General features: G+C 72.1%; 42 protein-coding genes (1 of these 42 only partly in view). 10 read left to right on the top strand and 32 right to left on the bottom strand.

Annotated features, from left to right (window positions below; translation table 11 throughout):
- On the bottom strand, positions 1-373 hold the 5' portion of the coding sequence (locus ACFWYS_RS23465) for a methylated-DNA--[protein]-cysteine S-methyltransferase (RefSeq protein WP_384772214.1). It extends 110 nt beyond the left edge of the window; the window shows 373 of its 483 coding nt (coding positions 1-373); the start codon lies at positions 371-373; its stop codon lies beyond the left edge, outside the window.
- 34 nt (positions 374-407) lie between these two features.
- Positions 408-1,898: an AlkA N-terminal domain-containing protein gene (locus ACFWYS_RS23460; protein WP_384772211.1), complete on the bottom strand. Its 1,491-nt coding sequence runs from the start codon at positions 1,896-1,898 to the stop codon at positions 408-410.
- 145 nt (positions 1,899-2,043) lie between these two features.
- Here ACFWYS_RS23460 and ACFWYS_RS23455 point away from each other — a divergent pair, with 145 nt between their 5' ends.
- The gene (locus ACFWYS_RS23455) at positions 2,044-2,406 is read left to right on the top strand and encodes an ArsR/SmtB family transcription factor (protein WP_384772209.1); all 363 of its coding nucleotides are present in this window, start codon (positions 2,044-2,046) and stop codon (positions 2,404-2,406) included.
- A 60-nt stretch (positions 2,407-2,466) separates the two neighbouring features.
- On the opposite strand, the gene ACFWYS_RS23450 is transcribed toward ACFWYS_RS23455, so the two are convergent.
- The 6 genes from ACFWYS_RS23450 to ACFWYS_RS23425 form a co-directional block, all read right to left on the bottom strand.
- Entirely contained in the window at positions 2,467-2,949 is a 483-nt protein-coding gene (locus ACFWYS_RS23450) for a hypothetical protein (protein ID WP_384772206.1), read from the bottom strand.
- 175 nt (positions 2,950-3,124) lie between these two features.
- Positions 3,125-4,408 (bottom strand): NAD(P)/FAD-dependent oxidoreductase, encoded by a 1,284-nt coding sequence (locus tag ACFWYS_RS23445; RefSeq protein ID WP_384772204.1) that lies wholly within the window; start codon positions 4,406-4,408, stop codon positions 3,125-3,127.
- Positions 4,398-5,360 (bottom strand): FkbO/Hyg5 family chorismatase, encoded by a 963-nt coding sequence (locus ACFWYS_RS23440; protein WP_384772201.1) that lies wholly within the window; start codon positions 5,358-5,360, stop codon positions 4,398-4,400. Before ACFWYS_RS23440 ends, ACFWYS_RS23445 begins: the two co-directional genes overlap by 11 nt.
- Positions 5,361-5,401: 41 nt before the next feature.
- On the bottom strand, positions 5,402-13,585 hold the full coding sequence (locus ACFWYS_RS23435; protein ID WP_384772198.1) for a type I polyketide synthase: 8,184 nt from the start codon (positions 13,583-13,585) through the stop codon (positions 5,402-5,404).
- Between the two features lie 134 nt (positions 13,586-13,719).
- Entirely contained in the window at positions 13,720-13,866 is a 147-nt protein-coding gene (locus tag ACFWYS_RS23430; protein ID WP_384772196.1) for a hypothetical protein, read from the bottom strand.
- Between the two features lie 27 nt (positions 13,867-13,893).
- Entirely contained in the window at positions 13,894-14,403 is a 510-nt protein-coding gene (locus tag ACFWYS_RS23425; protein WP_384772193.1) for an O-acetyl-ADP-ribose deacetylase, read from the bottom strand.
- A 180-nt stretch (positions 14,404-14,583) separates the two neighbouring features.
- Between ACFWYS_RS23425 and lanKC the strand changes: the two genes are divergently transcribed.
- The 4 genes from lanKC to ACFWYS_RS23405 all read left to right on the top strand — a co-directional run bounded on the left by lanKC (position 14,584) and on the right by ACFWYS_RS23405 (position 21,162).
- Positions 14,584-17,247 carry a class III lanthionine synthetase LanKC gene (lanKC, locus tag ACFWYS_RS23420; RefSeq protein WP_384772190.1) on the top strand — a complete coding sequence of 888 codons (2,664 nt, stop codon included), beginning with the start codon at positions 14,584-14,586 and terminating at the stop codon, positions 17,245-17,247.
- Positions 17,234-17,380 carry a SapB/AmfS family lanthipeptide gene (locus ACFWYS_RS23415; RefSeq protein ID WP_272113282.1) on the top strand — a complete coding sequence of 49 codons (147 nt, stop codon included), beginning with the start codon at positions 17,234-17,236 and terminating at the stop codon, positions 17,378-17,380. Before lanKC ends, ACFWYS_RS23415 begins: the two co-directional genes overlap by 14 nt.
- A 99-nt stretch (positions 17,381-17,479) precedes the next feature.
- Positions 17,480-19,279: an ABC transporter ATP-binding protein gene (locus ACFWYS_RS23410; protein WP_384772187.1), complete on the top strand. Its 1,800-nt coding sequence runs from the start codon at positions 17,480-17,482 to the stop codon at positions 19,277-19,279.
- On the top strand, positions 19,240-21,162 hold the full coding sequence (locus ACFWYS_RS23405) for an ABC transporter ATP-binding protein (RefSeq protein ID WP_384772184.1): 1,923 nt from the start codon (positions 19,240-19,242) through the stop codon (positions 21,160-21,162). Before ACFWYS_RS23410 ends, ACFWYS_RS23405 begins: the two co-directional genes overlap by 40 nt.
- Here ACFWYS_RS23405 and ACFWYS_RS23400 read toward each other — a convergent pair.
- From ACFWYS_RS23400 to ACFWYS_RS23350, 11 genes are all read right to left on the bottom strand, one after another.
- The gene (locus tag ACFWYS_RS23400; protein WP_384772181.1) at positions 21,092-21,697 is read right to left on the bottom strand and encodes a response regulator transcription factor; all 606 of its coding nucleotides are present in this window, start codon (positions 21,695-21,697) and stop codon (positions 21,092-21,094) included. The two genes, ACFWYS_RS23405 and ACFWYS_RS23400, sit on opposite strands and share 71 nt — an antisense overlap.
- Before the next feature lie 104 nt (positions 21,698-21,801).
- Complete coding sequence (locus ACFWYS_RS23395) at positions 21,802-22,986, bottom strand: cytochrome P450 (RefSeq protein ID WP_384772178.1); 1,185 nt, start codon at positions 22,984-22,986, stop codon at positions 21,802-21,804.
- On the bottom strand, positions 22,983-24,416 hold the full coding sequence (locus tag ACFWYS_RS23390; RefSeq protein ID WP_384772175.1) for an alkaline phosphatase family protein: 1,434 nt from the start codon (positions 24,414-24,416) through the stop codon (positions 22,983-22,985). The genes ACFWYS_RS23395 and ACFWYS_RS23390 overlap by 4 nt, the downstream gene beginning before the upstream one ends.
- Positions 24,413-25,570, bottom strand: coding sequence for a metabolite traffic protein EboE (gene eboE / locus ACFWYS_RS23385; RefSeq protein ID WP_384772173.1), 1,158 nt, complete (start codon positions 25,568-25,570; stop codon positions 24,413-24,415). The genes ACFWYS_RS23390 and eboE overlap by 4 nt, the downstream gene beginning before the upstream one ends.
- A 7-nt stretch (positions 25,571-25,577) precedes the next feature.
- Positions 25,578-26,432, bottom strand: a complete 855-nt coding sequence (locus ACFWYS_RS23380; RefSeq protein ID WP_272113273.1) for a TatD family hydrolase — start codon at positions 26,430-26,432, stop codon at positions 25,578-25,580.
- Between the two features lie 2 nt (positions 26,433-26,434).
- Entirely contained in the window at positions 26,435-27,121 is a 687-nt protein-coding gene (locus ACFWYS_RS23375; RefSeq protein ID WP_384772170.1) for an EboA domain-containing protein, read from the bottom strand.
- A 127-nt stretch (positions 27,122-27,248) separates the two neighbouring features.
- A complete protein-coding gene (locus tag ACFWYS_RS23370; protein ID WP_384772168.1) occupies positions 27,249-28,187 on the bottom strand; it encodes a sugar phosphate isomerase/epimerase family protein in 939 nt (312 codons plus the stop codon).
- Between the two features lie 33 nt (positions 28,188-28,220).
- Positions 28,221-29,258, bottom strand: coding sequence for an SCO3242 family prenyltransferase (locus tag ACFWYS_RS23365; protein WP_384772165.1), 1,038 nt, complete (start codon positions 29,256-29,258; stop codon positions 28,221-28,223).
- A gap of 145 nt (positions 29,259-29,403) precedes the next feature.
- A complete protein-coding gene (locus tag ACFWYS_RS23360) occupies positions 29,404-30,819 on the bottom strand; it encodes a phytoene desaturase family protein (RefSeq protein ID WP_384772428.1) in 1,416 nt (471 codons plus the stop codon).
- Between the two features lie 93 nt (positions 30,820-30,912).
- Complete coding sequence (locus tag ACFWYS_RS23355; RefSeq protein ID WP_384772162.1) at positions 30,913-31,770, bottom strand: inositol monophosphatase family protein; 858 nt, start codon at positions 31,768-31,770, stop codon at positions 30,913-30,915.
- A 163-nt stretch (positions 31,771-31,933) separates the two neighbouring features.
- Positions 31,934-33,760: a gamma-glutamyltransferase family protein gene (locus ACFWYS_RS23350; protein WP_384772160.1), complete on the bottom strand. Its 1,827-nt coding sequence runs from the start codon at positions 33,758-33,760 to the stop codon at positions 31,934-31,936.
- Positions 33,761-33,890: 130 nt separating this feature from the next.
- Between ACFWYS_RS23350 and ACFWYS_RS23345 the strand changes: the two genes are divergently transcribed.
- Positions 33,891-37,058, top strand: coding sequence for an ATP-binding protein (locus tag ACFWYS_RS23345; protein WP_384772157.1), 3,168 nt, complete (start codon positions 33,891-33,893; stop codon positions 37,056-37,058).
- Here ACFWYS_RS23345 and ACFWYS_RS23340 read toward each other — a convergent pair.
- From ACFWYS_RS23340 to ACFWYS_RS23325, 4 genes are read right to left on the bottom strand one after another with little or no spacing between them, the layout of a single operon-like run.
- Complete coding sequence (locus tag ACFWYS_RS23340; protein WP_384772156.1) at positions 37,036-37,830, bottom strand: ABC transporter permease; 795 nt, start codon at positions 37,828-37,830, stop codon at positions 37,036-37,038. The genes ACFWYS_RS23345 and ACFWYS_RS23340 overlap by 23 nt on opposite strands.
- Positions 37,827-38,804: an ATP-binding cassette domain-containing protein gene (locus ACFWYS_RS23335; protein ID WP_384772154.1), complete on the bottom strand. Its 978-nt coding sequence runs from the start codon at positions 38,802-38,804 to the stop codon at positions 37,827-37,829. The genes ACFWYS_RS23340 and ACFWYS_RS23335 overlap by 4 nt, the downstream gene beginning before the upstream one ends.
- A gap of 48 nt (positions 38,805-38,852) precedes the next feature.
- Positions 38,853-39,557: a response regulator gene (locus ACFWYS_RS23330; RefSeq protein WP_384772151.1), complete on the bottom strand. Its 705-nt coding sequence runs from the start codon at positions 39,555-39,557 to the stop codon at positions 38,853-38,855.
- On the bottom strand, positions 39,554-40,657 hold the full coding sequence (locus ACFWYS_RS23325; RefSeq protein WP_384772148.1) for a sensor histidine kinase: 1,104 nt from the start codon (positions 40,655-40,657) through the stop codon (positions 39,554-39,556). Before ACFWYS_RS23325 ends, ACFWYS_RS23330 begins: the two co-directional genes overlap by 4 nt.
- 166 nt (positions 40,658-40,823) lie before the next feature.
- On the opposite strand from ACFWYS_RS23325, the gene ACFWYS_RS23320 reads away from it, so the two are divergent.
- On the top strand, positions 40,824-41,831 hold the full coding sequence (locus tag ACFWYS_RS23320; RefSeq protein WP_384772145.1) for a carboxymuconolactone decarboxylase family protein: 1,008 nt from the start codon (positions 40,824-40,826) through the stop codon (positions 41,829-41,831).
- A gap of 150 nt (positions 41,832-41,981) precedes the next feature.
- A complete protein-coding gene (locus ACFWYS_RS23315; RefSeq protein ID WP_384772142.1) occupies positions 41,982-42,656 on the top strand; it encodes a hypothetical protein in 675 nt (224 codons plus the stop codon).
- A gap of 68 nt (positions 42,657-42,724) precedes the next feature.
- Here ACFWYS_RS23315 and ACFWYS_RS23310 read toward each other — a convergent pair whose 3' ends face one another.
- The 9 genes from ACFWYS_RS23310 to ACFWYS_RS23270 form a co-directional block, all read right to left on the bottom strand.
- Positions 42,725-44,272 carry an NCS1 family nucleobase:cation symporter-1 gene (locus ACFWYS_RS23310; protein WP_384772139.1) on the bottom strand — a complete coding sequence of 516 codons (1,548 nt, stop codon included), beginning with the start codon at positions 44,270-44,272 and terminating at the stop codon, positions 42,725-42,727.
- A 160-nt stretch (positions 44,273-44,432) separates the two neighbouring features.
- Positions 44,433-45,455 carry a TIGR03842 family LLM class F420-dependent oxidoreductase gene (locus tag ACFWYS_RS23305; protein WP_384772136.1) on the bottom strand — a complete coding sequence of 341 codons (1,023 nt, stop codon included), beginning with the start codon at positions 45,453-45,455 and terminating at the stop codon, positions 44,433-44,435.
- A gap of 11 nt (positions 45,456-45,466) precedes the next feature.
- Complete coding sequence (gene hydA, locus ACFWYS_RS23300; protein ID WP_384772133.1) at positions 45,467-46,870, bottom strand: dihydropyrimidinase; 1,404 nt, start codon at positions 46,868-46,870, stop codon at positions 45,467-45,469.
- Positions 46,871-46,901: 31 nt separating this feature from the next.
- Positions 46,902-47,744 carry a nitrilase-related carbon-nitrogen hydrolase gene (locus tag ACFWYS_RS23295; RefSeq protein ID WP_384772131.1) on the bottom strand — a complete coding sequence of 281 codons (843 nt, stop codon included), beginning with the start codon at positions 47,742-47,744 and terminating at the stop codon, positions 46,902-46,904.
- A gap of 155 nt (positions 47,745-47,899) precedes the next feature.
- Positions 47,900-49,483 (bottom strand): PucR family transcriptional regulator, encoded by a 1,584-nt coding sequence (locus tag ACFWYS_RS23290; protein WP_384772128.1) that lies wholly within the window; start codon positions 49,481-49,483, stop codon positions 47,900-47,902.
- Between the two features lie 42 nt (positions 49,484-49,525).
- On the bottom strand, positions 49,526-50,809 hold the full coding sequence (locus tag ACFWYS_RS23285; RefSeq protein ID WP_384772125.1) for an aspartate aminotransferase family protein: 1,284 nt from the start codon (positions 50,807-50,809) through the stop codon (positions 49,526-49,528).
- A complete protein-coding gene (locus ACFWYS_RS23280; RefSeq protein ID WP_384772122.1) occupies positions 50,806-51,648 on the bottom strand; it encodes a nitrilase-related carbon-nitrogen hydrolase in 843 nt (280 codons plus the stop codon). Before ACFWYS_RS23280 ends, ACFWYS_RS23285 begins: the two co-directional genes overlap by 4 nt.
- Before the next feature lie 204 nt (positions 51,649-51,852).
- Positions 51,853-53,634 (bottom strand): hypothetical protein, encoded by a 1,782-nt coding sequence (locus ACFWYS_RS23275; protein ID WP_384772119.1) that lies wholly within the window; start codon positions 53,632-53,634, stop codon positions 51,853-51,855.
- 130 nt (positions 53,635-53,764) lie between these two features.
- Positions 53,765-54,025 carry a helix-turn-helix domain-containing protein gene (locus ACFWYS_RS23270; protein WP_384772116.1) on the bottom strand — a complete coding sequence of 87 codons (261 nt, stop codon included), beginning with the start codon at positions 54,023-54,025 and terminating at the stop codon, positions 53,765-53,767.
- A 75-nt stretch (positions 54,026-54,100) separates the two neighbouring features.
- On the opposite strand from ACFWYS_RS23270, the gene map reads away from it, so the two are divergent.
- Both map and ACFWYS_RS23260 read left to right on the top strand, forming a co-directional pair.
- On the top strand, positions 54,101-54,868 hold the full coding sequence (gene map / locus ACFWYS_RS23265; protein ID WP_384772113.1) for a type I methionyl aminopeptidase: 768 nt from the start codon (positions 54,101-54,103) through the stop codon (positions 54,866-54,868).
- Between the two features lie 238 nt (positions 54,869-55,106).
- On the top strand, positions 55,107-57,662 hold the full coding sequence (locus ACFWYS_RS23260) for an ATP-dependent Clp protease ATP-binding subunit (protein WP_384772110.1): 2,556 nt from the start codon (positions 55,107-55,109) through the stop codon (positions 57,660-57,662).
- Positions 57,663-57,671: the final 9 nt, after the last annotated feature.

The raw sequence follows: 57,671 nt of genomic DNA, 5'->3' as shown, positions 1-57,671 counted from the left end.
CGATGATGCCGATCGGGTTCTTGCCGTTGGCGAGGCCGACCGCGCGGGAGGCGCCGGAGTTGCCCAGGGCGTCGGCGAGTTGGCCGTACGAGCGGGTCTCGCCGTAGGGAATGCGGCGCAGCTGGTCCCAGACGCGCTGTTGGAACTCGGTGCCGTTCAGGCTCAGTTCGAGGGTGAACTCCTTCAAGTCGCCCGCGAAATACGCCGCTAGTTCGTCGATGGCCGCCCCGAAGGGCGTCTCGTCGCGCTCCCCGAAGGTCTCCTCGGGTGGGCGGTGGCGTTGGCCGGTCATGTAGAGGCCGCACAGGGCGCCGTCCTCGGCGACGAGGGTGAGCGGGCCGTACGGGCTGTCGATGACGGTGTGCTGCTTCATCTTCGGTTCCTTACGCTTCACGTGCTTGACGTGCTTACACCGGGAGGAAGTTGATCGGGTGGCTGTCCGTCGCCCACAGGTACTGGACGGCGTACGCCCGCCAGGGGCGCCAGGCCGCCGCGCGTGCCGTGAGCGCCGCCGGTGTCGACGGGAGGCCCAGTTCCTGGGCGGCGCGGCGGATTCCGAGGTCGGTGGGGAGGAAGGCGTCGGGGTCGCCGAGGGCGCGCATGGCGATGACGTCGACCGTCCAGGGGCCGAAGCCAGGGAGGGACAGAAGGCGGGCCCGGGTCTCGGGCCAGTCGCTGTCGGGGCCCAACCACACCTCGTCGTCGGCGAGTTGACGGACCAGCGTGGTGAACGTCGTGCGGCGGGTGCGGGGCATCGCCAGTGACTCCGGGTCCACCGATGCCAGTGCCGCGGGGGCCGGGAAGAGGTGGGTGAGGCCGCCCTCGGGGTCGTCGACCCGCTCACCGTGCGCGGTGACCAGACGGGCCGCGTGGGTGCGGGCCGCCGCCGTGGAGACCTGCTGGCCCAGCACGGCCCGTACGGCGAACTCGGCCTCGTCGACCGTGCGCGGCACCCTGCGGCCGGGCGCCTTGTCGACCAGGGGCGCCAGCATCGGGTCCGTACGCAACTGGTCGTCGATCGCGACCGGGTCGGCGTCCAGGTCGAGCATCCGGCGGCACCGGCTGATCGCCACGGTCAGATCGCGCAGGTCACTGAGGGTGAGACGGCAGGCGATGTGGTCGGGCTGCGGCGTCAGGGACACGATGCCATGGCCGTACGGCATCCTGAGCGTGCGCCGGTAGGCACCGTCCCGCCACTCCTCGACGCCGGGTACGGCGGTCGCCGCGAGGTGCCCGAAGAGGTTGTCGGGGTTGAGGGGGGCGCGGAACGGCAGGCGCAGGGTCAGGGCGCCGGTGGCGCCGCCCGGGGTGCCCGGTGCGCTGCGAGGTGCGCGGGTGCGCAGGTCCGTCGGCGAGAGGGCGAAGACCTCGCGGACGGTGTCGTTGAAGGTGCGGATGGAGGCGAACCCGGCCGCGAAGGCGATGTCCGCCATGGGCAGGGGCGTCGTCTCGATGAGGAGCCGGGCCGCCTGGGCGCGCTGGGCGCGGGCCAGGGCGAGCGGGCCGGCGCCGAGTTCGGCGAGGAGTTGGCGTTCGATCTGCCGGGTGCTGTAGCCGAGCCGGGCGGCGAGGCCGGGCACGCCCTCGCGGTCCACGACGCCGTCGGCGATCAGCCGCATCGCGCGGGCCACGAGGTCGGCGCGCTGGTTCCACTCAGGGGAACCGGGGCTGGTGTCCGGGCGGCAGCGCTTGCAGGCCCGGAATCCGGCCTGCTGGCAGGCGGCCGCGCTCGGGAAGAACCGCATGTTCTGCGGCTTGGGCGGGACCACCGGGCAGCTGGGCCGGCAGTAGATCCCGGTCGTCACGACCGCCGTGAAGAACCAGCCGTCGAAGCGGGCGTCCTTGGACTGTACGGCGCGCACGCAGCGCTCCGTGTCGGTGTGCATCCCCTTCTGCATACGTCCAGCATCGGCCCTCGGGAGGGAGGCGGCTGGCGAGAATCCGACATCAACCTCGGCTGTCCTGGGGTCCCGCGGATCACGGAAGCGACCTACGCATGAAGGACCATTCATGCGTTCAGGTGCGACGCGTAAGATACCGCTCATGGGTCATGGAGCCGTCACCACCGCGCAGGAGTCCACCGAGCGCGTACGCCTGGACGCGGCCAATGCCGCCAAGGTGGCCACCACTCTCCAGGCTCTCTCCACCCCGTCCCGTCTGCTGATCCTGGCGCGTCTGCGCGAAGGTCCGCTGCCGGCCACGGAGTTGGCGGCGGAGGTGGGCATGGAGCAGTCCGCCTGCTCGCACCAGCTACGGCTGCTGCGCAATCTCGGCCTGGTGGTAGGCGAGCGGCGGGGCCGGTCGGTCGTGTACGCGCTGCACGACCACCATGTCGCCGAGCTGCTCGACCAGGCCGTGTACCACGTCGAGCATCTGCGGCTGGGACTCAGCGACGCGGCGGAATGACCGCAGACGTCGATGACCGCCGACGTCCGTGACCCCAGGCGTCGATGACCGCCGACGCCGTCAGGACGTTCCGCGCAGATTCTGGATGGTGCCGCCCAGCCGGGGGCGGAGCTGTTCCAGGAGCTTGGGGGTTGCGCTGACCACCCAGCGGGTGCCGACGAGATACTTGCCGCCGTATATGGAGGCAGAGTCGAGCCAGGTCAGCTTGTACTTCTCCGCGGGGAACGTCGTGATGAGGTAGTCGCCCTTGGCTGTGTGGCAGACCCCCTCACGCAGTTCGTCGGCGTCGGTCCGGATCTTGACCTTGCAGCCCGTCAGGTCGGCGATGACCTCGACCTTCGCCGGAGCGACGACGCCGGCCGCCGAGGCGGAGACCTGCGTGCGGTTGGTCTTCGCGGCGGCCTTCTCCTCGTCCCCGCCGCCTGCGCCGCACGCGGTGGCCAGGAGAAGCAGGACCAGACAGCCGGCCGTCGCGGCGCCTCGTACCGGACGGGCGGCAGGCGCGGGGCGCCCGGTGCTTCCTCGGTGTGACTGCTGTGGCACGTGCCTCTCCGTGATCCGCGGGTCCGCGAGCCGTACGACGAGTGGTACGGATCAACCTGGGGCGCCGTTCACTGCGGGTGCGACGGCTCGGGCAACTGGCCGAAAGGGTCGAGGATCTCGACCGGCGGCTGTACTTCTGCGGCATCCACGGGGCCCGCCATGAGAGCCGTTCTCGTCACATCGGCTCGGTGTCGGTGGAGTAGATCGGGCAGCCGTAGGCCACCGAGAACGGGGAGAAGGTGTTCCACTGCGGCTGAGCACGCAGGAACTCGGCGACCGGGTTCTCCTTGCTCCAGAAGTCACCGCTGACGAGCCGGGCGAACCAGGGGTCGCCCAGAATGCCGAGTCCGGCGGGTGTGAGGACGCTCGGCATATTGAAATGGGACTCGTAGTACATGTAGACGAGCCGCATGTAGGTGTCGTAGCCGGTCTTGAAGAAGTTGGCGTATCCGGCCTGCCAGATCTCCGCCGAGTCCGGATCCTTGAGAATGACCGCGGCCGTCTCGGCGGCCCGCATGCCCGTCGCCATCGCGAGGAACACCCCGCCGGAGAACATGGGGTCGACGAAGCAGCCCGCGTCTCCGACCAGCGACCAGCCCGGCCCGCAGACGTCGTCCGCGTAGTAGGTGTAGTCGGTCTCGACCTTGATGTCGGAATCGGAGACCGCCCCGGTGAGCCGTTGCCCGATGCGCGCGACACGGGAGAGGTGCTCCTCGAAAACGGCCTCCGGGCTCGATTCACGAACCGTGGAGCGTGCGGTGACCGCGCCGATGCTGATCCGGTCCTGCGCGATGGGAATGGCCCACACCCAGCCGTCCTGGTGCGCGCCGATCTGGATGTCTCCGCGATGGCCGGGCGTGTTGGCGTCGTCGAATCCCTTGTAGTGCCGGAACACCGCCACATTGCGGAGTTTGGTGTTGATGCGCCGCAGACCCAGCTGTCTGGCGATCCGGCTGGACCGTCCACCGGCGTCGATCACATGGCGTGCGGTCACCGTGTGCGTCAGTCCGCCGAACTGGAAACGCACTCCCTCGGCTCGTTCGGCGTCGCCGAAGAGGACTTCGGTGACCGATGCGTTCTCCACCACCATCGCCCCCTGGTCGCGGGCGTTCTGCAGCAGCATCGCGTCGAAGCGGGAGCGTTCCACCTGATAGGTCACCGGATGCCGGTCCGGCCCCTGGTCGGCGAAGGGGATTCGGAAAACCGCGTCCCGCACGATGAATTCCGCTCCCGGCTTGATCACATATCCCTGGGAGGCGACATGGTCGGATATGCCCATGCGCTCGAAGAGTCCCATGCTGTACGGCAGCATCGACTCCCCGATGTGGAAGCGGGGGAATCTCCGCTGTTCGACCAGGAGCACGCGGCGTCCGGCCTTGGCGAGCGTCGCGGCGGCGACGGAACCGCCGGGGCCGCCGCCGATCACTACGACGTCGACGTCCTTGACGTTACTGGTCATGCGCGATCCCCTCGATCTCCACCAGGAGTTCCCGGCGGCACAGGTCAACATTGAGGAATGAGATGTCGGTCGCGGCGGGGAATGCCTCCTGGCACAGGCGCCGCACCAGCGGAATGTCGGCCTGTTCCCTGACATAGACCCGGACTTGGCGCATCGACGTCAGTCCGGTGGGGCCGCTCAGGCCGTGCCGGGTGATGTTCCCCGGGGCGAGCAGTTGGGCGATGTTGTCCAGCGACATCCGGCACTGGGCCTCGACATCGCCGATGTGCAGGCTTTCGTGTCCGCGAATGGCGGCCGTACCGGAGACATAGATCGTGTCGGCGCCGTTCGCCTCGTGCGGGGGCCGCACGTGGGTGGCCCGGGCGAAGGTGGGTGATTTCGGCCCGTACCGTTCGGGATAGCGGTACGCGGGGACTTGGAGGGGGTTCTCGATACTGGTCGTACGTCCGGGACGTGCGGCCAGCAGATAGAAGGAGATGCCCTCGCCCAGTGCGCCCACTCCGCTGGCCGCCGGTATCTGCCAGGTTTCCGGAGCGCACACCTCGAATGACTCGGCGCGACCCCGGCAGAAGTCCTGGTAGATCTCCAGCCCTTCGGCGTTGTCGTCGTTGATGCGTCCGATGACGTTCCAGACCCGGAATATCTCGGTGTAACCGGCCGAGGCGAGGAGGTTCAAGGCCGTCATATACGCGTCGCGGGCGGTTTTGACGTAGGCGGGGGCGGGGGCGATCCGGCCGGCGCAGAACATGTGGACGCCGTCGCGGGCATGGACGATTCCCTGGTCCTCACCGGACAGCACGGCGCCTTGGGCCGGCCAGACCTCCGCGAAGCCGTCACGGGTCGTATGGGACATGTGAAGGTCCATCTGCGGAATTCCGTCGCGGATCACGGGGCCGAGCGGTCGGGTCGTGTAGTTGATCACGGCGAGTGCCGGGGAGTCCTCCGGACTCACGGGGAGTGGCTCATGAGCGGCGAGTGGTTTCAGGAGGGGTGTCACTGGTCGGCCCCCAGGGAGCCGATCCAGGCGCGTACGGCCTCGGACGTGGTCCGGGCGTGCTCCTGGAGGAAGCCGAGGTGGTCGCCGGCGACGTCCACGCACTCGTGCAGCAGTGGCCAGGAGGTCTGCCAGTGGTCGGCGTCGGGTCCGGCCGCCATCTGCGGGGTCGGCTCGGTGGCGCGCACCAGCAGGGTCCTGGTGGCCACCGGTTCCGGAGCCCAGTCGAGGAACAGCCGGGTGTACGCGCCCATCGCGGCCAGCCCGGTGTTCTCGTCCGCCGAGTACCGGCTCGTCCCGAGCAGCGGCGCGATGCCGGCCGGCAGTGCCAGCAGCCAGTCCTTGCCGTGGTTCTGGTCGTTGACGAGGTAGGTGTCCAGCAGGACCTGGGCGAGCGGCGGCACGCCCTGTGCTTCGAGGCGGCGGGTCACGGCGTGGGCGACGGCGCCGCCGCTGGACACGCCGATGACGACGAACGGCCGGTCGCCCACGTGCCGCAGTACGGCCTCGGCCTGGGTGCGGGCCAGCGCCTCCAGGTCGGCGGGCACGGCGTCGCCTTCGTCCAGTCCCGGATGCCGGAACTCGATGATCTCCGACTCGCCGTCGAAGCAGCGCTGGAACTGCGCGTACTCGCCGCCGGGGAAGTCGAGCCGGGGCTGCAGGCCTGGGAAGAAGACCAGCACCGGTCCCCGGCCGCCGCTGGTCCGGCGCAGGGGCGGCAGGGCTCGGGTGCCGCTCTCGGAGGCGTCGAAGGTGGGCAGCGCCCAGGAGGCGCTGAGCAGCAGGTGCATCGCCGGGACGAATCGGCCGGCCGCGCAGAGCTTCTGGTAGACGGCGGCGAGGCTGTGCGTCGGCCGGTCGCCCGGGGCTGCCGTCACCGTCTCCACTTCCCCTTCCCTTTCCGGCAGTTCGCCGAGCTGGTCCAGGATGTGCCGGGTGAGCGCCTGGGTCGTGGGGTGCTCGAAGACGACGGCGGCGGGGAGCCGGATCTGGCAGGCGTGGCTCAGCCGGTCGCGTACCTGGACCGCCATCAGGGAGTCGAACCCGAGGTCGGTGAGGGCCTTTCCGGAGGGCAGCGCGTCGGCGTCGGGGTAGCCGAGGACTTCGGCCACGGCCTGGCGGACCAGCGCGGAGAGGGTTCCCTCGCGTTCCCCGGCGGGCAGGTCGGCCAACCGGCTGCGCCACGAGCCGGGTTGCTCCATGGCCCGCCCTCCGGCCCGGTCGTGCGGCCCGGACGTGATGGTGGGCCGGCCGGTGGGGATCAGCTCGCGCAGCGGTGGCGGCACGGGCGTACCGGCGGACCGCAGTGCGGCCCGGTCCAGGAGGAAGGGTGCCAGGACGGGTTCTCCCTGTCGCAGGGCCGCGTCGAAGAGGGCCAGGCCCGCCTCGGGGGACAGTGCGGGGAAGCCGTCGTCGGCGGCCTGGGGCCGTACGGCTTGCCGGAGTTGGGCGGCCATGCCGCCGGAGTGTTCCCACAGTCCCCAGGCCAGTGACTGCGCGGGCAGTCCCTGGGCGGTGCGGTGGCGGGCCAGGGCGTCCAGGAAGGAGTTCGCGGCCGCGTAGTTTCCCTGCCCGGGACGGCCCAGCAGGCCCGAGGCCGAGGAGAAGACGACGAATGCCGTGAGGTCGAGTTCCCGGGTCAGTTCGTGCAGGTTCCAGGCCGCGTCGGCCTTCGGCCGCAGCACGGTCGCCAGCCGTTCGGGGGTCAGCCTCGCCAGGACACCGTCGTCGAGCTCGCCGGCCGCGTGGACCACGGCGGACAGCGGCGGCTCGCTGCCGTTGATCACGTCCGCGAGCGCGGCACGGTCGGCCGCGTCGCAGGCGACGATGCGGACCCGGGCCCCCAAGTCCCCCAGGGCGGCGCGCAGTTCCGCCGCGCCGGGCGCCGCCGGACCGCGTCGCCCGGTGAGCAGCAGATGCCGTACGCCATGGGCGGTGACCAGGTGGCGGGCGAGTTCCGCGCCGAGGGCGCCGGTGCCGCCGGTGATCAGGACCGTGCCCTGCTCGCCGAATCCGGTGGCGCCGGTACCGGGGGCGGTCCTCGTCAGCCTGGGCACCGTCGTCCGGCCGGCCCGGATGGATATCTGGGGCTCGCCCGTGGCCACGGCCGCGGGAAGCCGTCGTAGGGACTCCGGGTGGCCGTCCACGTCGACCAGCACGACCTGTCCGGGCATCTCCGACTGCGCCGTGCGCACCAGCCCCCAGACGGCGGCCCCGGCCAGATCGGGTACGGCGGCGGTGGCGTTCCGCGTCAGGACCAGCAGCCGTGCGCCCGCCGAGGCGGGGTCGTCCTGCCAGTTCTGCAACGTCCTGAGCATTCTGGCGGTGAGGTCGTGTGTCGCGGACACGGGATCGGGGTCGTCCACGAGCCCCACTGCCGTGGCCACCACCAGGTCGGGCCTGGTTCCGACGGCATCGGCCGGGTGGGTGAGGCCGGGGAGGAGCGCGGCGAGGCCCAGGTCGTCGGGGCCGACGGTGGTCCAGAGGCCGCCCTCCGCGCCGTCGGGTGCCTCGACGGGCACCCAGTCGGGGCACAGCAGGGCGCGCCGGACCAGGTCCTCGGCGGGATCGCGCCGTATGCCGGGGAGTTCCCGGGTGGTCAGGGAGCCGACGATGGCGACCGGCCTGCCCGTCGGGTCGGCCATGCTCACCGAGACGGAGTCCGCGCCCTGTTCGGTCAGCCGCACCCGCAGCGCCGTGGCTCCACCGGCGTACAGGCGCACCCCGCTCCAGCCGAACGGCACCCGGACCGGCGCCGACTCCGGACCGGGACCGGACGCGGCCAGCAGGGCGACATGCAGGGCGGCGTCGAACAACGCCGGATGCAGCGCGAACCGGGCCGCCTGTCCGGCCCCCGGCTCGGGCAGCCGTACCTCGGCGAACAGGTCCCCGCCCCGACGCCAGATCGCCTGGACGCCCTGGAACGCGGGGCCGTAGACGATGCCGTCCTGCGCCACCGTGTCGTAGGCGTCCGTGAGGTCCAGCTCGACGGCGTCCTCGGGCGGCCACACCGTGAAGTCGCCCTCGGGGAAGTCGTGTTCCGCCGTCTCCGGCACGCTCGCCAGTACTCCGGTGACATGCCGGGTCCACGGCACGTCGGAGTCGTCCGCGGCAGGTTCCGGATTCCCGGGGCGGGCATGGATGTCGACCGAGCGCCGGCCTTCGGCGTCGGCGGGGCCGACCAGGACCTGGACGCACACCGCGGCGCCGGTGGGCAGCGTGAGCGGTGCCAGGACGACGAGGTCCTCCACTCCCCCGCACCCCACCTGGTCCCCGGCGCGGACCGCCATCTCCACGAAGGCCGTCGCGGGCACCAGACGCACACCGGCGACGACATGGTCGTCCAGCCATGGCTGGGCCTCGGCGGAGAGCAGCCCGGACAGCACCGCGCCGCCCGTGTCCGGCAGCGTGAAGGCCGGGCCCAGCAGCGGATGGCCCTGTGCGCGCGTCACCGTGGAGGCATGGTCCGTCGTGCTCGGAGGGTCCAGCCAGTACCTGCGGCGCTGGAAGGCGTACGTCGGCAGGTCCACGCGGCGTGCCCCGCTGCCGGCGAACACGGCGGGCCAGTCGACGCCCGCGCCGCGTACATGGAGGCGGGCCAGGGCGGACAGCAGGGTCTCCGGCTCCGGCTCGCCCGGCCGGACGGTGGCGGCGAGCACCGGCTCCGGCTCCTGACCGCCCGGGGCCGCCGCGACGCAGTCCTCGGCGGCCGCGGTCAGGACGGGTCGCGGCCCCAGTTCCAGGAACGCCGCGACGCCCGCGTCGTGCAACCACCGCACCGCGTCCGCGAACCGGACCGGCAGACGCACATGCCGCACCCAGTAGTCCGCGGAACACAGGTCCTCGCCCACGCCCGCCGATGCGGCGCTGACGACCGGGATCCGCGGTGGCCGGAAGGTCAGTCGTTCGGCGACCCGGCGGAACTCGTCGAGCATCGGCTCCATGAGCGGCGAGTGGAAGGCGTGGCTCACCCGCAGTCGTACGACACGCCGCCCCTGTGCGGCGAACCGGTCGGCGAGGGAGCGCACGTCCTCGCCCGGCCCGGAGACGACGACGGAGCGGGGCCCGTTCACCGCGGCGATCGCGACCCGTCCCGCGAGCCCGGACTCCACGAGGAGCGCGGCCACCTCGTCCTCCGCCGCGTGCAGAGCCGCCATCCGTCCGCCCGCCGGGAGCGCCTGCATCAGACGGCCTCGGGCGGCGACGAGTTCCGCGGCGTCGGCGAGGTCCAGCACACCGGCGACATGGGCCGCCGCCAGCTCGCCGACCGAGTGTCCCGCGAGGAAGTCCGGCCGCACGCCCCAGGATTCCAGCAGGCGGAACAGCGCCACCTCGAAGGCGAACAACGAGGTCTGGGTGAAGTCCGTACGGTCGAGCAGCGCGGCCTCGGCCGATGCGGGGTCCGCGAACATCACCGTGCGCAGCGGGTGCTCCAGATGACGGTCCAGCTCTCCGCACACCTCGTCGAGCGCGGCGGCGAAGACCGGGAACGCCTCGCTCAACTCCCGTCCCATGCCCAAGCGTTGGGCGCCCTGCCCGGTGAAGAGGAACGCCGTGCGCAGACCGGGGCCGTCCGCTACGTCCCGGAAGGTCGTGACGCCGTGCTCACCTCGGGCGAGGATGCGCAGGGCCGCCACCATGCCGTCGATGTCACCGGCCGACACCGCCGCCCGGTGGGGCAGCGTGGACCTCGACACGGCGAGGGAGAAGCCGGTGTCCGTCATCGGCACGTCCGGCCGGGCCGCCACCCAGGCCGCCAGCCGCCGCGCCTGGGCGCGCAGTGCGGTCTCGTCGGCCGCGGAGATCAGCCAGGGCACCGCGGGTACGGGAGCCGGCTCGGCGCCGGGCACCGCGGCTGCGGAAGTCGGCCCGACGGCGGGCACCGCGGCCGCGGAAGTCGGCCCGACGGCGGGCACCGCGGCCGCGCGAGTCTGCCCGGCGTCGGGCCCCGCGTGCTCGGCGGGCTCCGGGACGTGTTCGAGGATGACGTGGGCGTTGGTGCCGCCGATCCCGAACGCCGAGACACCGGCTCGGCGCGGGCGGCCGGTCGTCGGCCACGGGCGGGAGGCGGTCAGGAGTTCCACTCGGCCCGAGGACCAGTCCACATGGGGCGACGGCGCGTCGACGTGCAGGGTGCGCGGCAGTACGCCGTGCCGCATCGCCATCACCATCTTGATGACCCCGGCGACGCCCGCCGCCGCCTGGGTGTGCCCGAGGTTGGACTTGACCGAGCCCAGCCACAACGGCGGTTGCTCCGGGGTACGTCCCTGCCCGTAGGTCGCCAGCAGCGCGTGCGCCTCGATCGGGTCGCCGAGTGTGGTGCCGGTGCCGTGGGCCTCCACCGCGTCCACGTCGCCGGGCCGTAGTCCCCCGCTGTCCAGTGCCTGCTCGATCAGCCGCTGCTGGGCCTGTCCGCTGGGTGCGGTGAGGCCGTTGGAGGCGCCGTCGGAGTTGACGGCGGTACCCCGCAGCACGGCCAGGACCGGGTGGCCGTTCCGCCGCGCGTCGGACAGCCGTTCCAGGAGCACCATGCCGGCTCCCTCGCTCCAGCCGGTGCCGTCCGCCGACGAGGAGAACGACTTGCAGCGGCCGTCGGGGGCGAGCCCGCGCTGCCGGCTGAACATGACGAACGACTTGGGCGTCGCCATGACGGTGACGCCCCCGGCCAGGGCGAGTGAGCACCGGCCCGAGCGCAGCGCCTCCAGCGCCGAGTGCATCGAGACGAGCGAGGACGAGCAGGCGGTGTCGACCGTGACGGCGGGCCCGTGAAAGCCGAACGTGTAGGAGATCCGGCCGGAGGCCACACTGCCCGCCGAGCCGATGCCCAGATGGGCTTCCAGCTCGTGGGGGCCGTTGAAGCGGGTGGCGTAGTCGTCGAACATCACCCCGACGAACACGCCCGTGTCGCTTCCGCGCAGCGACAGCGGGTCGATGCCGGCCCGTTCCAGTACCTCCCAGGAGGTCTCCAGGAGCAGCCGGTGCTGGGGGTCGGTGGCCAGGGCCTCGCGCGGCGAGATCCCGAACAGGCTCGTGTCGAACTCCGCGGCGCGGTGCAGGAAGCCGCCGTGCCGGGTGTAGGTCGTGCCGAACCCGTCCGGGTCGGGGTCGTAGAGGGCTTCCAGGTCCCAGCCCCGGTCGGCCGGGAAGCCGGAGATCGCGTCGCCCTCCTCGGCCACCAGCTGCCAGAGGTCCTCGGGCGAGCCGACGTCACCGGGGTAGCGGCAGCTCATGGCGACGATCACCACCGGATCGTCGGCCAGGTCGCGCGCGGCACGCGGGACGGCCGTACCGGCACGAGGGGTCTGCGTGGTGGTGAGTTCGGTCCATATGTGCCGGGCGACTTCGGCGGGCGTGGGCCGGTCGAAGACCAGGGTGGCCGGCAGGCGCAGTCCGGTCAGTGTGCTCAGCCGCTCGACCAGCGTGACGGCGCCCACGGAGGTGAGTCCGAGGTCGGTGAACGCTCGGTCGGCGGCCGGTCGCCTGCCCGGCTCCGCCCCGCACAGTGCGGCCGTCTCGTCCAGCACCGTCGCGAGGAGGACGTCCGGCGAGGCGGGCGGCTCGGCCGGGCTCGGGTCGCCGGGCCGCGCGCCGGACGGTGCGTCCGGTCGGGGCGGGTCCAGTACGACGGCCGTACGCGTGATCTTGCCGGATGCCGTGCGGGGAACGGACGCGATCCGCCGGATCGTCACCGGGACCTTGTGCTCGGCGAGCAACGCCCGGCAGTGGGCCTGCACTTGAGCCAGGTCGAGGCTGTCCGTGCCCGGCACCACACCGGCGACGGGCACCTCGCCCAGGACCGGGTGCGCGGCCCCCGTCACGACGGCGTCGGCCACACCGGGGCAGCTCAGCAGCGCGTCCTCGATCTCCGCCGGGTGGATGTTCTCGCCGCCCCGGATGATCATCTCGCTGACCCGGCCGGTGAGTGTGAGGCTTCCGTGTTCCGCCCAGCGGCCCATGTCGCCGGTGCGGTACCAGCCGTCGACGAGGGCCGCCGCCGTCGCCTCGGGCTGGTCGCGGTAGCCCGTCATGATCCCCGGACTCCGTACCCACACCTCCCCCTCCCCGTCCGCCGGGGCGGGCTCGCCGGACCGCGGGTCGACCAGCCGCACCCGGACGCCCGGCACCGGCTGCCCGCAGGAGCCTTCGGCACTCGGCTCGTCCGGCCGGGAGATGGCTATCGCGCCACAGGTCTCGGTGCTGCCGTAGAAGTCGAGGAGGGGCGCTCCCAGCAGGCTCTCGACGGACTGCCGCAGTCGTACGGAGCTCGGTGCCCCGGCCACGACGGCCAGCCGCAGGCCCGTGCGCGTCGGCCCGTTCTCCTCGAAGTCGGCGGTGGTGGGCGCCAGTTGGCGGTAGGTCGTGGGTACTCCCGCCAGCATGGTGAACGGGCCGTCGGGGTGGTCCGCCGAGGCGCGCACCTGGTGGAGCAGTTCGCCGGGCGCGAGCAGATCGCCCGTGAGGTGGGTGCTCGCACCGACCGCGACGGTTCCCAGGAGCGCGAGCGAGTGCCCGAAGCTGTGGAACAAGGGGAGCGGCCACAGCAGCCGGTCGGCGGCGGAGAACCCGAGGATCGGGGCGTAGCACGCGGCGACCGACCACAGCGCGCCGCGCTGAGTGGACATCACGCCCTTCGGGCGGCCCGTGGTGCCGGAGGTGTAGAGCAGCCACGCCGTCTCGTCGAGCCCGAGATCGTCCCGTGGCCGTTCGGCGGTGTCCGTGCCGGCGACGTCGCTGAACAGCACGGTCGAGGCGGGCGCGTCCGCGGGGACCGGGTCCGCGCCGGTCAGCAGCACATGGGCGGGCCGGCACTCGGGTGGCAGCCGCTTCACGCGGGCCAGGCGTGCGGGGTCGACGATGACGACCGACGCCCCGCTGTCGGCGAGGAGTTGGGCGAGTTCCGCGTCGGAGGTGCGCGGATTCAGGGGGACTCCGACGGCGCTCGCCCGGAGCACGGCCAGACAGCTCTCCACCGTCTCCACGGAGGTACCGAGGCAGAACGCGACCCGGTCGCCGCGACCGACGCCCACGCGGGCGAGATGCGCCGCGAGTCTGGCGGTGCGCAGCTCCAGTTCGGCGTAGGAGACGCTGCGCGCGGAGTCGGAGAACGCCAGGCGGTCCGGCGTGCGGTCGGCATGTGATTCAAGCAGCCCGGATACGGGCCGTATCAGTTCTTTACTCAGCAATTTTCCAACCCTGTGCGACTTGGGCTCAGAATCCCGGGAACGCGGCGTCTGGAACATGCTCCTACGCCTCGTACGGAAAACAGAGGATTCAAAGCCACACCGTGTACTCGCCGCCAAGGATGGCGATTTCGCGGTCACCGCTCCGAATCGGCGACCAGCGCGTCCAGTTCGGCGTCCCGCATGCCGAGCAAGAGCTGCTCGCGGGCGCGCCGGGCGCGCAAGGGCCCCAGAAGAGCGAACCGCACTCCGAAGCCGCCGACCCCGTCGTCGTTACCTTTCACCGCGCCGTGCAGCTCTCCGGCTCGCGGTCATCGGACCTGCCGTGCGAACGCGTTGTACGCGTCCTCGTCGAAGAGGACGAACCTGACCTCCTCGACGGACGTCCGCGTCGCCCGTACGGTCTCCACCGCGATCCGGGCGGCGTCGTCCATCGGCCATCCGTAGATGCCCGCCGACACGGCCGGAAAGGCGACGGTGCGGGCGCCCAGTTCGTCCGCCACCCGTAGCGACTCCCGGTAGCAGGAGGCCAGCAGCTCCGACCGGTCCTCCTCGTGGGAGTACCGGGGCCCCACCGTGTGGATCACCCACCGGGCGTCCAGCTCTCCGGCGGTGGTGGCGACCGCCTGCCCCGTGGGCAGGCCCTTGCCGTAGTGGGAGGCGCGCAGCTTGCGGCACTCGTCGAGGATCGCCGGGCCGCCGCGGCGGTGGATCGCGCCGTCGACCCCGCCCCCTCCCAGGAGGGAGGAGTTCGCGGCGTTGACGATCGCGTCGACGCTCTCTCGTGTGATGTCGCCCTGGACGAGCCTGATGGTGGTCATGACTGCCTCTATAGCAGCCCCCCGTACGAACGGGCCGGGACAGACCGTCTTTGCTCCCGGCCCCGGGAGGACGGTTTCCCGCCGTATCCGTGAGGAACGGTGGTGTTCCGCGGCGGGCGACTCTGGGATCCTCATTACTGATCCCGGGTGAACGTTCCCCCAAGAAGTCCACAGACGCCGATGAGCGGAACTGCGGAGACACCCGTGGACATGCGATACGAGGCCTATTGCCTCATGAACCCCTGCTTCTATGACACGCCCACCCGTGTCCAGGAACAGGACAACGACTTCCACCAGGCCCGGTGCCCGGTCCCGGACGCATGGCAGCGCTCCGGACTGGACGACTGGGTGGTGCTCGGTCCCGACGGTGTCGAACTGCCCCCGCAGGGCTGGAAGATCCATGTGTCGGCCACCCTCGACAACGCCCAGGACGTGCTCACCGCGGTGTGGGACTACTGCGTGCCCCGCCGCATCGCCTTCAAGTTCCTGCGCGGCGCGGACAACCTGCTGCTGGCCAACGCCAAGTACGCCCACCGCGGATCGAGCGGCAAGTTCGTCACCCTCTACCCGGCCGACGAGGCCCAGCTGGAGACGGTCCTCACCGAGCTGGGCGCCGTCCTGCAAGGCCGGTCCGGCCCGTACATCCTCAGTGACCTGCGCTGGGGGGACGGCCCGCTGTACGTCAGGTACGGCGGCTTCAGTTCCCGGACCTGCGTGGCGCCGGACGGGGAGACCGTCCCGGCGATCGAGGACGGGTCGGGGCAGCTGGTGCCCGATGTGCGCGGACCGGCGTTCCGGGTGCCGGAGTGGGTGACGCTGCCCGGGTTCCTCGAACCCCAGGTGGCGGCGCGCAACAGCTCGACCGTCGCCGAGCTGCCGTACCGCATCGAGAGCGCCGTGCACTTCTCCAACGGCGGCGGCCTGTACACCGGCCATGACCTGCGGACCTGCCGGCGGGTCGTCCTCAAGGAGGCCCGGCCGTACGCGGGGCTCACCCTGGACGGCGCCGACGCGGTCACCAGGCAACGGCGCGAGAGGGAAGCCCTCGAACAGTTGCGCGGGCTCGACTGTGTGCCGGAGCTGCTCGACCACTTCGTGCTGGGTGAACACCACTTCCTGGTCGAGGAGTTCATCGAGGGACAGACGCTCAACAGCCTCTTCGTGGACCAGTACCCGCTGGTCCTGCCGCAGGCCGACGTCACGCACACCGGCGGCTACACCTCCTGGGCCCTCGACATGCTCGACGAGGTCGAGCAGGCAGTCGCCGCGGTGCACGGCCGGGGCATGATCATCGGCGACCTGCACTCCGACAACATGCTGGTCCGCCCCGACGGCCATGTGGTGCTGATCGACTTCGAGGGCGCCGCCGACTCGGCCGAGCGGGGACGGCAGCGGCTCGCCGCGCCGGGGTTCGCGGCCCCGGCCGGCCGTACCGGCATCGACATCGACCACTACGCACTGGCCTGTCTGCGGCTCTCCCTGTTCATGCCGCTCACCGGGCTGCTGGAGCTGGAGCCGGGAAAGGCGGCGCAGCTCGCCGAGGAGGCCGCCCGGGAGTTCCCCCTGCCCGCCGGGTTCTTCGACCAGGCCGTACGGGTGATCACCGGAGAGGACGCCCCTACGACGGCCGGCTCCGGGGCGCCGCGGCGGCTGGAGCCGGACCGGCGGGGCTGGGTGCGCGCCCGCGCGTCCCTGGCCGCCGGCATCCTCGCGGCCGCCACACCCGAGCGGGACGACCGGCTGTTCCCGGGCGACGTCGAGCAGTTCACCGCGCCGGGCGGCGGGCTGGGGCTCGCGCACGGTGCGGCGGGGGTGCTGTACGCGCTCGACGAGGTGGGTGCCGGCCGGCACCCGGACCACGAGGACTGGCTCGTACGGCACGCCCTGCACCCGGAGCCCGGCACGCACCTCGGCCTCTACGACGGCCTGCACGGCGTCGCGTACACGCTCGACCGCCTCGGCCATCGCGACGTCGCGATGAAGATCCTCGACCTGTGCCTGGGCGAGCGGTGGCAGCGGCTGGGGACCGGCCTGCACGGCGGGCTGGCCGGCATCGGCCTGAACCTCCAGCACTTCGCCGCCGCCACCGGCGACCCCGCGCTGCGTGACACGGCCCTGTCGGTGGCGGGCCTCGTCGCCGACCGGCTGACGTCGGCCGACGGCGGCGACGACGCGAGCACGGCCGCGGGACTGCTGCGCGGCTGGACGGGGCCCGCCCTGATGTTCCTGCGGCTGTACGAGTCCACCGGCGACCCGGAGTTCCTTGAGCTGGCCGGCACCGCGCTGCGGCGCGACCTGCGCCGCTGCGTCGTCCGGGACAGCGGGGCGTTGGAGGTCGACGAGGGCTGGCGGACCCTGCCGTACCTGGGCGGCGGCAGCGCGGGGATCGGCCTCGTGCTGGACGACTACCTCACCCACCGTGCCGACGACGGGTTCCGTGCGGCGTCCGCCGCGATCCGCACCGCCGCCAGGGAGCGCTTCTTCATCCAGTCCGGGCTCTTCTCGGGCATGGCCGGGATGATCCTCGCCCTCAGCCGGCCGCATCCGCCCGGCACGGCCTGCCTGCGGGACCCGGTGGTCGCCGAGCAGGTGCGCCGGCTGTCCCGGCACGCACTCGACCACCAGGGGCAGCTGGCCTTCCCGGGCGATCAACTGCTGCGCCTGTCCACGGACCTGGCCACCGGCGGCGCGGGCGTCCTGCTCGCCGTGGGCTCGGCCCTGCACGACCGCCCCGTGCGGCTGCCGTTCCTCGCTCCGAGCGAGCGCCGGAACGCGCGCCCCACGGCCCCGGACCCTCGTTCCCGCGAGGCCAGGAAGGAGGTGAGCCCTGATGATCGTTCTTGAGCTGCAGACGCTCGACCCCACCGTCGCCACCGGCGGCGGAGGCGGAGGCGGCAAGAAGCACAGCAACCTCAGTGTCACGCTCTGCGCGGGCAAGGCCAGCAACATCAGCCTGCTGCTGTGCAGCAGCAAGTAGCCGTCCGATGCGGGGGCGCTTCCCGCGCCCCCGCCACCCTGCCCCGGTCGCGCCCGACCCCTCCCCATCGCGCACGACCGGGGCTGCCCGGGAGGAGCCATGGGCCTGCGCGCACCCGATCGCCTCCTGCTGTCGACGGCCCGGCACGGTGGTGTCTGGGTGGGCGTCACGATGCTCATGGCGTCGCTGCTCACCGGCGCCTCCCTGGCGCTGCCGGCCGTCATGGGCCGCACCGTGGACGCCGTCCTGAGCGACGGCGACATCGCGCACTGGCTGACCCTGAGCGGCCTGCTGATCTTCGTCCTGGTGACCTGCGAAGCCCTGGACGACCTGGTGGGGCAGGTGGCCGAGGCCCGGTCGACCGCCTGGCTGCGGCACACGCTGATCGGGCAGGTACTGGCGCTGGGCACCCGGGCCACCCGCAGATTCACGCCGGGTGACCTGGTCAGCCGCCTCGTCGGCAACGCGGCACGGACCGGGAACGTCGCCTCTGGCCTGGTGTGGGTCGTCATGGGCCTCGTACCGCCGCTCGGCGCGATCGTCGCCCTGGCGCTCATCGACTACTGGCTGTGCCTGACCTTCCTCGCCGGGATGCCGCTCGTGGTGCTCCTGGTGCGGGCCTTCCTCCGTGACATCTCCGACGCCAACGAGGGCTACTTCCGCGTCCAGGGAAGCATCGCCGCACGGCTCACCGACGCCCTGGGCGGCATCCGGACGATCACCGCGGCCGGCACCGTCGACCGCGAGGCACGACGTGTCCTCGCGCCGCTTCCCGAACTGCGCCGGCACGGGCTGAGCATGTGGGACACGGTCGCCCGGATCTCGGCGAGCGGAGCCCTCGTCGTCCCCCTGCTGGAGGTCGCCGTGCTGGCCGTGGCCGGTCTGGCCCTCTCGCAGGGGCGCATCACGGCGGGCGACGTGCTCGCGGCGAGCGAGTACGTCGTCATGGCGGCCGGCATCGGCGACGTGATGTCCTCGCTGAACCAGCTGGCCCAGGCCCGTGCGACGGCCGGCCGCATCGCCGAGGTGGTCGCCGAACCGCCGGTGGCGTACGGCGACGCGCGCCTTCCCGAGGGCTCCGGGCAGCTGGAGTTCCGGAACGTGACGATGCGCGGCACGGGCGGTGCGGGCGGTGCAGGCGGCGCCAGCAGCGCGGGGGGTACCGGCGGCACGGGTGGTACCGGCGGCGCCGTGCTCTCGGGTCTCGACCTGGTCGTCCCCGGAGGCGCCCTGGTCGCCGTGGTGGGGAGGTCGGGCTCCGGGAAGTCGCTGCTGGCCGCGCTCGCCGGGCGGCTGGTCGACCCGGACGAGGGCGAGGTACGGCTGGACGGTGTGCCGCTGCGCCGCCTGGGCCGGGAGGAGCTCAGGCGGGCGGTCGGCTACGGCTTCGAACGCCCGGTGCTGCTCGGGGAGACCTTCGCCGACGCGATCGGATTCGGCCCCCGGCCCGTGTCCGATCAGGAGCTGACGGCCGGGGCCAGGGCGGCCCGGGCCGACGCGTTCATCCGGCACATGCCGGCCGGCTACGGCAGCCGCGTCGCCGACACGCCGATCTCCGGCGGGGAAGCCCAACGGGTCGGGCTGGCACGGGCGTTCGTGCAGGCCGGCCGGGTGCTGATCCTCGATGACGTCGCCGCCAGCCTGGACACGGTGACCGAGCATCACATCAGCCAGGTGCTCACCGGCGCGCTCGCCGACCGTACGCGGATCGTCGTGACGCACCGGGCCTCCACGGCGGCCCGCGCGGACCTCGTGGTCTGGCTCGCCGACGGCACGGTGCGCGGGCGGGGGACGCATCGCGCGCTGTGGGCGGATCCCGCCTACCGGGCCGCGTTCCAGGCGGATGGAGGGAGTGTGCGGTGCGACGGCGATCGGTCCGGATCCTTCGCTCCTCGCTGAGCAGTCGGCGCCGGGAGTACGGGCGGCTCGTGGCCTGGTCGCTGGTCCAGGCCGTACCGGCGTTTCTGTCCGGGTGGATCGTGGCCCGCGCCGTGGACGACGGTTTCCTCGCCGACCGGCCCGCCACCGGTTTCCTCTGGCTGGGCGTCCTGGCGCTCGCCTGTCTCGTCGGAGCCTGGGCCACCCGGCACGCCACCCTGGGGCTCGCCGCGCTCATCGAACCCTTCCGGGACGAGCTGGTCACCCTCGTGACCACGGGCACGCTGCACCGGTCCGCCCGGCTGGGCGAGCCAGCCGACACCGCCGGGGTGGCCCGGCTCACCGAGCATGTCGAACGGGCCCGGGACGCCTACGGCGCGATCGTGCTGTTCGTGCAGGGGTTCCTGGTCACCACGGTGGGTGTGTGCGTGGGGCTGGCCGGCCTCGATCCCGTACTGCTCGTGCTCGTGCTGCCCCCGCTGCTGATCGGCCTCGCCCTGTTCGCCGCGGCGCTGCGGGCGATGGCCGCACAGCAGCGGGAGGTCATCCTGGCGGACGAGCGCATCGCCGAGGCGGCCGGCGCCCTCACGGGCGGGCTGCGGGACGTGGTCGCGTGCGGTGCCGAGGAACGCGTACGGGCGCAGACGGGTGCCCGGGTGGACGCCGCGGCGCGGGCCGCCGTGTCGCTGGCCCGGCTCACCGCCGTCCGGACCGCCGCCCTGGGCATCAGCGGCTGGGTACCTCTGCTGCTCATCCTGCTCGGCGCACCCTGGCTGGTCCGCAACGGTGTGACGGCGGGCGCGATCCTCGGGGCGGTCACCTACGTGTCGCAGGCACTGCAACCGGCCCTGCAGGGGTTCGTCCAGGGACTCGGCAGCAGCGGACTGTGGCTGCTCGTCACCGTGGGCCGGATGGCCGAGATCGCGGCGGAGCCGGAGCGCTCCGGGGCCGGAGCCGCCGAACCCGGGGCCGTGGGGGCCGGTAGCGACGCCACGTCGGCGCATGCCCCCGTCCGGCCCGGTGCCGCCCGTGTGGAGGCGCGTGGGCTCACCTTCGGTTACGCCGAGTCCGCGGAGCCGGTGATTCAAGATCTGGACCTTGTCGTGCGGCCGGGTGAGCACCTCTCCGTGGTGGGGCCGAGCGGTGCCGGGAAGTCCACCCTCGCCGCGCTGATCGCGGGGGTACTGGAACCGCGGGCGGGGCAGGTGCGCCTCGACGGGGTACCGGTTCTCGCCCTGGCCGGGGGCGACGACCTGGCCCGGCGCCGGGTGCTCATCCCGCAGGAGGCGTACGTGTTCTCCGGGACGCTGGAGGAGAACCTCGCCTACCTGGTACCCGGCGCCGGCCGGGCGGACGTGGAGGCCGCGGTCCGTGCCGTGGGCGCGGCCGAGCTGGTGGAGCGGCTGGGGGGCTACGACGCACCGCTGGACCCGCGTGACCTCTCGGCCGGGGAGCGCCAGCTCGTGGCCCTGGCCCGCGCCCTGCTACCGGCACCCCGACTGACGTTGCTGGACGAGGCCACCTGCCATCTCGACCCGGTCGCCGAGGCGGTCGCCGAGCGGGCCTTCGCCCGTCGCCCGGGCACCCTGATCGTGGTGGCCCATCGCATCAGCTCGGCGCTGCGGGCCGACCGGATCCTGGTCATGGACGGCACGCGGATCGTCCTCGGCACCCACGAGGAGCTGATCGCCGGCTGCGCGCTCTACCGCGACCTGGTCGGCCACTGGGGCACGGCGGACCCGCCCTTGGCGCCCGTCGGGCCGAGGAGCCGTACGAGGCGGGTACGGGAGGCGGTCCGGGTCCTCCTGCGGCTCGCCGTTCACCTCCCCGCGGTCACACCCAGCCCGACTCCCGGGCGATCCGGATGGCGTCGATCCGATTGCGGCCGCCGGTCTTCCTGGTGATCGCCGACAGGTGATTGCGGACCGTGGCCACGGACAGCGACAACCGCTCGGCGATCTCGCGGGTGGGTGTGCCGTCGGCGGTCAGCCGCAGGATCTCCACGTCCCGAGGGGTCAGCGGGTTCTCCCCCGCGTCCAGCGCGACCAGCGCGAACTCGGGGTCGATGAACCGCTGCCCCCTGACCAGCTTGCGGACGCCGTGGACCAGGCGGTCCGCCGGGGCGTTCGTGCTGATGACACCGGGCGCGTGCAGGTCGAGGATGCGGCGCAGCCGGTCGGGTGTCGTCGAGGCCATCAGCAGCAGCATCCGGCAGTCCGGCAGCCGCGCCCCCAGCTCGCCCCGCGCGGCGAACTCCTCCCCTTCCTTGGAGTCGACGTCGATGACGGCCACGTCCGGGCGGCACAACTGTGCCCGCGCGAGCACCTCACCATTGCCCTCGGCTTCGGCAACGACCTCGATGTCCTCTTCGCGAGACAGCAGAGCGGCGAACGCTCCCCGCACCAGGCGGGCTTTCTCGACGAGAAGAACGCGTATCAATGTCGCTCCACCCTTTGCACGCCCCCTGGGCCAATTATCCCTCTCCTTCCGGGAATTTCAGTTCGGCCCACGGGGGCGGGCCATCGTGCGTCACGGAAGGTTGATCACCAGGCGACGGGCAGTGAGCGCACCCCGTGCACCGTGCTCGTGGACAGGGCCAGCGACTCCGGCGGGGCCGTCATCCGCAGCGTCGGGAGCCTGCGGAACAGGGCGGACAGGCCGAGGCGGAGCTCGGTGCGGGCCAGCGACTGGCCGAGGCACTGGTGCAGGCCGTGGCCGAAGGCGAGGTGACCGGCCGCGTCACGGCGCACGTCCAGGGTGTCCGGGTCGGCATACGTCGACGGGTCGCGGTTGGCGGACTGCAACGCCACCACCACGCCCTCCCCGGCGCGGATCCGCACCCCGGACAGCTCGACGTCCTCCGTGGCGACCCGCCGTATCCCGGAGTGGATGACGGTCAGATGGCGCAGGAGTTCCTCCACCGCCCCGGGCCACAGGGAGTCGTCGGCGCGCAGTGCGTCGAGCTGGGCCGGGTTGTGGAGCAGGGCGATCACGGCGAGCGGGAACATGTTCGCCGTCGTCTCGTGGCCCGCCAGCAGAAGCAGCGAGACCATGCCCGTGGCCTCGTCGAGGGTGGCCTCGCCGGTCGCCACGCGCTCGGTGGCCAGCCGGGAGATCAGATCGTCGGCGGGCTCCTGCGCGCGCCGCTCGATGAGGGCGCGCAGATAGCCGTAGAGCGCCACACGGGCGGACATGGCCTCGGCCGGGTCGCCGGCGACGCTGGTGAGGGCGTTGGACTTCTCCCGGAAGAAGCCGTGGTCCTCGTAGGGGACGCCGAGCAACTCGCAGACGGCCAGGGTGGGCAGCGGCAGCGCGTACGCCGCGACCAGGTCCGCCTCCGTCGCGCCGCCGTCCGTCATCGCGTCCAGCAGGTCGTCGCAGATCCGCTGGACGGCGCCCTCCATCCGCTCGATGCGCCGGAAGGTGAAGTCGGGGATCAGCATGCGGCGCAGCCGGGTGTGGTCCGGCGGGTCCATCTGGTGGAAGAGGCCGGGCGCCTGCGGCGGCGCGCCGGGGCGGGTGTGAGGGAAGTTCGGGTGGTTGGCGTCCGCGCTGAAGCGGGGGTCCGCGAGGACCGTGCGGGCGTCCTCGTGACCGGTGACCAGCCAGGGGCTGTTGTCGCCCCAGATCGTCACCCGGCGGATCGGCTCCTCGGCCTGCCACTTGGCGTACTCGGGTGCCGGGTCCAGCAGGGGGCGGATGGTGGGGAGGGCCGGGTGGGTCGTCATATCGCCGTACCTTCTGTTCCTTCGGTTCCTTCGGTTCCTTCGGTTCCTTCCGGTCCTTCGTCGGTCAGGCCCGCGAGGTCCAGCAGCAGCGACTTGACCTCCGTGGCGGCGTACGCGTCCCTCGCCCCGTCCGGCTCCGAGCACAGCAGTACGGGGCCGTGGTCGGGGTCGGCGGGCAGCCGGCCGTGGCTGCCGCGGACGCCGGACGGGTCCAGCGGGACCGTCTTGAGGCGGTAACGGAAGCCGAGCTTCTTGCGGGCGACCTGGCCGACGGCGCGCAGCTTCACGGCCGGGACCGTCTCGTCGTAGAGCAATTCGGCGGGGTCGTAGCCGGGCTTGCGGTGGATCTCGACCTGGCGGGCGAAGTCGGGGGCGCGTGCGTCGTCCAGCCAGTAGTAGTACGTGAACCAGGCGTCCGGGTCGGCGAGTGCGACGAGTTCGCCGGAGCGTTCGTGGTCCAGGCCGTGCGCCGCCTTGCCGTCCGCGTCCAACACCCGCTCCACGCCGTCGAGTTCACCGACGAGCTTCGCGACGGCCTCGGTGTCGGCCGGGTCGCGGACGTACACATGGGCGACCTGGTGGTCGGCGACCGCGAAGGCGCGCGATGTCCACGGGTCGAGGTACTCCATGCCGTCCTGGGTGTACACCTCCAGCAGCCCGGCCCGGCGCAGGGCGCGGTTGATGTCGACGGGGCGGGAGACCGGGGTGATGCCGTACTCGCTGAGCGCCACGACGGTCGCGCCCTCGCGCCGGAAGTGGTCGAGCAACGGGCGCAGGGCGTCGTCCAGTTGGCGGGCCGCCCGGATGGTCGCGGCCGAGTCGGGGCCGGAGCGCTGGGGCTCGTAGTCCATCTGCGGGATGTAGACGAGGGTGAGGTCGGGGCGCTTCTCGTCGAAGATCTGGCGGGCGGCGCCCAGGATCCACTGGGTGGAGGGCATGCCCGCGTTGGGGCCCCAGTAGGTGAAGAGGGGGAACGGGCCGAGCCGGTCCACGAGTTCGTCGTGCAGGGCGGGCGGCCAGGTGTAGCAGTCGGGTTCCTTGGCGCCGTCGGAGTAGTAGATGGGGCGCGGGGTGACCGTCCAGTCGACGTCGGCGCCCATCGCGTACCACCAGCAGACGTTGGCGACCTTGTAGTCGGGGTCGGTCTTGCGGGCCGTCTCCCAGATCTTCTCGCCGCCGACGAGCGCGTTGTGCTGGCGCCACAGCATGACCTCACCGAGGTCGCGGAAGTACCAGCCGTTGGCGACGGCGCCGTGCGTGGACGGCGGCTCACCGGTGAGCAGGGTGGACTGGACGGTGCAGGTCACGGCGGGCAGCACGGTGTCGAGCCGGGCCTGGAAGCCGCGCTCGCCGAGGGCGGCCACGGCGGGCATGTGCTTGAGGAGCTTCGGGGTCAGGCCGACGATGTCGAGTACGACCACGCGGTTCATGAGGGGTCCTCCTTGAGGCCGAGACCGGTCAGCCGGTCACGGGCCCAGGCGAGTTCGGCGGCGATACCGCCGGGCAGGTCGGCGGGCGGTTCGGGCAGGACGGACCAGGTGTAGGTCTCGACCTCGATGTGTGCGCAGTGGGCCGAGGCCCCGCCGAGCAGCCCGGCGAGGACCTGGTCCAGCTGACCGGCGGTGGTACGCAGCGGGGGCTCGGGCTGTGTGTGCAGCGGGGCGTGGAAGTGGACGCGCCAGGGGCCGCCGTCGGCGGGCAGCCCACCGTCGAGGGCGTCGGGGAGGTCGTCGACCCCGAGGACACCACCGTCGGTCACCGTACGGGTCTGGTGCAGGAACCGGGGTTCGGCAAGCCGGTGCAGGGCCGCACGCGCGGCGGGATCACCGGGCCGCTCGGCCTCCACGGCACAGGACGCCTGGAGCTTGACCACGGGCAGCCCGGCCTCCGCGAGCCGCCGCAGCGCCTCGGCCGGTTCCTCGAACTGCACGGCGAGATGGCAGGCGTCGAGACAGATCCCGAGCCGGTCGGGATCCAGTCCGCCCAGTTCACGTACCGCCTGGGTGGTGGTCTCCACGACGCACCCGGGTTCCGGCTCGAAACCGACGCGGATACGGCGGCCCGTCCACGCTTCGAGGGCGGCGAGCCCGGCGGTCAGCCGGTCCAGGGCACGGCGGGCCTCCTCGGCGCAGGCGCGGTGCCACGGGGTACGCCAGGCGAGCGGCAGGGTGGAGACACTGCCGTGGCCGACGTCGTCCGGGAGGAGGGCGGCGAGGACCCGGGCGCAGTCCAGGGTGTACTTCAGCCGGGCCTCGTCGGCCCAGTCGGGCAGGTACACGTCCTTCTTGACGACCTCGCGGTGGAAGCCGGCGTACGGAAAGGCGTTGAGGGTGACGGTCTCCAGCCCGCGCGCCCGCAGCTCGGCCTTGAGGCGCTCCAACGCGCCCTCGTCGTCGGCGAGTTCGCTGACCACGGGCTGCGCCAGCCACAGCCCGATGCCGAGCCGGTCTACGCCGAGGCGCTCACGCACGGGCTCGGCGTGGTCGGCGAGCTGGGCGATCACGCCCTGGAGGTCCTCCGCCTGATGGACGTTGCTGCAGTAGCCGAGGTGGACGGTGGTGCCGTCGGGGTGCTGAAACCGCATGGCATGCTCACGCTCCCCCGCGCCGTATGGAGTTCCCCTGGAAGGTGGCCGCCTCGTCCGGCTTGGGCTCTTCCAGCTCAAGGCGTCCGCTCTGCCCGTAGAAGGCGACGGGATTGCGCCACAGCACCCGGTCGACGTCATCGTCGTCGAACCCGGCGGCGAGCATGGCGTCGGCGGTCTTCCGTGTCTTCAACGGATCGGAACGCCCCCAGTCAGCGGCGGAGTTGACGAGGACCCGCTCGGTCCCGTGCTCGCGGAGGATCTCGACCATCCGGTCCTCGCTCATCTTGGTCTTCGGGTAGATCGAGAACCCGGCCCAGCAGCCGCTGTCGAGGACCATGCCGACGGTGAGCTCGTTGAGGTGGTCGAGGACGACGAGCTCGGGGGCGATGCCCGACTCCCGTACGACATCGAGGGTGCGCCGGGTGCCGGTCGCCTTGTCGCGGTGCGGGGTGTGCACCAGGGCGGGCAGCTCGTGCTCGATCGCGAGCTGGAGCTGACGGGCGAGCGCCTCGTCCTCCTCCGGGGTCATCGAGTCGTAGCCGATCTCCCCGACGGCGACGACGCGGTCCTTGGCGAGATAGCGATCCAGTTCGTCCAGGACCGGGAGGCAGCGCGGGTCGTTCGCCTCCTTCGGGTTGAGCGCGATCGTGCAGAAGTGCTGGATGCCGAACTGGGCGGCCCGGTGCGGCTCCCAGCCCAGCAGCCCGTCGAAGTAGTCGTAGAAGCTCTCGGGCGAAGTCCGGGGCTGCCCCAGCCAGAAGGCGGGCTCCACGACGGCACGCACCCCGGCCGCGTACATCGCCTCGTAGTCGTCGGTCGTTCGGGAGGTCATGTGGATATGGGGGTCGAAGATGCGCACGGTCAGTCCTCTTCCTTGAGTACGTCCGCGACTACGTCCATGAGTGCGGGCTTGAGTTCGGCGCCGATGACGTCCGGAAAGGCACGGACGACGGGCCGGATGTCCTGGGGTACGGCCCGTCCCGCGACGATCCGCTCATGGGCGAAGTCGGCGAGCATACGGGCCAGTTCGCGGTCGGCCCGGGTGCCGAGGCCGGCGACGCGGTCGAGCGGGATCTCGCAGAAGACGCACTTCAGTACGGCCTGGCGGTACTCGGCGTCCGGTAGGTGGGCGGCGGCGTAGGGACCGAGGGCGGCCTCGATCAGGGTGGTGTCGTTGCCGCGCAGGGTCTCCCTGACGAGCGGCAGGGCGAGGTCGCCGAGGTCGAGCAGCGGCAGGGTACGGAGCACCGCACGCTGTTCGGCCGGGTCGCCATGCCGGTGCAGGCGGCCGACCTCGTCGGCGAGGGCCTCACCGCTCAGGGGCAGCGCGGTGAGCAGAACGGCCCGGGCGGCCTCGTCGACCGTCCAGTAATCGGTGAGCGGGCCGTGTCCGCAGCGCCTTCGGGCGGCGGGAAAGAGACGCCGTACGGCGGCGGGTTCGGCGGCGACCTGGGCGGCACTCTCGTCCAGCCAGGTGCGGGCCGTTGTGTCCAGTACGGCGGCCAGGCCAGGGCGGGGATCTGCCGGAGCCGGTTGAGACGCGGTCATCACAGCCATGGGGGAGCAACTTCCGGGGAGGTGGGAGGGGTTGGGCGAGGGGGGGAGGAAGGTGGGGCAGGTGGGGAAGGTGGGGGTGCCAGAACAGCCGCGCGGATGCGAAGGGCTGCGGCAGGTTTTACACGGCGGCCGCGGGGTTCCCCACGGCCTCGGGAGTCTCTACGGCAGTAGTGGTCTGGCCAGGCACAGCGGTCTGGACGGGCACAGCGGTCTGTGCGGCCGCCGTCCGCAGGAACTCGATCGAGCGGCGGGCGATGTCGGGCGCGTCGAGGGAGCCGCCCTGGATCTCGACGGAGACCAGACCGCGGTGCCCGAGCTGGCGCAGGGCGGCCAGCACGGGCGGGAAGTCGATCTCACCGGCGCCGAATTCGAGATGCTGGTGGACGCCGCGCCGCATGTCCTCGATCTGCACGTTGCGCAGCATCGGCGCCGCGAGACGCACGCAGTCGAGTACGGGACGCTCCTCCACGCAGTGCGCGTGACCGATGTCCAGGGTGATCCCGAACAGCTCATGCCCGCCGACCAGTCGGGCCAGCTCCAGACAGCGCTCGACGGTGTCGACAAACATGTACGGCTCCGGCTCGAAGGCGAGCGCCACCCCGTACTTCTCGGCCGTCTCCAGCACGGTCCGGACACCGGCCGCGAGCCGCTTCCACGCCTCCGCCTCCGGCAGTGCGCCCGGCGCCGGACCACTGCACAGATGGACGGTGGGCGAGCCGAGGTCGGCCGCGATGCGCAGGGCGCGGCGCAGCAGGTCGATCCTGAGCTCGGAGCCGTCCGACATCAGCGTGGGCAGATGCTTGCCCCAGGGGTCGAGGAAGTAGGGCGCGCCGGTCTCCACCGTGACGTCCAGACCATGCCGCCCGAGCTGCCGGGCGAGCGCGGTGACGCGCCGGGGCAGGTCGTCGGCGTACGGGTCGAGGTGGTTGTGGTCGAGGGTGAGCGCGACGCCGTCGTAGCCGAGGTCGGCGAGGACGCTCAGGACGTCGGACAGCCGATGGTGGGTGAAGCCATTGGTGCCGTAGCCGAACTTGAGGGGGGTGGGGGGAGGTCTCATGGTGCCGGTTCCTCACACGGAGGTGGGTGGGTCTCAGGTGGGCGATATGCGCCGGGCCAGCCGTCGCGCGAGGGGATGGACAACACCGAGCGCGGCGGCGACGGCAGGCGCCCCGCCCCGCGCGGTCAGCGCCGCCTGAAGCGGCAACAGCCCCAGAATCCCGGCCCCGACGGCCCGCCGCAGATTCTCCCCCGAGGGCTCCTGAACGGCGCGGACCTGGGCGGTGCCGTAGGTACCGAGGTAGGCGACGGCCGCGGCGGCGGTGACAGCGGGCCGGAACTTTTCGGCGACGGTTCCGACAGCGCCCTTCAGGGGCGCGGGGAACTGCGCGACCAGCCACGACGGCGCAGCTGACGGCCCACGGCCCTGCGCGGCACTTCCTGCGTCGGCTCGGACGAGGGGAACAGCCGTTGCAATCGCCGTCGCCGCCGACACGGCAAGGGTCGTGGCCGGAACCCGGGCTGGCGCGCCCGCGATCTCGTGCCGGCTGAGCGCCATCAAGGTGTAGGTGTGGATCCCGGTGAGCGCGGCAGGTGCGGCGGCGCGACGCAGCGCCTCCCCGGACGATGCGGCCCCCGGGCCGGGAACCACCGCTCCGGCCAGCACGTCCAGAACCCGCGCCCCCGCCATGGCGACTCCACCCGCCGGGGTGGACTTGAGTTTCAGGTCGTACGCCCAGACCGCTCCGGCCAGCGGCACCGCGGCGAACACACTGCGCCGACCGCCTGCGGCAGCCGCGAGACCCAGCCCCGCCACGGTCAGCCCCCCGGCCACAGCAAGAGCGGCGCGGCGCGGGACGCGCCCGGAAGGCACCGGCCGTTCGGGCCGCTCGACGGCGTCGACCGCCGCGTCGGCGTAGTCGTTGAGGGCCATGCCGGCCCAGTAGAGGCAGACGGAGGAACCGATCACTCCGAAGGTACGGGCGCCCAGCGGGCGTCCGGCTGCGGCCGCTCCCGCGATCACGTCACCGGGGACACTCAGCGCGGCCGGCGCCCTGACGAGCTGGGCGAGGTCGGCGAGGCGCACGGCAGACCGGGATCCGAGGCGAGCAACCGCTTTCCGATCTTTCATGCCCGCACCATACTTCGCGGCAGTTAAGCATTCAGGTACCTAGCACCTGACAAAACAAGTGACAAAGTAGACACGGTTTTTTCTTACCGCGAGGCCCGGACTGACGGTAAACATGGGTCGTTTGAGCAGCCTCACATGAGCTGTTTCACGGCTGCTGCTGCCGCAGCCGCCGCCACACCGCCTTAGCCGCGTTGTGCCCCGACATGCCGTGCACGCCCGGGCCGGGCGGGGTCGCCGACGAGCAGATGAAGACCGCCGGGTGCGGGGTGGAGTACGGGAAGAGCGACAGCTTGGGGCGCAGCAGGAGTTGGAGCCCGGAGGCCGCGCCGGAGGCGATGTCGCCGCCGACGTAGTTCGCGTTGCGGGCCGCGAGTTCGGCCGGTCCGGCCGTGGCGCGGGCGAGGACGCGGTCGCGGAACCCCGGGGCGAAGCGCTCCAGTTGGCGTTCGAGGACGTCCGTGAGGTCTCCGGTCCAGCCGTTGGGCACATGGCCGTACGCCCAGAAGACGTGCTTGCCCTCGGGCGCCCGGCCGGGGTCGACGACGCTGGGCTGCACCGTGATCATGAACGGCCTGTCGGGCGCCCGGCCCTCCCGGGACGCGGCATGCAGCGCGGCGCCGATCTCCGCGCTGTTCCCGGCGATCTGCACGGTGCCGGCCCGCCGGGCCTCCGGGGCGGTCCAGGGCACCGGGCCGTCCAGTGCGTAGTCGACCTTGAACGCGGCGGCGCCGTAGCGATAGCCCTCGTAGTACCGGCCGAATCCGGCGATGCGGGCCAGGGCGGTGGGCGAGGTGTCGAAGATGTACGCGCGCGCGGGCGGCAGGTCGTCGAGCCGCTTGACCTCGTAGTCGGTGTGGACGGCGCCGCCGAGGTCCTTCAGATACGCGGTGAGGGCGTCGGAGATGGACTGGGAGCCGCCGCGGGCCAGGGGCCAGCCGCGGGCGTGCGCGGCGAGGGCGAAGACCAGGCCGATGGCGCCGGTGGCGAAGCCGCCCAGCGGGGCCATGACGTGGCCGACGAGGCCGGAGAACAGGGTCTTGGCCGGCTCGTCGTGGAAGCGGCGTGTCAGCCAGGTCGACGGGGGCAGACCGGCGAGGCCGAAGCGGGCGAGGGTGACCGGGTCGCGCGGGAGCGCGGTCAGGGGCAGGGACATGAAGTCACGGGCCAGCGTGTCCCACTTCGGCAGGAACGGCTCGACCAGCCTGCGGTACGTCCCGGCGTCGCGCGGGCCGAAGGAGGCGGCGGTCTCGGCGACGGACCGGGACAGCACGGCGGCGCTGCCGTCGGTGAAGGGGTGTGCCATGGGCAGCTCGGCGTGCAGCCACTCCAGGCCGTAGCGGTCGAGCGGCATGGCGCGGAACGCGGGAGAGTTGATGCCGAGGGGGTGTGCGGCGGAGCACGGGTCGTGCCGGAAGCCGGGGAGGGTGAGTTCCTCGGTGCGGGCTCCGCCACCGACGGTGTCACGCGCCTCGAACACGGCCACGGAGAAGCCGCGGCGGGCCAGCTCCACGGCAGCGGTCAGTCCGTTCGGCCCCGCACCCACCACGACCGCATCGAGCATCGACGGCACCTTCGGACTCCTTCGTCAGCCGATGGCCTTGAAGGATCAGGATATGCCCGGGCACTGACACAGGAGAGGTGCGGCCTGCGTCGCCTAGTGCCGCAGCAGTCCCGCCACCCGTCGGGCCGTGGCGGCGTCCCGCGCCGCCGTGAACGGAAGTGCGTTGCCCCCGGTGATACGGAACGGCTCCCCCGTGTGGGTCAGGTGTGCGCCGCCCGCCTCCTCGACCAGGAGGATGCCCGCCGCGTGATCCCAGGCGGCCTCCCAGGAGAACGCTGTCGCGTCCAACTCGCCCCGGGCGACGGCGAGATACTCCAGGCCCGCCGAGCCGCACGCGCGCGGTGCGACGCCGTCGGTCCACAGTCCGCGCAGGGCGAGCTTCTGGTCGTCGGTCGTGTAGTCCGGGTGGGACGTGGCGACTTCGAGGTCCCGGCCGGCCTCCGGCGCGCCCGCGTGCAGGCGTTCGCCGTCGAGGAAGGCGCCCTGGCCCCGGATCGCCGTGGCCAGTTGATCGCGGGCGGCGGCGTAGGTCCAGGAGGCGAGCACCACGCCGCGCTGTGCGAGGGCGACCAGGGTGCAGAAGCCGTCGTCGCCGTGCACGAACTGGCGGGTGCCGTCGACGGGGTCGACGATCCAGACCGGGGCGTCGCCCCGTATCGCGTCGTAGGTCGCCGGGCTGGCGTGGACCGCCTCCTCACCGACCACGACCGAGCCGGGCAGGAGGGCGCCGAGCGTCTCGGTGAGGTACAGCTCGGCGAGCCGGTCGGCGTCGGTCACCAGGTCGTGCGGTCCGCTCTTCTGGTCGACCTCGTGCAGGTCGAGCTGCCGGAAGCGCGGCATGATCTCGGCCGCGGCCGCCTTGCGGACGGCTTCCTCCACGTCGGCCGAGTGCTGTGCGAGAAACGAGTGCAGTGCGAGAAACTCGTCGTTGGTTTCGTTGTATTCGATCACGTGTCAATGAGAACACGCCCCACTGACAATCCCTGCCCGCCGGGTGGCCGCCGGATGGCATCGGCGTGAACATGAGGGGCGCGAACCAGCAGGTCAGGGCGTTGCAGCCGATACTCGACCGCAGTCTGCAAGCGCTCAGCCCCGAGCCCGGCCCCCTCGGTCCTCAGCGCCCGACCGCGTATCCCTGCATCCCCCGCGGGTTCGCCGCCGCCGACAGGACACCGGTCTCCGGGTCCCGCGCGACCGCGCACAGCCGTCCCTCCGACCAGTCGTCACCGACGGTCACCTCATGACCACGCCGCCGCAGCTCCTCCACCACCTCCGCGTCCGTCCGGGCCTCGACGGTGACACTGCCCGGCCGCATCCCGCGCGGGTAGAAGGAGCCCGGGAAGCTGTCGTTGTGCCAGTTCGGGGCGTCGATCGCGCCCTGGAGGTCGAGGCCGCCGCGGACCCGGTCGCGCAGCGCCACGGCCAGGAAGAAGTGCAGCTGCCACTGGTCCTGCTGGTCACCGCCGGGCGTGCCGAAGGCCAGCACGGGCACGCCGTCGCGCAGGGCGATGGAGGGCGTGAGCGTGGTGCGGGGGCGGCGGCCGGGGGCCAGGGAGTTCGGCAGGCCCTCCTCCAGCCAGGTCATCTGCAGCCGCGTGCCGAGCGGGAAGCCCAGTTCGGGCACGACGGGGTTGGACTGGAGCCAGCCGCCGCTGGGGGTGGCCGCGACCATGTTGCCCCAGCGGTCGACGACGTCGAGGTGGCAGGTGTCGCCGCGGGTGCCGCCGTCGGCGCAGACGTCGGGCTCGCCCGGCACCGGCGAGGACGGGCGCTTGGCGACCGTCGGCTCCCCGGCGCCCAGCGCGTCGAAGCCGGGCTCGCCGACGGCGGCCACGCGCGCGTGGGCGCACATTCGCGGGGCACGGCCGCCCGGGTTGCCCGGCCGCAGCTCGTGGGAGGCCTTCTCGCCGACCAGCTCCCGACGGGCCGCGTTGTACTCGTCGGACAGCAGCTCGGCGAGCGGCACCTCGGCCGCGTCGCCGTACCAGGCCTCCCGGTCGGCCATGGCCAGCTTGCAGCCCTCGATCAGCAGATGGACGTACTCGGCGGACCCGTACCGGGGCAGCTCGGGCGGGAGCAGCGCCAGCTGCTGGAGGAGGACGGGGCCCTGACTCCAGGGGCCGGCCTTGCACAGGGTCCAGCCGTTCCAGTCGTACGTCGCCGGCGCCTCGTAGGTCGCGGACCAGCCGGCGAGGTCGGCGGCCGTGAGCGTGCCGGAGTGCCGCTCGCCGCTGGTGTCCATGGTGCGCCGCTGAGCCTGCCGCACGAGCGCCTCGGCGATGAATCCCGTACGCCACACCTCCCGCGCCGCCTCGATCTGCGCGATCCGGTCCCCGGCCCCGGCGACCTCGTCGAGCAGTCGCTTCCAGGTGGCGGCGAGGGCGGGATTGCGCAGCAGCTCGCCTGGCCGGGGTGCCTTGCCTCCCGGCAGATACACCTCCGCCGACGAGGGCCACTCCGTCTCGAACAGCTCCCGCACGGTCTCCACGGTCTCGCCGACGCGCTCCACGGGCGCGTGCCCGTGTTCGGCGTACTCGATGGCGTACCGCAGCACCTCGGCGGGCGTACGGGTGCCGTGGTCCCGCAGCAGCACCATCCAGGCGTCGAAGGCACCGGGCACGGCGGCGGCGAGCGGGCCGGTGCCGGGGACGAGGTCCAGGCCGAGTGCCCTGTAGTGCGCGACCGTCGCCCCGGCCGGTGCGACGCCCTGTCCGCACAGCACCCGCACCTCACCGCCGGCGGGCGCGAGCAGAATCGGCACCTCGCCTGCGGGCCCGTTGAGGTGCGGCTCGACGACATGCAGCACGAAGGCGCCCGCCACGGCCGCGTCGTAGGCATTGCCACCACCCTCCAGCACCGCCATCGCCGACTGCGAGGCCAGCCAGTGGGTGGAGGACACCATGCCGAAGGTGCCCTGGAGGGTGGGTCGGGTGGTGAACATGGGGCCTTCGACCTCGCTGTCTACGGTTCCGGGGTGCCTGGACCAGTCTCGGTCGGGAAGACCTCACCCGGGTAGACACCGGTCAACATGTTGTCCATCGCGTCGACGCCCCGCTGGCTAGTCTTCGGGTGTGACCACCGAGTTGGCCTTGCTGTCCAGAGTCGCCTGCCGTGGGCGGGAGATCACCGCGCCCCGGCTGCGCGGGCTGTTGGCGTTGCTCGCCGAGGAACTGCGCACCGGCTGCAGCACGGGCCGGCTGGTGGAGGGGCTGTGGCGGGAGGAGCTGCCGGAGCGGCCGGCCAAGGCGGTGCAGATCCTGGTGTCGCGGCTCAGGACGCAACTGGGTGCCGATCTGATCGTGAGCACGCCGACGGGCTACCGCATCGCGCTCGACGAGGCACAGGTCGACAGCTCCGCGCTGCTGCTGTACCAGGCGGCGAGCGCCGACCGCGCGAGGGCGGGCGATCACGAAGGCGCCTTGGCACAGGCCGAGGCGGGCCTGGTGCTGTGGGACGGGAGCGCGGGCGCCGGCACGGGCGAGGACCTGCATGATCCGGTGGTCGCGCTGCGCGTCGGCCGGGTCCGGGCGTTCCGTTCGCTGGTCCGGTCGCGGGCGCTCGCGCTCGCCCGGCTGGGGCGGCGCGAGGAGGCCGTGGCGCCGCTGGCCGAGCTGGCCCGCGAACTGCCGCACGACGAGGAGGTACTGGCGCAGCTGCTGCGTTGCGAGGCCGTGGCCGCGGGCCGGGCTGCCGCGCTGACCCGCTATGACGCCTACCGCCGTCGGCTCCGCGATGAGCTGGGCACCGATCCGGGCGCCGAACTCAGGGCCGCGTACCAGGAGTTGCTGAGCGTGGATGTCGCGCCGGTCCGTCACGGCGTGCCGCACGAGCCGAACCAGCTGCTGGGCCGGGACGCCGACATCGCCGCCGTCGCGGGGCTGCTGCGCGAGGTCCGGGTGGTCAGCGTCATCGGTCCTGGCGGGCTGGGAAAGACCCGCCTCGCTCATGCGGTGAGCCGCGCGGCCGAGCAGCCGGTGGTCCACTTCGTCACCCTGGCCGGCGTCATCGCCGACGACGACGTGGCCGACGAGGTGGCCTCGGCCGTCGGCGCCGGGGAAGGGCGGCAGTTCGCCGGCGCCGCGGACGCGGCGTCCCGCGTCGTCACCGCGCTGGGTTCGGGGCCCGTCCTGCTGGTGCTGGACAACTGCGAGCACGTGATCCGCGGCGCGGCCGATCTCGTACAGGCACTGGTGTCGCGGTCGAAGGGACTGCGGGTCCTGGCCACCAGCCGGGCGCCATTGGGGCTGACCTCGGAGTCCGTGTACGCGCTGCCGGAGCTGTCCCCGGCGACGTCGGCCGAACTCTTCGGGCAGCGCGCGCGGGCCGCCCGGCCCGGCGTGGAACTGCCCGCAGACCAGGTGGCCGAGATCTGCCGCCACCTGGACGGGCTGCCACTGGCCGTGGAACTCGCCGCGGCCCGGGTGCGGGTGCTGTCCGTGGCCGACATCTCCCGCCGGCTCCAGAACCGCTTCACCCTGCTGCGCGGCGGTGCCCGCGATGCTCCCGAACGGCATCGCACACTGCGGGCCGTGGTCGAGTGGAGCTGGAATCTGCTGGAGCCCGACGGCAGGACGGCCATGCGGGCCCTGTCGGTGTTCCCGGGCGGCTTCACCGAAGACGCGGCGCAGTATGTGCTCGGCGAGGCAGGGGATGCGCTGGGCCTGCTGGAGCAGTTGGCCGGCCAGTCCCTGATCAAGGTGGACGACAGCCCTTCCGGGGTGCGCTTCCGCATGCTGGAGACGCTGCGGGAGTTCAGCGCCGACCGGCGGTCGGAAGCGGGCGAGGAGGAGGTGGTGACCGACCGTTTCCTGTCCTGGGCCCGGGATTTCGGCCGAGCCCACCATGATGTGCTGTTCCGCGGCGACGCGATGCCCTCCTGGAACCGCATCCGGGCCGAGCAGGACAACCTCGTCCTGGCACTGCGCCACGCGCTGACCCGTGCCGACGGACCCACCACCGCCGCCGTCACCGCCGTGCTGTCGTCGTTGTGGGCCACCGGCAGCGACTACGCCCGCCTCGCCGCCCTCGCCACCGAGACCGGCGGGCCGCTGTCTCATTTCCTCCCCGGCCCCGAGAACCCCGAGGACGTGGAGCCGGCCCGCAGCGCGGCGACCGTGTGCGCCGCCAGCCTCTTCATGGGCCTCGGCCCGCACGCCGTACGCCAGCTGGTCACGCTGCGCCGGCTGCCGCCCGCCCCGCCGGACACCCTGATGCGGGCGATGGCCGTCGTGCTGTGTGCCGTCCCGGACATCCGGCCGCCGGAGTACGCGCGACTGCAGGAGCTCTGCGCCGCCGACGAGCCCATGCTGGCGGGCATGGCGGCCGGGGTCGCCAGCTACGTATGGGAATCCGAGCACCAGACGGAGCGCGCCCTGCAGTGTGCCCGGCAGATGCTCGACGCGCTGGCGCCGCTCGCCAATCCGGCCGTCCAACTGCTCACCCACGGACGGATCAGCGAGCTGTGCCTGCAGTCCGAGCGGGGCGCGGAGGCGTACGACCACCTGCGGGCCGCGCTGGACGCACTCGGCGGGTTCGGTGACTGGCTGGACTCCGGCGGCGTCCGCTGGGGGCTGCTCCTTGCCTGCCTGCAGCGCGGGGAGATCGAGGAGGCGGAGTACTGGCTGGGGCTCGCCGCGCTGGACCGGCGGCCCGAGGACGCCGAGGCCTTCACTTCCGATCTGCCGGCCCGGGCGGAGATAGCGCTGGCCCGGGGACTGACGGAGGTCGGGCTCGGGTTGTGGCGCCAGGCCGTGGAGCGGATGCGGGAGGGCAGCCTGCGCCATGCAGGCGATCCGTTCGTGAACACGTGGCTGCTCCGGATGGAGTCGGCGGCGGTCGCCGCGCACGCCCAGCACGGCCGACTGGAGCCGGTGGCCGAGCTGTCCGAGCGACTGCGGGAGCGGCTGCGGGAGATGCTGTCGTCCGGCTCTTCCGGCTCCCCCGGCTCCCCCGGTGACGGGGCTCCGGTGGAGCTGCCGGTGTACGGAACGGTCCTGCTCGCCCTCGGCTTCGCCGGGCTCGCCCGGGGCGATACGTCGGCCGTGCGGCTGGTGGCGCTGGCGGAACGGATGCCGGTGGTGCGGGAGTTCCCCACCTTCTCCTCGGTCCGGTCCCGGCAGGCGGCCGAGCAGGCCGACAGGGCGGCGTACGCCGACGCGGGGTCGAGGTACGCCGCCCTGGGGCGGGACGAGCTGCGGGCAGCGGCCCTGCGGGAGCTCAACTCCGGGGCTCACGGTTGAACTGGGCCTTGGACCACCAGTAGCCCAGCAGGGTCAGGCCCAGGCACCAGGTGAGGGTGAGGAGGGCGTTCTTCGTGCCGATCTCGCTGCCCATCAACAGCCCCCGCAGAGTCTCGATGGCGGGCGAGAAGGGCTGGTACTCGGCGAACCAGCGGAACCAGCCCGGCATGGCGTCCACCGGCACGAACGCGCTGCCCAGGAGCGGCAGGATCATCAGGGGCTGAGCGGCGTTGCTGGCCCCCTCGGCGTTGGGGGACGCCAGGCCCATGCCGGCCGCGAGCCAGATCAGCGCCGTGCTGAACAGCGTCAGCAGGCCCGCCGCCGCGAGCCACTCCAGCGGCGACGCGTCGGGCCGGAAGCCGATGGCCAGGCCGACGCCCAGCACCACGGCCAGGGCCATCAGCGACTGGATCACGCTGCCGGCCACGTGGCCGATCAGCACGGAGGCGCGGGAGATCGCCAGGGTGCGGAACCGGGCCATGATGCCCTCGGTCATGTCCATGGCCACGGAGACCGCGGTGCCGATCGCGATGCCGCCGATGGTCATGAAGAGGATGCCGGGCACCACGTAGGCGATGTAGTCGGCGCGGTCCGCGGTGCCGCCGTTCATGCCGGCACTCATCACGTCGCCGAAGACGTACACGAAGAGCAGCAGCAGGATGACCGGGCTGAGGAGGAGGTTGAGGGTGAGGGAGGGGTAGCGGCGGGCGTGCAGGAGGTTGCGCCGCAGCATGGTGAGGTTGTCGCGGAAGGCATGGGTGACGGCGCTCATCGGACGGTCTCCTTGGGGGTGGTCTGCGGGGACGGGGCGGGTACGGGGCTGCCGGTCAGGGCGAAGAAGACGTCGTCGAGGTCGGGGGTGTGCACGGACAGCTCGTCGGCCTCGATTCCCGCGGCGTCGAGCCAGTCGAGGATGGCGCGCAGCTCGCGCTGGCTTCCGCCGCTCGGGATCTGCAGCGACAGCGACTCGTCGTCCCGCGTCGTCTCGCGCAGTGCGGTCGCCGCCCGTTCGTACGCCACCGGGTCGGAGAACCGCAGCCGCACATGGCCGCCGGGGACGAGCCGCTTGAGCTCCTCGGCACTGCCCTGGGCGACGAGCTTGCCGTCGTTGAGCACCGCGATGCGGTCGGCCAGTTCGTCGGCCTCCTCCAGGTACTGGGTGGTGAGGAAGACGGTGACGCCGCCCGTGACCAGCTCGCGGATGATCTGCCACATGTTGTGCCGGGAGCGCGGGTCCAGACCGGTGGTCGGTTCGTCGAGGAAGATGATCCGCGGACTGCCGACCAGCGTCATGGCGATGTCCAGGCGGCGCTTCATACCGCCCGAGTAGGTGGAGGCTGGCTTCTTCGCGGCCTCCACCAGGTCGAAACGCTCCAGCAGTTCGGCGGTGACCTGCCGTCCCTCCCGCTTGGAGAGGTGGTGCAGGTCGGCCATCAGCCACATGTTCTCCTCGCCGGTGATCAGACCGTCGACGGCGGAGAACTGACCCGTGACACCGATGGCGGCCCGTACCGCCTGGGCCTCGGCGGTGAGGTCGTGCCCGGCGATCCGGGCCTGTCCGCCGTCCGCGGAGATCAGGGTGGACAGGATGTTGACGGCCGTGGTCTTGCCCGCGCCGTTCGGACCGAGCAGGGAGAAGACCGTGCCGGTCGGCACGCGGATGTCGATGCCGTCGAGGACGGTCTTGTCCCCGTAGGCCTTGCGCAACCCGGTGGCCGCGATCGCGAGTTCGTGGTTCGTCGTCATGCCGCAGAGCTTGTGGCCGCGGCGGTTCAGATCGGCCTCAACTCGGTTTCAGTGCGCCGAAAACCCAGGTGGGGACGCGTCCGGGCTGCGCGGAGCCACCAGACCCGACTCATAGGCGAACACGACGAGCTGGGCCCGGTCCCGGGCCCCCAGCTTCGTCATCGCCCTGCTGATGTGCGTCTTCGCCGTGAAGGGGCTGATCACCATGTGCTCGGCGATCTCCTCGTTCGTCAGCCCCCGTGCCGCCAGGGCCGTCACCTCCCGTTCGCGGCGGGTCAGGCACTCCAGGCCGGGCGCGGTGGCCCGGTCGGGCGGCCTCGACACGAACTCGCCGATCAGGGTGCGGGTCACCGACGGGGAGAGCAGCGCCTCCCCGCGTGCCACCACCTCGATCGCCTGGAGCAGGTCGGCCGGTTCGGTGTCCTTGAGAAGGAAGCCGCTCGCGCCCGCGCGCAGGGCCTCGAAGACGTACTCGTCGTGGCCGTAGTTCGTCAGGATCACCACACGGACCGCCGCCAGCGCCGGGTCCGCGGCGATTCTGCGCGTCGCCTCGATGCCCGTCATCACCGGCATCTGCACGTCGACCAGCGCGATGTCGGGGATGTGGGCGCGGATCAGCTCCAGGCCCCGCTCACCGTCCGCCGCCTCGCCGACCACCTCGATGCCGTCCTCGGCGTCCAGCAGGGCCCGGAAGCCCGCCCGCATCAGCGCCTGGTCGTCGACGAGCGCCACCCTGATCACGTCGCCCGTCATCCCGTCTCCCCCAGTGGCAGCCGCGCCCGCACCGCGAACCCGCCCTCCGCGCGCGGGGCGGCGTCCAGGGTGCCGCCGAGGGCCGTGACGCGTTCGCGCATGCCGGTCAGACCGATGCCGGGGGTGGGCGGACTGGACGGGTCGGCGCTGCCGTCGTCCTCGACCTGGATCGTCAAGTCGCCCTCACCATAAGCCAGTTGGACTCCCACCTTCGCCGGGCCCGCGTGCCGTGCCGCGTTGGTCAGGGCCTCCTGGACGATGCGGTACATCGCCCGGTCGACCGTCGCCGCGAGCGGCCGCTCCTCCCCCGTCACCGTCAGCTCGACCGCGAGCCCGGCCGCCCGGGCCCGCTCCACGAGCAGGGCGGGGGTACCGGTCGGCTCGTCCGTGCGCAGGACCTCCAGGGTGGCGCGCAGCTCGCGCATCGCCTCACCGCTCGCCTCCTGGATGGCGAGCAGCGCGGGCGGTATCTCCTCGCCGCGTTTGCGGGCCAGGTGTACGGCGACGCCCGCCTGGAGCTTGACGATCGAGATGCTGTGGGTGAGCGAGTCGTGCAACTCACGGGCTATGCGCAGGCGTTCCTCACCCGCTCTGCGCAACGCCGCCTCCTCCCGGGTGCGTTCGGCCTCCAGCGCGCGCTGCTCGGTCTGGCGCAGATAGGCCTGCCAGTTGCTGTCGGCCAGCCCCGTCACCACCGCACACAGGAACCAGCCCGCCAGGAGTAGTGCCTCGCGCGCCACCTCCGCGCTCGCCGAGCCCGCCGCCACGTATCCGCCGAGGAAGACGGCGGCGGCAGCGGCGGCCGTGCCCCGGTGCCCGGTCCGTCCCGCCGTGTGCACCGCACCCACGACGGGCAGGACCATGATGGCCGCGGGTCCGGCGTGGACGACCTCGGCGAGCAGACAGCCGGTGGTGATCGCGAGCACCACGCGCGGGGCGCTGCGGTGTGCGGCGAGGGCCAGTGAACCGACCGCGATCAGCGCCAGGTCGAGGAGTCCGGCACGGCCGTCCGCCACGGCGACAAGCAGGGTGATGGCGCCGACCACGACCGCGAGGGCCGCGTCGGCGAACCGCTCGCGTGTGATGCGTTGCCCGCCCATGCCCGCACACTAGACCGCGCCACCGACAGCGACGTCAGCCCTGTGGACGGCTCCTGGACTACTCCCGGCGCAGTAGCACCCGGCACCGACCCGCCCGGCCGTCGCAGCGCCGACTCCCTTCGCCGGTACGACGCCCCGGGCCGCCCGGCGGGCGCAGGCTGCTGCCATGTCCACACCCTTCCGTTACACCGAACCCGTCCCGCCCAGGTCCGCCGCAGGCACCGTCGCCGAGGTGTACGCGCAGATCGCCGTCGACTTCGGGATCCCCGCACCCTCCACCTTCGTGGTCCTGTCCTCGGCGCCCGAACTCCTCGCCCCCACCTGGGCGTTGATGCGCGAGTCGCTCATCGCGGGCGCCGGCAGCCGCACCGGCAAGGAGCTGGTGGCGCTCGGGGTGTCGCTGGCCAACAAGTGCCCGTTCTGCGTGGACGCGCACACCGTGCTGCTGCACGCCACCGGCGACCACGCGCTGGCGGAGCGGCTGGCACGGGGAGAGGCCCCGCGCGACGAGGCGCACGCACGCCTGCTGGCCTGGGGAAAGCACACGCGTGTGCCCGGCGCCGCCCTGACGCCGTACCCCTTCCCGCGGGCGCACGCCCCGGCCTACCTCGGCACCGCGCTCACCTTCCACTTCATCAACCGGATCGCCTCGGCCCTGCTGACCGAGAACCTGCTGCCGGCCGGCGCCCAGCGGTTCCGGGCGGTGCGCAGTCTCGCGGGCCGCTCGCTCGCCCGGACCGTCCGCCGCCCCGCCCGCCCGGGTGCCGCCCTCGCGCTGCTGGACCACGCCGACCCCGGTGAGGCCCCCGCCTGGGCGGGCGGTACGGCCGTCGGCCTCGCGTACGCGGCGCTGCTCAGGGCGGCCCTGGCGGGCGCCGACCTGCTCGACACCGACGACCAGGACCTCGTCGAGGAGGTCATCCACGACTGGGACGGGGCGCATCCGCCGCTCGCCCTGCCCGGCTTCCCGGGCCGGCGGGAGCGTCCCGGTGCGCGCCTCGCACTGCTGGCCGCCCTCGCGCCGTACCGGATCACGCGCGAGGACGTGGCGGCCTGGCGTCGACCGGGGGACACCGACCGCTGTCTGGTGCGCCTGGTCGCCTACGGCGCCTTGCTCGCCGTGGACCGAATTGAAAGCGCTATCTCCTCCCAAATCATCCAGGAGGCCCTGTAACTCGCCCAGGCCACCACGTAATTGCGGCCGTCCCGTAACGGCGTCAGCACGGAGCGAGTTGGCACTTCCGCCCCACAGGGAGTCATGTGACACTGGCGTCCCGTCCGCAGTGCGGACTTCCTCCGCACCGTCCCCCACGAAAAGTGCGCCGTGCGTTCTCTTCCTTTGCCGATCGCCCTCACCGCGCGACTGTCGCCCGTCGTCGTGCTCGCCGCGGCGGGATGGGCGCTGTCGTCCGGACCGCTGGCCGCGACGCCGGCCGCCGAGGACCGGGCGGCGACACAGAAGACCGACGGCGAGCAGGAGCCCTCGGCGCCCGCCACTCAGGCCGTGTCGAAGACGTACTCCGCCGCTCCCGCACCCTGCGACAGCCTGGGCTCGAAGTCCATAAAGTCGCTGGTGCCGGGCGCCAAGACGGCCGGCAAGGAGATCCCCTCGACGGACTCGAAGCTGCGCCGCACCTGCTCGTGGAACGCGCTCAAGGGCTATGAGTACCGGTGGCTGGACGTCTCCTTCGAGATCACGCAGTCGGACGACGCGGCGAAGGAGTCCTTCAAGGAGCGCGTCGCCGACAAGAGCGGCGGCGGTGACGTCCCGGGCATCGGCGACGCGGGCTACTCCGTCGTGAACCTCTCCACCGAGGACAAGCAGCAGACGCGTGAGGGCGTGGTGCTGGTCCGCTCGTCCAACGCGCTGGTCTCCATCACGTACAGCGGAAGCGACTTCGAGTCGAAGAAGGCGCCCGCCTCGGACGACATCAACAAGGGCGCTATCAAGGCGGCCAAGGAGGCGGTTGCCGCCCTGGAGGACGGCCAGAAGGGCTGACCGCCCTCCGACCGTCCTCCGGAACCGGGTCACGGAGCCGGGTCACACAACCGAGTCACGGAGCCGGTTCAGACCTCGGCACGATCCCTGTGTCCGGACATCAGCACCACGTACAGCAGCAGTGAGGTGCCCACGCCCACGGCCCAGCCGTAGTCGGCGAGCGGCTTGAGGAACGGGATCAGTCCGTCGGCCGGGAAGGGCCCGGTCTTGGTGCCGTCGGCGCCGACGCCCGAGTACGAGCCGCCGACCGCGAGGACGCCACCGACGACGAAGGCGACGATGGCGCGCCAGTTCCAGCCGGCCGAGTACCAGTACCGGCCGCCGGGCGCGTACAGGTCCGCGAGGTGCAGGACCGTACGCCGCACGATCCAGTAGTCGGCGATCAGGATGCCCGCGACCGTGCCGAGCAGGCCGCCTACGACGCCGAGCCAGGTGAAGATGTAGAACTCGGGGGTGGAGATCAGCTTCCACGGGAAGATCAGGATGCCGACGACACCGGCGATCAGCGCGCCCGTACGGAAGTTGATGAGCTTCGGGGCCAGGTTCGCCAGGTCGTACGCCGGGGAGACGACGTTCGCCGCGATGTTCACGGAGACCGTGGCGACGAGCACGATGACGAGCGCGAAGAGCAGGCCGAAGGCGTTGTCCGTCTTGGCGGCCAGCGCCACCGGGTCCCAGATCGCCTCGCCGTAGACGGCCTCGGAACCGGAGGTGACCAGCACGGCGAGGACCGCGAAGAGCGTCATTGTCGTAGGCAACCCCAGGGATTGCCCCCAGGTCTGGGCCTTCTGGCTGGCGCCGAAGCGCGTGAAGTCGGGGATATTCAGGGACAAAGTGGCCCAGAACCCAATCATTCCCATCAGGGACGGGAAGAAGACCGGCCAGAAGTCCGCGCCCCAGCCCAGCTTCGACGGCTGGTCGAGCAGCGCGCCGAACCCGTCCGCCTTGACGGCGATCCAGATCAGCAGGACCAGCGCACCGACGATCACGAAGGGCGCGGCCCAGTTCTCGAAGTGCCGCAGGAAGTCCATGCCGCGGTAGATGATGGCGATCTGCAGCGCCCAGAAGAGGAGGAAACAGAGCCACAGAGGCCAGGGATTGCCCGCGATCTTGCTCGCGTTCTCCCAGTGGCCGCCGGTGAGCTTGGAGCCGAGGGCGAAGATGCCGCTGCCGCCGATCCAGGTCTGGATGCCGAACCAGCCGCAGGCCACGGCCGCCCGGATCATCGCCGGGATGTTGGCGCCGCGCAGCCCGAAGGAGGCCCGCGCCAGCACCGGGAAGGGTATGCCGTACTTGGGTCCGGCGTGCCCGGTGGCCAGCATCGGCAGCAGCACGATGACGTTGGCCAGCGCGATGGTGAAGACGGCCTGCTTCCAGTCCATGCCGAGCGCGACCAGACCGGAGGCCAGGGTCCAGCTGGGGATGCAGTGGGCCATGGAGATCCACAGGGCCGCGAAGTTGTACGTCGTCCACTTGCGCTCGGCGACCGGGACGGGACGCAGGTCCTCGTTGGCGAAAGCACTGTGGGCGGGGAACGCCTCGGGGGCGAGTTCGATCCGGCCGTCGGCACCGGCGTACTGCGATATCGGCGACCCCGTGGGGACTGTTTCGGTCATGGGCAGGCCAATCGATCAGGGACGGGAACGGGAAAGGCCGTGCGGGGGCCTTGGGCCCCTCCCCGGGACGGTTACGGCGGGGAGGCCGGGATCACGGGGAGGGAGACAAGGTGGGGGGTGGGGTGGGGAAGCCGTGGGCGGGTGAACTCGGGGGCTGGGGTCAGGAGTTGAGCGCGGGGATGACCGTCGTGCCGTAGGCGTCGATGACGGTCTCCTGCGCGTCGTGCATGTCGTAGACGGCGAACTGGTCGACGCCCAGCTCACGCAGCGCGTGCAGCTTCTCGATGTGCTTCTCGACCGGGCCGATGAGGCAGAACCGGTCGACGATCTCGTCGGGCACGAACGCGGTGTCGGGGTTGTCGGCGCGTCCGTGGTGGGAGTAGTCGTACCCTTCCCGGGCCTTGATGTAGTCGGTGAGTTCGTCGGGTACGGAGGCGGAGTGCTCGCCGTACTTGGACACCAGGTCGGCGACATGGTTGCCGACCATCCCGCCGAACCAGCGGCACTGCTCGCGCGCGTGGGCGAGCTGCTCGGGCGAGTCGTCCTCGGTGACGTACGCGGGCGCGGCCACGCAGATCTTCACCTCGGACGGGTCACGGCCGGCGGCGACCGCGGCGTCCTTCACGGCCTTCACCATGTACTGGGTCAGATACAGGTCGGCGAGCTGCAGGATGAACCCGTCGGCCTCCTCGCCGGTCATCTTCAGGGCCTTCGGGCCGTACGCCGCCATCCACACGGGGAGTTCGGCGCCCTCCTTGATCCACGGGAAGCTGACGACCGTGCCGCCGCCGAGGTCGGCCTCCCGGCCGCTGCCGAGCGCCCGGATGACCTTCATGGCCTCGCTGATCCGGGCCAGGGTGTTGGGCTTGCGGCCGGCGACGCGCATGGCCGAGTCGCCGCGTCCGATGCCGCACACCGTGCGGTTGCCGAACATGTCGTTGAGGGTGGCGAACGTGGAGGCGGTGACCTCCCAGGTGCGGGTGCCCGGGTTGGTCACCATCGTGCCGACCTTCAGCTTCTGCGTGTTGGCCAGGATCTGGCTGTAGATCACGAACGGCTCCTGCCACAGCACGGCGGAGTCGAAGGTCCAGCCGTAGGCGAAGCCGCTGCGCTCGGCACGCTTCATGAGGCTCACGACCCGCGAGGCCGGCGGGTCGGTCTGCAGGACGAGTCCGAAGTCCATGTACTCCGCTCCTAGTTGAGGTACTGACAGGTGGAGCGGGGCGTGTAGACACCGTGTCCGGCGTGGCCGGTGTACTCCCGCTCGGTGATGACGAGTTCGCCGCGCGAGAGGACCGTCTCGACCCGGCCGGTCGTCCGCTTGCCCTCGTACGCCGAGTAGTCGACGTTCATGTGGTGCGTCTGGGCGGACATGATCTGCTCGGCCCCCGGGTCGTAGATCACGACGTCGGCGTCGGCGCCCGGCGCGATCGTGCCCTTCTTCGGGTACATGCCGAACATCCGGGCCGGGGTCGCGCAGGCGATCTCGATCCAGCGGCGGCGTGAGATGTGGCCGTCGACGACGGCCTGGTGGAGCAGGTCCATCCGGTTCTCCACGCCCGGCAGACCGTTGGGGATCTTGGAGAAGTCGCCGCGGCCGAGCTCCTTCTGGCCGACGAAGCAGAAGGGGCAGTGGTCGGTGGAGACGACCTGGAGGTCGTTCGTCCGCAGCCCCTTCCACAGGTGGGCCTGGTGCTCGCGCGGCCGAAGGGGCGTCGAGCACACGTACTTCGAGCCTTCGAAGTCCGGCTCGGCGAGGTTGTCGGTGGACAGGAACAGATACTGCGGGCAGGTCTCGCCGAAGACGTTCAGGCCCTCGTCACGCGCCCGTGTCAGCTCGGCGACCGCCTCCATCGCCGAGACGTGCACGACGTACAGCGGGGCGCCCGCCACCTGGGCCAGCCGGATGGCACGGTGGGTGGCCTCGGCTTCGAGGAGCGCCTTGCGGACCTCGCCGTGATAGCGCGGGTCGGTCTCGCCGCGGGCCAGTGCCTGCTCGACCAGCACGTCGATCGCGATGCCGTTCTCGGCGTGCATCATGATCAGGCCGCCGTTCTCGGCGGAGCGCTGCATGGCGCGCAGGATCTGGCCGTCGTCGGAGTAGAAGACTCCCGGATAGGCCATGAACTGCTTGAAGGAGGTCACGCCCTCCTCGACCAGCAGGTCCATCTCCTTGAGCGTCTCCTGGTTCACATCGGAGACGATCATGTGGAAGCCGTAGTCGATAGCGCAGTTGCCCTCGGCCTTGGCGTGCCAGGCGTCCAGGCCCTCACGCAGGGAACGGCCCACGCTCTGCACGGCGAAGTCGACGATCGTGGTCGTTCCGCCCCAGGCGGCGGCCCGGGTGCCGGTCTCGAAGGTGTCGGAGGCGAAGGTGCCGCCGAACGGCAGCTCCATGTGGGTGTGGGCGTCGACGCCACCGGGGATCACGTACTTCCCGGTGGCGTCTATCACCCGTTCGGCACTGAAGGCCTCGGCCGCGGACGTGCCGGAGGCGGCGAGGGCGGCGATGCGGCCGTCCTCGATCAGCACGTCGGCGTGGATCTCGTCGGACGCGGTGATGACGAGACCACCGCGGATGACGGTACGGCTGCTCATGGTCCCTCTCCTGCCAGAGTGAACGGTTCGGTCAGGGTGCGGTCAGCGGGGAGTACGCGTCGGGACGGCGGTCGCGGTAGAACTGCCAGCGGTCGCGGATCTCGCGCAGCTTGGCCATGTCCAGGTCGCGGACGACCAGTTCGGTCTCCTTGTCGCTCGCCACCTCGCCCACGAACTGGGCCTCCGGGTCCACGAAGTACGAGGTGCCGTAGAAGTCGTTGTCGCCCAGCTCCTCGACGCCGACCCGGTTGATCGCGCCGACGAAGTACTCGTTGGCCACGGCGGCGGCCGGCTGCTCCAACTGCCACAGGTAGGAGGACAGTCCGCGCGAGGTGGCCGACGGGTTGAACACGATCTCGGCGCCCGCGAGGCCCAGCGTCCGCCAGCCCTCCGGGAAGTGGCGGTCGTAGCAGATGTAGACGCCGACCTTGCCCACGGCGGTGTCGAAGACGGGCCAGCCGGCGTTGCCCGGGCGGAAGTAGAACTTCTCCCAGAATCCCGGCACTTGAGGGATGTGGTGCTTGCGGTACTTGCCCAGGTACGAGCCGTCCGCGTCGATCACCGCGGCCGTGTTGTAGAGGACGCCGGGCTGCTCCTCCTCGTACATCGGCAGGACCAGGACCAGGCCGAGCTCCTTGGCCAGCGCCTGGAAGCGCCGGACGATCGGGCCCTCGGGGATCTGTTCGGCGTACTCGTAGAACGCCTTGTCCTGCACCTGGCAGAAGTACGGCCCGTAGAACAGCTCCTGGAAGCACATCACCTGCGCACCCTGTGCGGCCGCGTCGCGCGCCGCCTGCTCGTGCACCTGGATCATCGACTCCTTGTCGCCGGTCCAGGCGGTCTGGAAGATCGCGGCACGGATCACTCTGCTCATCGGGACCTCCGGTCGCTCGGTGTGCAGCGAGAGTAGGAAGTCCGGGGAGCCGGTTTGAGTTGCACGGTGTCACGTCTGCGGGCGCGCGGCGTGCCACGGTGTCACCCTGTCGTGGACCCATGTTTCACCGCCGTTTTCCCAGGTCGCCGCATGTTTCACCCCTGTTGCGCGTCATGCGCGAGGAGCGCGATGTGTACGGAGGCAGCCTGCTCGAAGTCATCGAGGTCGACGCCGAGGCGCGCCTGTATCGCCTCCAGTCGGCGGTAGAGCGCCGGCCGTGAGACATGGTGGAGCTGGGCGGTGCGGGACTTGTTGCGCCCGGTGGCGAGATACGTGCGCAGCACGGCGAGCAGGGCGCCCGTCTCGTCGTCCGGGCCGCACAGCAGCCCGTCCAGTTCCCGCTCCGCGAACGACTGGACCTGCGGGTCGTCCCGCAGCAGCCGGACCAGGCCGCGCAGATGGACGTCCCTCAGGCGGACGACGGCCGGGAGATCGAGGACCGCCGAGGAGTCGGCGACGGCGTCGGCGACATGCTGGGCCTCGCGCACTCCGGCGGGTACGTCGTCCCAGGCGGTACGCGCGTCGGCGGCGGCCACGACGGTCAGGGCGGCGCCCGACTCCGAGCGCACCCGGGCCGCGAAGTTCTCCGCGAGCACGGCGGCGTCCTGGTCCCGGGCGAGGCTCAGCAGGACCGCGGTCGCCCCCTCGGCGAGCTCGGCGACGATCCCGGGCAGCCCCAGCATCCGCAGCACGCGCTCCAGTTGGCCGGGGTCGACGTCCCGCACGACGAGCGGCACGAAGGCACGCCGGTTGACCGGCAGCCCGGCCGCACGCGCGCGTGGCAGCAGCTGCCGTGCCGGTACGACGCCGCTGACGAGGTCGGTCAGCAGGCTCTGCGCGGACTGCTCCTCCCAGGTGTGCGCGGAGTTCCCGCCGAGCATGCGGTGCAGCACGAGGGCCTCGGCGGCCCGGTCGGCGAGCAGCCGCCCGGTGGCCGTGTCGCCCCGGTATCCGCACAGCACGATCCGGCCCCACCGCTCCCCGCGCCCGCCCAGCTCGGCGCGGATCCAGCCGTCGCCCTCGCTGCCGCCGGCCTGACGGGAGATGCGCTCCCAGTCGCGCAGCACGTCGTCCACCGCCGACCGCTCCCCCGCCGTGGCGAGGACCCGGTGGGCGAGGTTGGTGACGACGACGGGGCAGGCGCTGTGCGAGGCGACCTCGTCGAGCAGCCGTTGCAGCGGGGCGTCCGCGGTGATGAGTCCGGTGAGCGCGGTCCGTACGGACTCCGAGAAGCTGACGGCGGCGAACTTCCGCCGCACGAGCCGGGACTGCACCTCCTCGGTCAGTTCGGCGAACGGGAAGGGGCGGTGCAGGACGACCATGGGCAGCCCGCACCGTTCCGCCGCCCGGCGCATCACGTCCGGCGGGGCGGGGAAGGCCCGGCCGAGCCCCAGCACGACGGCCGCGGCCTCGGCCCGGTGCAGGGAGCGGATGTACTCGGCCTGTTTGTCCTCGTCCCCGGCGAGCAGCACGCCGGTGGTGAGCACCATCTCGCCGCCGGTGAGCATCACCCCGACGTCCGGCGCCTCGGCGACATGGACCCAGCGCACCGGCCGGTCGAGCTGACCGGCGCCGGCCACCACCTCGGGCTCCCCGGCGAGCACCCGCTCCAGGGTGAGGACCTGCCGGACCGACAGGGCGGGCTCCAGGGCTTCCGCGGGCTCCGAGGTGGTGGTCATGGCGGTGTTTCCCTTGCTCAGGCCTTGTTCAGGTGAATGCTGCTAGATGCTCCTCAGAGCGTTCTCCAGGATCGCGGCGCCCTCCTCGGCCTCCGCGACGGTGAGGGACAGGGGCGGGGCGATCCGCAGGGAACTGGTGTTGTGGCCGCCGCCCTTGCCGATGAGGAGCCCGCCCTCGCGGGCCGCTTCCAGCACGGCCGACGCGGCGGCCGGGTCGGCGTCGTCGGTGCCGGGCCTGGTGATCTCGACGCCCAGCATCAGACCCCGGCCGCGCACCTCCCGTACCTGCGGCACCTGCGCCGCGACGGCCCGCAGCCGCTCCACGAGCAGCCCGCCGACCCGCCGTGCGTTGCCCTGGAGATCGTGTTCCAGCAGATAGGAGAGGTTGGCGAGACCGGCCGCCATGGTGATCTGGGTGCCGCCGAAGGTGGAGATGCTGTTGGAGTCCAGGCAGTTCATGATCTCGGCGCGGGCGACGACACCGCCGATGGAGCTGCCGTTGCCGATGCCCTTGGCGAAGGTCAGCATGTCCGGCGGGCCGGACTGTCCGTGCGCCTGCCAGCCCCAGAAGTGGTCGCCGGTGCGGCCCCAGCCGGTCTGCACCTCGTCGGCGATCCACAGGATGCCGCGCTCGGCGAGTACGTCCCGGAAGGCGGCGTACAGCCCGTCCGGACCCGAGGTGAAGCCGCCGACGCCCTGGATGGGTTCGGCGATGAGGGCCGCGGGCGGGCGGGTGTGGCCGAGAAGGTCCTTCAGGTCCTCGACACAGGCGGCGATGAAGTCCTCGTCGCTCAGGTGCGCGTACGGACCACGGGTGCGCACACCGCCGTGGACGTACAGCGTCTGCAGCGGCGACAGCGAGGTCGGCGACCAGCCGCGGTTGCCGGTGATGCCGACCGCGCTGAAGGAGCGGCCGTGGTAGCTGTTGCGCATCGCGAGGATCGTGTTGCTCTGCCGATAGGCCGTCGCGAGCAGCAGGGCGGTGTCGTTGGCCTCGGTGCCGGAGGTGGTGAAGAAGACGCGGGCGTCCGGGATGCCGCTCAACCGGGCGATGCGCTCGGCGAGTTCGACCATCGGCCGGTTGAGGTACAGGGTGGAGGAGTGGACGATCCGCCCGGCCTGTTCGCTCACCGCCTTGGTCACCTCGGGCAGCGCGTGCGCGGTCATCGTGGTGAGGATGCCGCCGAAGAAGTCGAGGTACCGGTTGCCCTCGGCGTCCCACACATGGCGGCCCTCGCCGTGGGTGATCTCCAGCGGTTCCTCGTAGTAGAGGGCGAGCCAGTCCGGCATGACGGCGCGGTGGCGTCCCAGCAGGTCCTTGGTCACGGCTGCACCAGTCCTTCGTAGGCGTCGGGGCGGCGGTCGCGGTAGAAGGCCCACTGCTGCCGCACCTGCTCGATCAGGTCGAAGTCGAGGTCGCGCACGACGAGTTCCTCGCTCTTGTCGCTGGCGGCCTCGCCGACTACTTGCCCACGGGGGTCGACGAAATAGCTCGTCCCGTAAAAGTCGTTGTCGCCGTACGGCTCCTGTCCGACGCGGTTGATCGCGGCGACGAAGTACTCGTTGGCGACGGCCGCGGCAGGCTGCTCCAGCTGCCACAGGTAGGACGACAGACCGCGTGAGGTGGCCGACGGGTTGTACACCAACTGGGCGCCGTTGAGCCCGAGTTGCCGCCAGCCCTCCGGGAAGTGGCGGTCGTAGCAGATGTAGACGCCCACCTTGCCCACGGCGGTGTCGAAGACGGGCCAGCCGATGTTGCCCGGCTTGAAGTAGTACTTCTCCCAGAAGCCCTTGACCTGGGGGATGTGGTGCTTGCGGTACTTGCCGAGGTAGGTGCCGTCGGCGTCGATCACGGCGGCGGTGTTGTAGTAGAAGCCCGACTGCTCGACCTCGAACACCGGCACCACGACGACCATGCCGGTCTCGCGGGCCAGCTCCTGCATACGACGCACGGTGGGCCCGTCGGGGACCGGCTCGGCCCAGCGGTAGTGCTCCGGCTCCTGGACCTGACAGAAGTAGGGAGAGTTGAAGACCTCCTGGAAGCCGATGATCTTCGCGCCCTGCCGGGCCGCCTCCCGGGCGTGCTCCTCGTGTTTCGCCACCATGGACTCGGTGTCGCCGGTCCAGGTGGCCTGGACCAGTGCGGCGCGTACGACGTTGGCCATGAGCTGCTCCTTCGACGGGACGTCAGAGCCTCTACGCCCGTAGAGGGGGCCGTAGAGGCTTGAAAGTAAGCCCCCGGAACAGCCTTGCCAAGACCATCGTCGTTAACCCGCTGAGTCGATCACGTTTCACCCTCCAGTGGGTGAGGGATGGGGCCGGTGGGACGGGTGTCCCACCGTGGTGCGGGGCCCCCGGCGCCCGGCCGCTCAGGCCGTGAAGCCCGCCACCCGCAGCGCATGGACGAGGTCCCAGTGCCGCTCGTCCGAGACGCCCTGGGCGGCCTCCAGCAGAAGCGGTACGAGGGTCCGCGGCTCCGGCGCGACACTGCGGGCGGCCTCCTCCGGGGTGCGGACCCGGACGTACGCGTCGAGCAGCGCACGCACCTCGCGGCGGCGCCCCTCGCCGACCAGCGCGAGCACGGCCTGTCCGATCTCGCCCGCGGGCCGCGCCACGCCCTGCCGCAGGATCTGCTCCCCGTCGCCGGTCCGCCCGGCCGCGGTCAGTGCGTCGGCGGCGGCGACGAGCCGCTGGGCCGGCAGCGAGGCGGCCTCCCACAGCAGGGTGGCCCAGTCGGCGCCGAGCCCGGCGCGCTCCATGTCGGCCGCGAGCGCCGGAAAGCGGACGGCGGGCCAGTACGCGGCCTCCACCAGCAGCACATGCGCCTCACCGCCGCGCCCCTCGGCACGCATCCGCACGATCGTCTCCACGGTCCGGGCCACCTCACGCCGCTCCTCCGCGCCCATCGGCTCGGCCCGCGACTGCTGCGGACTCGCGGGCACCTCGTCGGCGGCCCCGGCGAACCTGGCCCCGCGTGGAGTGCGGCGCGTGGTGGCGGGTTGAGCGGGGAGGGTGGGGAGGACGGGTTCGGCGGTCGGCGGTACGACGACGGGGGCGGCCTCCTCCTCCACCATCCCGGCGAAGCGGGCACCGCCGCGGCGGCGTTTGCGCTGCTTGGCGGTGGGGGCGGGGGCGGAGTCGGCCGAGGGGGCCTGAGCGTGGTCGCCGGACGGGGCGGGAGTGGGGGCGGGGGTGGGGGCGGGTTGGGCCTCCGGCCGGTCGGACGGTGCCGGGGCGGTCCGGGCCGTGTGGTTCAGGGGGTGGTCTGCGGGGCGGTCCAGGCTCTGCGGATGCCGGCGAGGAGCCGCCTCTCGTCCTTCGAACCAGTCCGCCGCCTCGTTCGGCGACCGCTGGTCGCGCTGCTGCGACATGCCGTGGCCCCCACCGCCGTAGGGGCCGGTCCGGCTCGGCTGCGAACCGTCCGCCGCGGACCCGGCGCCCTCGGAACGGCCGCCCCCGAACCCGTCTCGCTCGGAGCCCCCGGCCCGGAACCCCTCGCCCCCGACCGGCCAATCGTCCCGGACGCCGTCCCGCCCGACCAGGTGGTCCCGGTGCTCCGCGCCTCCGAACCGGTCGTCCCCGCGGAACACGGACCCCTCGCCCAGCCGGTCCCGCCGTATCGCCCCGGCCCGGCCGTCGGCCGCCCGTCGGTCCAGGTCGGCCACCCGGGCCCCGAGTTCGGCGCACCGGGCGGTCGCGCGTTCGTGGTCGTCGCGGGCCCAGGCGAGGTCGAGGCGGACGGCGTCGGCCTCCTCCCGGCTGGTGGCGGCGGCGAGCGAACGGCCCAGTTCCGCCTGCCGTTCGGCGGCGTAGCGCTGTTCGCGGAGCATGACGTCGAGCCGGTCACCGAGGGCGTCGCGGCCACCGGGCCGGGCGTCGTACGCGGCGAGGGCGGCGGCGTGCAGGGCGCGGGCGCGTTCCGTCTCGGGGCCGGCCCCACCGGGGCCGTACTGGGCGGCGAGGTCGTGCAGGAGGGACTCCAGCACGTCCCAGGGCGGCATCTCACGTCCGTCGAGGCAGGCCTGCATGCCCTCGGGGTCACGCTGCCAGAACACCCCGCACCAGCCGCCGCCCTGATCCAGGCGCGCCAGCAGGCCGTCCAGGTAGTCCACGAACTCCCGTATCCGAGCCGGGAGTTGATCCACTGACATCTCGACTCCCGCCAGACCGGAGTGCTCCGGTCCGTTAGGCAACACCAGCCATGTTACGAACGCGCTACGGGAAGTTTTCGGACTGAACGCAGAGTACGCCGGAGCTGCCGGAACGTGACGTGCGAAGCGGTCAGGCGGCGGCCTCGGCGACCGGTGTGCAGCGTCCGGCGATCTCGTCCATGGACAGTCCGAGGGCCTGTGCGAGCGCGGCGACCGTGAAGAAGGCCGGGGTCGGAGCACGCCCCGTCTCGATCTTGCGCAGCGTCTCGGCGGAGATGCCGGCGCTTGCCGCGACCTCCGCCATGCTGCGGCCCGCGCGGGCCTCGCGGAGCAATCGGCCGAGCCGTTCGCCGCGTTCGCGCTCTTCGGGGGTGAGAGGGGTGCGCACCATGGCGCCCATTCTAATACCGCCCCCGAACACCTCCCATGGAGCGATCCCCATTCAAATACCGGTATAGTAATTGGCATGGTGGAACTGAAGACGGACACGTCGATCGATGCGATGTACGAGACCGGACAGGTCGTCGGCCAGGCCCTCACGGCCGTGCACAAGGCCGCCGACGTGGGGGTCTCCCTGCTGGAGCTGGACGAGGTCGCACGCGAGGTGCTGCGCGGCGCGGGGGCGACCTCGCCCTTCCTCGGCTACCGCCCCTCCTTCGCCCCCACCCCGTTCCCCGCCGTCATCTGCGCCTCGGTGAACGACGCGATCGTGCACGGCATCCCGACCGGCTACCGCCTGCGCGACGGCGACCTGGTCTCCATCGACTGCGGTGCCGAACTGGGCGGCTGGGCGGGTGACTCGGCGATCAGCTTCACCGTCGGCAGGGCGCGCCCGGCGGACGTACGGCTGATCGAGACGGCGGAGCGGGCGCTGGCGGCGGGCATCGAGGCGGCCGTGGTCGGCAACCGTATCGGCGACATCGCGCATGCGATCGGTTCGGTGTGCCGGACGGCCGGGTACGGCATCCCGGACGGCTTCGGCGGGCACGGCATCGGCCGCAAGATGCACGAGGACCCCGGGGTGCCGAACGAGGGACGTCCGGGCCGGGGCATGGCGCTGCGGCGCGGCATGGTCCTCGCCATCGAGCCGATGGTCATCGCGAGCGGCAGGGACGATTACCACGCGGCGCCGGACGGCTGGACCCTGTGCACGAACGACGGCTCCCGCGCGGCCCACGCGGAGCACACGGTGGCGATCACGGAGGCGGGGCCGCGGATCCTGACGGCGCGCTGAGCGGGCGCTGAGCGGTCGTCGAACGGGCGCCGCACGGGCGCTGCCGCGCCGCGGGCCCGGGGGCCGGCGTGCTCCCGGGCTCCCGCGTTCCCTGGAGGTGCCCCCGGCCACCGTTCGTGCGAAGGTGTTCTACGAACGCGCGGCCAGGTGTAACCGGCGTCCGGCCGGGTTACCCGACTCCGGCACGTCGATCAGCGAGGGCGACCCTGCCCGCGCAGGGACGCCGGATGGGAACGCCATGACCAGCGGTTTCAATGGTGGTCCGGAAGACTACGACCCCTTCGGGGAGTTCCTCGCCCGCTTCTTCGGCGGACCACGCCCCGGCCCCCGCCAGATCGACATCGGGCGTCTGCTCAGCCAGCCGGCCCGGGAACTGGTGCGCGGCGCCGCCCAGTACGCCGCCGAGCACGGCAGCCGCGATCTGGACACCCAGCATCTGCTGCGCGCCGCGCTGTCGGCGGAACCGACCCGGAGTCTGCTCACCCGGGCGGGCGCGGACCCGGACTCACTGGCGACGGAGATCGACGAGCGCTCGGGCCCGGTCCAGCACCCGCCGGGCGAGGCCCCGCCACCGACCTCGCTCTCCCTCACGCCGGCCGCCAAGCGTGCCCTGCTCGACGCGCACGACCTGGCTCGCGCGCGGGGCGCCGGTTACATCGGCCCGGAGCATGTGCTCAGCGCCCTCGCCGCGAACCCCGACTCGGCCGCCGGGCACATCCTGAACGCGGCCCGCTTCGCCCCCTCGGGCATGCCGCCCGAGGGGGCGGACGCCGAGCGGCCCCGGCCCCGCGCCGACCAGCGCCCGCGCGTCGACACCGGTACGCCCACCCTCGACAAGTACGGCCGCGATCTCACCGACCTCGCCCGCCAGGGCGGTATCGACCCGGTGATCGGCCGGGACGAGGAGATCGAGCAGACCATCGAGGTGCTCTCCCGGCGCGGCAAGAACAACCCGGTGCTGATCGGCGACGCGGGCGTCGGCAAGACGGCGATCGTGGAGGGCCTCGCCCAGCGGATCGCCGACGGCGACGTGCCCGACGTGCTCAGCGGACGCCGGGTGGTCGCCCTCGACCTGACGGCCGTGGTCGCGGGCACCCGCTACCGGGGCGACTTCGAGGAGCGGCTCACCAACATCGTGGGCGAGATCCGCTCGCACTCCGACCAACTGATCGTGTTCATCGACGAGTTGCACACCGTCGTCGGCGCCGGGGGCGGCGGCGAGGGCGGGTCCATGGACGCCGGGAACATCCTCAAACCGGCCCTCGCGCGCGGCGAACTGCACATCGTCGGCGCGACGACCCTGGAGGAGTACCGCAGGATCGAGAAGGACGCGGCGCTCTCCCGCCGCTTCCAGCCGATCCTCGTCCCCGAGCCGACCACCGGCGACGCGATCGAGATCCTGCGCGGCCTGCGCGACCGGTACGAGGCCCACCACCAGGTCCGCTACAGCGACGAGGCGCTCGTCGCCGCCGTCGAGCTGTCCGACCGCTATCTCACCGACCGCCGCCTCCCGGACAAGGCGATCGACCTGATCGACCAGGCGGGCGCCCGGGTACGGCTGCGCGCGCGGACCAAGGGCACGGACGTACGGGCCATGGAGCGCGACGTCGAGCAGCTGACCCGGGACAAGGACCAGGCGGTCGCCGACGAACAGTACGAGCAGGCGACCCAGCTGCGCGACCGTATCGCCGAGTTGAAGCAGCGCATCGCGGACTCGTCCGGTGACGAGGACGTCGACGAGGGCATCGACCTGGAGGTCACCGCCGAGGCCATCGCCGAGGTCGTGTCCCGGCAGACCGGCATCCCGGTCAGCAGCCTCACCGAGGAGGAGAAGGACCGGCTGCTCGGACTGGAGGAGCATCTGCACGAGCGGGTCGTCGGACAGGACGAGGCGGTGCGCGTCGTCTCCGACGCGGTGCTGCGCTCCCGGGCCGGACTCGCCAGCCCCGACCGGCCGATCGGCAGCTTCCTCTTCCTCGGCCCGACCGGCGTCGGCAAGACCGAGCTGGCCCGGGCGCTCGCCGAGGCGCTGTTCGGCAGCGAGGAGCGGATGGTCCGGCTGGACATGAGCGAGTACCAGGAGCGGCACACCGTCAGCCGTCTGGTCGGCGCCCCGCCCGGCTATGTCGGGCACGAGCAGGCCGGCCAGCTCACCGAGGTGGTTCGCCGGCACCCGTACTCGCTGCTGCTGCTCGACGAGGTGGAGAAGGCCCACCCCGACGTCTTCAACATCCTGCTCCAGGTCCTGGACGACGGCCGGCTGACCGACTCCCAGGGCCGGACCGTCGACTTCACCAACACGGTCATCGTGATGACCAGCAACCTGGGCTCCGACGCGATCAGCCGGGGCGGCTCCGGCATCGGGTTCGGCGCGGGAGCCGGGGAGGCCGACGAGGAGGCGTGGCGCGAGCGGGTCCTGCGGCCGCTGCGCGATCACTTCCGGCCCGAGTTCCTCAACCGCATCGACGAGATCGTGGTCTTCCGCCAGCTGACCCACGACCAGTTGGAGCGGATCACCAATCTGCTGCTGGACAAGACCCGCCGGCTGCTGCACGCGCAGGGCGTCGCGGTCGACTTCACCGCCGCGGCCGTCGACTGGCTCTCCGAGCGCGGCTACCAGCCCGAGTACGGCGCCCGCCCGCTGCGCCGCACCATCCAGAGGGAGGTCGACAACCAGCTCTCCCGGCTCCTCCTGGACGGCCGGATCGGCGCGGGCGGCCGGGTGACGGTGGACGTGGAGGACGGGCGGCTCGTCTTCCGTACGGAGGACCTGCCGCCCCCCCCCCAGCTCTGATCCTGTCTC

It is taken from the genome of Streptomyces sp. NPDC059010 (assembly GCF_042740355.1).
Lineage (GTDB): Bacteria > Actinomycetota > Actinomycetes > Streptomycetales > Streptomycetaceae > Streptomyces.
Note: the sequence above shows the minus strand (reverse complement) of the source record. Positions and strands in the feature narration are given on the sequence as shown.

Coding starts and splice junctions, on each gene's coding strand:
- ACFWYS_RS23460 (WP_384772211.1), bottom strand. CDS start 1,898: ATGCAGAAGGGGATGCACACCGACACGGAGCGCTGCGTGCGCGCCGTA.
- ACFWYS_RS23455 (WP_384772209.1), top strand. CDS start 2,044: ATGGGTCATGGAGCCGTCACCACCGCGCAGGAGTCCACCGAGCGCGTA.
- ACFWYS_RS23445 (WP_384772204.1), bottom strand. CDS start 4,408: ATGACCAGTAACGTCAAGGACGTCGACGTCGTAGTGATCGGCGGCGGC.
- ACFWYS_RS23425 (WP_384772193.1), bottom strand. CDS start 14,403: ATGACCACCATCAGGCTCGTCCAGGGCGACATCACACGAGAGAGCGTC.
- lanKC (WP_384772190.1), top strand. CDS start 14,584: ATGAGCGGAACTGCGGAGACACCCGTGGACATGCGATACGAGGCCTAT.
- ACFWYS_RS23415 (WP_272113282.1), top strand. CDS start 17,234: ATGATCGTTCTTGAGCTGCAGACGCTCGACCCCACCGTCGCCACCGGC.
- ACFWYS_RS23410 (WP_384772187.1), top strand. CDS start 17,480: ATGGGCCTGCGCGCACCCGATCGCCTCCTGCTGTCGACGGCCCGGCAC.
- ACFWYS_RS23395 (WP_384772178.1), bottom strand. CDS start 22,986: ATGACGACCCACCCGGCCCTCCCCACCATCCGCCCCCTGCTGGACCCG.
- ACFWYS_RS23390 (WP_384772175.1), bottom strand. CDS start 24,416: ATGAACCGCGTGGTCGTACTCGACATCGTCGGCCTGACCCCGAAGCTC.
- eboE (WP_384772173.1), bottom strand. CDS start 25,570: ATGCGGTTTCAGCACCCCGACGGCACCACCGTCCACCTCGGCTACTGC.
- ACFWYS_RS23375 (WP_384772170.1), bottom strand. CDS start 27,121: ATGACCGCGTCTCAACCGGCTCCGGCAGATCCCCGCCCTGGCCTGGCC.
- ACFWYS_RS23370 (WP_384772168.1), bottom strand. CDS start 28,187: ATGAGACCTCCCCCCACCCCCCTCAAGTTCGGCTACGGCACCAATGGC.
- ACFWYS_RS23365 (WP_384772165.1), bottom strand. CDS start 29,258: ATGAAAGATCGGAAAGCGGTTGCTCGCCTCGGATCCCGGTCTGCCGTG.
- ACFWYS_RS23360 (WP_384772428.1), bottom strand. CDS start 30,819: ATGCTCGATGCGGTCGTGGTGGGTGCGGGGCCGAACGGACTGACCGCT.
- ACFWYS_RS23350 (WP_384772160.1), bottom strand. CDS start 33,760: ATGTTCACCACCCGACCCACCCTCCAGGGCACCTTCGGCATGGTGTCC.
- ACFWYS_RS23340 (WP_384772156.1), bottom strand. CDS start 37,830: ATGAGCGCCGTCACCCATGCCTTCCGCGACAACCTCACCATGCTGCGG.
- ACFWYS_RS23335 (WP_384772154.1), bottom strand. CDS start 38,804: ATGACGACGAACCACGAACTCGCGATCGCGGCCACCGGGTTGCGCAAG.
- ACFWYS_RS23330 (WP_384772151.1), bottom strand. CDS start 39,557: ATGACGGGCGACGTGATCAGGGTGGCGCTCGTCGACGACCAGGCGCTG.
- ACFWYS_RS23325 (WP_384772148.1), bottom strand. CDS start 40,657: ATGGGCGGGCAACGCATCACACGCGAGCGGTTCGCCGACGCGGCCCTC.
- ACFWYS_RS23320 (WP_384772145.1), top strand. CDS start 40,824: ATGTCCACACCCTTCCGTTACACCGAACCCGTCCCGCCCAGGTCCGCC.
- ACFWYS_RS23310 (WP_384772139.1), bottom strand. CDS start 44,272: ATGACCGAAACAGTCCCCACGGGGTCGCCGATATCGCAGTACGCCGGT.
- ACFWYS_RS23305 (WP_384772136.1), bottom strand. CDS start 45,455: ATGGACTTCGGACTCGTCCTGCAGACCGACCCGCCGGCCTCGCGGGTC.
- hydA (WP_384772133.1), bottom strand. CDS start 46,870: ATGAGCAGCCGTACCGTCATCCGCGGTGGTCTCGTCATCACCGCGTCC.
- ACFWYS_RS23295 (WP_384772131.1), bottom strand. CDS start 47,744: ATGAGCAGAGTGATCCGTGCCGCGATCTTCCAGACCGCCTGGACCGGC.
- ACFWYS_RS23290 (WP_384772128.1), bottom strand. CDS start 49,483: ATGACCACCACCTCGGAGCCCGCGGAAGCCCTGGAGCCCGCCCTGTCG.
- ACFWYS_RS23280 (WP_384772122.1), bottom strand. CDS start 51,648: ATGGCCAACGTCGTACGCGCCGCACTGGTCCAGGCCACCTGGACCGGC.
- ACFWYS_RS23275 (WP_384772119.1), bottom strand. CDS start 53,634: ATGTCAGTGGATCAACTCCCGGCTCGGATACGGGAGTTCGTGGACTAC.
- ACFWYS_RS23270 (WP_384772116.1), bottom strand. CDS start 54,025: ATGGTGCGCACCCCTCTCACCCCCGAAGAGCGCGAACGCGGCGAACGG.
- map (WP_384772113.1), top strand. CDS start 54,101: ATGGTGGAACTGAAGACGGACACGTCGATCGATGCGATGTACGAGACC.
- ACFWYS_RS23260 (WP_384772110.1), top strand. CDS start 55,107: ATGACCAGCGGTTTCAATGGTGGTCCGGAAGACTACGACCCCTTCGGG.